The 57,671-nt window shown below is 64.8% G+C and carries 50 protein-coding genes (1 of these 50 running past the window's edge); 36 read left to right on the forward strand and 14 right to left on the reverse strand.

Annotation, left to right across the window (positions count from 1 at the left end):
• Positions 1-86: 86 nt before the first annotated feature.
• Positions 87-461: a GtrA family protein gene (locus tag FJU11_RS14620; RefSeq protein WP_141167817.1), complete on the reverse strand. Its 375-nt coding sequence runs from the start codon at positions 459-461 to the stop codon at positions 87-89.
• A gap of 223 nt (positions 462-684) precedes the next feature.
• Here FJU11_RS14620 and mepA point away from each other — a divergent pair, with 223 nt between their 5' ends.
• The 10 genes from mepA to FJU11_RS14670 all read left to right on the forward strand — a co-directional run bounded on the left by mepA (position 685) and on the right by FJU11_RS14670 (position 10,035).
• Complete coding sequence (gene mepA / locus FJU11_RS14625) at positions 685-1,704, forward strand: penicillin-insensitive murein endopeptidase (RefSeq protein WP_141167818.1); 1,020 nt, start codon at positions 685-687, stop codon at positions 1,702-1,704.
• Positions 1,705-1,801: 97 nt separating this feature from the next.
• Positions 1,802-2,188: a methylglyoxal synthase gene (locus FJU11_RS14630; protein ID WP_141167819.1), complete on the forward strand. Its 387-nt coding sequence runs from the start codon at positions 1,802-1,804 to the stop codon at positions 2,186-2,188.
• A 5-nt stretch (positions 2,189-2,193) separates the two neighbouring features.
• Positions 2,194-3,240, forward strand: a complete 1,047-nt coding sequence (locus tag FJU11_RS14635) for a glucokinase (protein ID WP_141167820.1) — start codon at positions 2,194-2,196, stop codon at positions 3,238-3,240.
• A 78-nt stretch (positions 3,241-3,318) separates the two neighbouring features.
• Positions 3,319-5,151: an ABC transporter ATP-binding protein gene (locus FJU11_RS14640; RefSeq protein WP_235891048.1), complete on the forward strand. Its 1,833-nt coding sequence runs from the start codon at positions 3,319-3,321 to the stop codon at positions 5,149-5,151.
• The gene (gene dapB / locus FJU11_RS14645) at positions 5,148-5,972 is read left to right on the forward strand and encodes a 4-hydroxy-tetrahydrodipicolinate reductase (RefSeq protein WP_141167821.1); all 825 of its coding nucleotides are present in this window, start codon (positions 5,148-5,150) and stop codon (positions 5,970-5,972) included. Before FJU11_RS14640 ends, dapB begins: the two co-directional genes overlap by 4 nt.
• A 121-nt stretch (positions 5,973-6,093) precedes the next feature.
• Positions 6,094-6,729, forward strand: coding sequence for a 2,3-bisphosphoglycerate-dependent phosphoglycerate mutase (locus FJU11_RS14650; RefSeq protein ID WP_141167822.1), 636 nt, complete (start codon positions 6,094-6,096; stop codon positions 6,727-6,729).
• A 190-nt stretch (positions 6,730-6,919) separates the two neighbouring features.
• A complete protein-coding gene (locus FJU11_RS14655; protein WP_141167823.1) occupies positions 6,920-7,489 on the forward strand; it encodes a type 1 glutamine amidotransferase domain-containing protein in 570 nt (189 codons plus the stop codon).
• 244 nt (positions 7,490-7,733) lie between these two features.
• Positions 7,734-8,504, forward strand: coding sequence for an amino acid ABC transporter substrate-binding protein (locus tag FJU11_RS14660; RefSeq protein ID WP_141167824.1), 771 nt, complete (start codon positions 7,734-7,736; stop codon positions 8,502-8,504).
• A gap of 83 nt (positions 8,505-8,587) precedes the next feature.
• Positions 8,588-9,268 carry an amino acid ABC transporter permease gene (locus tag FJU11_RS14665; RefSeq protein ID WP_141167825.1) on the forward strand — a complete coding sequence of 227 codons (681 nt, stop codon included), beginning with the start codon at positions 8,588-8,590 and terminating at the stop codon, positions 9,266-9,268.
• On the forward strand, positions 9,265-10,035 hold the full coding sequence (locus FJU11_RS14670; RefSeq protein WP_141167826.1) for an amino acid ABC transporter ATP-binding protein: 771 nt from the start codon (positions 9,265-9,267) through the stop codon (positions 10,033-10,035). The genes FJU11_RS14665 and FJU11_RS14670 overlap by 4 nt, the downstream gene beginning before the upstream one ends.
• A gap of 620 nt (positions 10,036-10,655) precedes the next feature.
• On the opposite strand, the gene FJU11_RS14675 is transcribed toward FJU11_RS14670, so the two are convergent.
• The gene (locus FJU11_RS14675; RefSeq protein WP_141167865.1) at positions 10,656-11,087 is read right to left on the reverse strand and encodes a MarR family winged helix-turn-helix transcriptional regulator; all 432 of its coding nucleotides are present in this window, start codon (positions 11,085-11,087) and stop codon (positions 10,656-10,658) included.
• 164 nt (positions 11,088-11,251) lie between these two features.
• On the opposite strand from FJU11_RS14675, the gene FJU11_RS14680 reads away from it, so the two are divergent.
• The 7 genes from FJU11_RS14680 (at position 11,252) to FJU11_RS14710 (ending at position 15,575) form a co-directional block, all read left to right on the forward strand.
• Positions 11,252-11,725 carry a VOC family protein gene (locus FJU11_RS14680; protein WP_141167827.1) on the forward strand — a complete coding sequence of 158 codons (474 nt, stop codon included), beginning with the start codon at positions 11,252-11,254 and terminating at the stop codon, positions 11,723-11,725.
• A gap of 44 nt (positions 11,726-11,769) precedes the next feature.
• The gene (locus FJU11_RS14685; RefSeq protein ID WP_407946730.1) at positions 11,770-12,468 is read left to right on the forward strand and encodes a DUF899 family protein; all 699 of its coding nucleotides are present in this window, start codon (positions 11,770-11,772) and stop codon (positions 12,466-12,468) included.
• A gap of 12 nt (positions 12,469-12,480) precedes the next feature.
• Positions 12,481-13,116, forward strand: a complete 636-nt coding sequence (locus FJU11_RS14690) for a dihydrofolate reductase family protein (RefSeq protein ID WP_141167828.1) — start codon at positions 12,481-12,483, stop codon at positions 13,114-13,116.
• On the forward strand, positions 13,113-13,796 hold the full coding sequence (locus FJU11_RS14695; protein WP_141167829.1) for a glutathione S-transferase family protein: 684 nt from the start codon (positions 13,113-13,115) through the stop codon (positions 13,794-13,796). Before FJU11_RS14690 ends, FJU11_RS14695 begins: the two co-directional genes overlap by 4 nt.
• Before the next feature lie 61 nt (positions 13,797-13,857).
• Positions 13,858-14,217: a DUF1428 domain-containing protein gene (locus tag FJU11_RS14700; RefSeq protein WP_141167830.1), complete on the forward strand. Its 360-nt coding sequence runs from the start codon at positions 13,858-13,860 to the stop codon at positions 14,215-14,217.
• A gap of 2 nt (positions 14,218-14,219) precedes the next feature.
• Positions 14,220-14,981: a VOC family protein gene (locus FJU11_RS14705; protein ID WP_141167831.1), complete on the forward strand. Its 762-nt coding sequence runs from the start codon at positions 14,220-14,222 to the stop codon at positions 14,979-14,981.
• 207 nt (positions 14,982-15,188) lie between these two features.
• Complete coding sequence (locus FJU11_RS14710; RefSeq protein ID WP_141167832.1) at positions 15,189-15,575, forward strand: GFA family protein; 387 nt, start codon at positions 15,189-15,191, stop codon at positions 15,573-15,575.
• 177 nt (positions 15,576-15,752) lie between these two features.
• Here FJU11_RS14710 and FJU11_RS14715 read toward each other — a convergent pair whose 3' ends face one another.
• Complete coding sequence (locus tag FJU11_RS14715) at positions 15,753-16,514, reverse strand: VC0807 family protein (RefSeq protein ID WP_181408198.1); 762 nt, start codon at positions 16,512-16,514, stop codon at positions 15,753-15,755.
• A gap of 93 nt (positions 16,515-16,607) precedes the next feature.
• Here FJU11_RS14715 and FJU11_RS14720 point away from each other — a divergent pair, with 93 nt between their 5' ends.
• Positions 16,608-17,147 carry a TetR/AcrR family transcriptional regulator gene (locus FJU11_RS14720; RefSeq protein WP_141167834.1) on the forward strand — a complete coding sequence of 180 codons (540 nt, stop codon included), beginning with the start codon at positions 16,608-16,610 and terminating at the stop codon, positions 17,145-17,147.
• A gap of 188 nt (positions 17,148-17,335) precedes the next feature.
• On the forward strand, positions 17,336-18,235 hold the full coding sequence (locus tag FJU11_RS14725; protein ID WP_141167835.1) for a polysaccharide deacetylase family protein: 900 nt from the start codon (positions 17,336-17,338) through the stop codon (positions 18,233-18,235).
• A gap of 142 nt (positions 18,236-18,377) precedes the next feature.
• Here the strand turns inward: FJU11_RS14725 and FJU11_RS18370 are convergent, their stop codons facing one another.
• Together FJU11_RS18370 and FJU11_RS14730 are read right to left on the reverse strand one after the other, a co-directional pair.
• Positions 18,378-18,524 carry a hypothetical protein gene (locus FJU11_RS18370; protein ID WP_181408199.1) on the reverse strand — a complete coding sequence of 49 codons (147 nt, stop codon included), beginning with the start codon at positions 18,522-18,524 and terminating at the stop codon, positions 18,378-18,380.
• A gap of 115 nt (positions 18,525-18,639) precedes the next feature.
• Positions 18,640-19,503 carry a DMT family transporter gene (locus FJU11_RS14730; protein ID WP_141167836.1) on the reverse strand — a complete coding sequence of 288 codons (864 nt, stop codon included), beginning with the start codon at positions 19,501-19,503 and terminating at the stop codon, positions 18,640-18,642.
• A gap of 150 nt (positions 19,504-19,653) precedes the next feature.
• Here FJU11_RS14730 and FJU11_RS14735 point away from each other — a divergent pair, with 150 nt between their 5' ends.
• The 5 genes from FJU11_RS14735 (at position 19,654) to FJU11_RS14755 (ending at position 25,203) form a co-directional block, all read left to right on the forward strand.
• A complete protein-coding gene (locus tag FJU11_RS14735) occupies positions 19,654-21,039 on the forward strand; it encodes an aminotransferase-like domain-containing protein (RefSeq protein ID WP_407946731.1) in 1,386 nt (461 codons plus the stop codon).
• Positions 21,040-21,431: 392 nt separating this feature from the next.
• Positions 21,432-22,253: a sce7726 family protein gene (locus FJU11_RS14740; protein WP_235891046.1), complete on the forward strand. Its 822-nt coding sequence runs from the start codon at positions 21,432-21,434 to the stop codon at positions 22,251-22,253.
• A 7-nt stretch (positions 22,254-22,260) separates the two neighbouring features.
• On the forward strand, positions 22,261-23,196 hold the full coding sequence (locus tag FJU11_RS14745) for a sce7725 family protein (protein ID WP_141167839.1): 936 nt from the start codon (positions 22,261-22,263) through the stop codon (positions 23,194-23,196).
• Between the two features lie 5 nt (positions 23,197-23,201).
• Positions 23,202-24,224, forward strand: coding sequence for an RES family NAD+ phosphorylase (locus FJU11_RS14750; RefSeq protein WP_141167840.1), 1,023 nt, complete (start codon positions 23,202-23,204; stop codon positions 24,222-24,224).
• Positions 24,225-24,573: 349 nt separating this feature from the next.
• The gene (locus FJU11_RS14755) at positions 24,574-25,203 is read left to right on the forward strand and encodes a DedA family protein (protein WP_141167841.1); all 630 of its coding nucleotides are present in this window, start codon (positions 24,574-24,576) and stop codon (positions 25,201-25,203) included.
• 99 nt (positions 25,204-25,302) lie between these two features.
• Here FJU11_RS14755 and FJU11_RS14760 read toward each other — a convergent pair whose 3' ends face one another.
• On the reverse strand, positions 25,303-25,968 hold the full coding sequence (locus tag FJU11_RS14760; protein ID WP_141167842.1) for an endonuclease III domain-containing protein: 666 nt from the start codon (positions 25,966-25,968) through the stop codon (positions 25,303-25,305).
• Between the two features lie 5 nt (positions 25,969-25,973).
• Complete coding sequence (gene pyrF / locus FJU11_RS14765; protein ID WP_141167867.1) at positions 25,974-26,657, reverse strand: orotidine-5'-phosphate decarboxylase; 684 nt, start codon at positions 26,655-26,657, stop codon at positions 25,974-25,976.
• 134 nt (positions 26,658-26,791) lie between these two features.
• Between pyrF and lepA the strand changes: the two genes are divergently transcribed.
• The 5 genes from lepA (at position 26,792) to FJU11_RS14790 (ending at position 32,817) form a co-directional block, all read left to right on the forward strand.
• The gene (gene lepA, locus FJU11_RS14770) at positions 26,792-28,600 is read left to right on the forward strand and encodes a translation elongation factor 4 (RefSeq protein ID WP_141167843.1); all 1,809 of its coding nucleotides are present in this window, start codon (positions 26,792-26,794) and stop codon (positions 28,598-28,600) included.
• 489 nt (positions 28,601-29,089) lie between these two features.
• On the forward strand, positions 29,090-30,433 hold the full coding sequence (locus FJU11_RS14775; RefSeq protein ID WP_141167844.1) for an AAA family ATPase: 1,344 nt from the start codon (positions 29,090-29,092) through the stop codon (positions 30,431-30,433).
• Entirely contained in the window at positions 30,433-31,077 is a 645-nt protein-coding gene (locus FJU11_RS14780) for a hypothetical protein (RefSeq protein WP_181408200.1), read from the forward strand. The genes FJU11_RS14775 and FJU11_RS14780 overlap by 1 nt, the downstream gene beginning before the upstream one ends.
• Before the next feature lie 944 nt (positions 31,078-32,021).
• Positions 32,022-32,390 (forward strand): hypothetical protein, encoded by a 369-nt coding sequence (locus tag FJU11_RS18375; RefSeq protein WP_181408201.1) that lies wholly within the window; start codon positions 32,022-32,024, stop codon positions 32,388-32,390.
• 244 nt (positions 32,391-32,634) lie between these two features.
• The gene (locus FJU11_RS14790; protein WP_141167847.1) at positions 32,635-32,817 is read left to right on the forward strand and encodes a hypothetical protein; all 183 of its coding nucleotides are present in this window, start codon (positions 32,635-32,637) and stop codon (positions 32,815-32,817) included.
• Between the two features lie 243 nt (positions 32,818-33,060).
• Here FJU11_RS14790 and FJU11_RS14795 read toward each other — a convergent pair whose 3' ends face one another.
• The 3 genes from FJU11_RS14795 to FJU11_RS14805 form a co-directional block, all read right to left on the reverse strand.
• Positions 33,061-35,343, reverse strand: a complete 2,283-nt coding sequence (locus FJU11_RS14795; RefSeq protein WP_141167848.1) for a transglycosylase domain-containing protein — start codon at positions 35,341-35,343, stop codon at positions 33,061-33,063.
• Positions 35,344-35,458: 115 nt separating this feature from the next.
• Complete coding sequence (locus FJU11_RS14800; RefSeq protein ID WP_141167849.1) at positions 35,459-36,076, reverse strand: methyltransferase family protein; 618 nt, start codon at positions 36,074-36,076, stop codon at positions 35,459-35,461.
• 81 nt (positions 36,077-36,157) lie between these two features.
• The gene (locus tag FJU11_RS14805) at positions 36,158-37,543 is read right to left on the reverse strand and encodes a dipeptidase (protein ID WP_141167850.1); all 1,386 of its coding nucleotides are present in this window, start codon (positions 37,541-37,543) and stop codon (positions 36,158-36,160) included.
• 431 nt (positions 37,544-37,974) lie between these two features.
• Here FJU11_RS14805 and polA point away from each other — a divergent pair, with 431 nt between their 5' ends.
• The 5 genes from polA to pmtA all read left to right on the forward strand — a co-directional run bounded on the left by polA (position 37,975) and on the right by pmtA (position 46,689).
• On the forward strand, positions 37,975-40,941 hold the full coding sequence (gene polA / locus FJU11_RS14810) for a DNA polymerase I (protein WP_141167851.1): 2,967 nt from the start codon (positions 37,975-37,977) through the stop codon (positions 40,939-40,941).
• Between the two features lie 216 nt (positions 40,942-41,157).
• Complete coding sequence (locus FJU11_RS14815; RefSeq protein WP_141167852.1) at positions 41,158-42,615, forward strand: TrkH family potassium uptake protein; 1,458 nt, start codon at positions 41,158-41,160, stop codon at positions 42,613-42,615.
• A gap of 216 nt (positions 42,616-42,831) precedes the next feature.
• Positions 42,832-44,760 carry a molecular chaperone DnaK gene (gene dnaK, locus FJU11_RS14820; RefSeq protein WP_141167853.1) on the forward strand — a complete coding sequence of 643 codons (1,929 nt, stop codon included), beginning with the start codon at positions 42,832-42,834 and terminating at the stop codon, positions 44,758-44,760.
• A 77-nt stretch (positions 44,761-44,837) separates the two neighbouring features.
• A complete protein-coding gene (dnaJ, locus tag FJU11_RS14825; RefSeq protein ID WP_141167854.1) occupies positions 44,838-45,977 on the forward strand; it encodes a molecular chaperone DnaJ in 1,140 nt (379 codons plus the stop codon).
• A gap of 112 nt (positions 45,978-46,089) precedes the next feature.
• Positions 46,090-46,689 (forward strand): phospholipid N-methyltransferase PmtA, encoded by a 600-nt coding sequence (gene pmtA / locus FJU11_RS14830; protein WP_141167855.1) that lies wholly within the window; start codon positions 46,090-46,092, stop codon positions 46,687-46,689.
• Between the two features lie 73 nt (positions 46,690-46,762).
• On the opposite strand, the gene FJU11_RS14835 is transcribed toward pmtA, so the two are convergent.
• Positions 46,763-47,146, reverse strand: coding sequence for a DUF3307 domain-containing protein (locus FJU11_RS14835; RefSeq protein ID WP_141167856.1), 384 nt, complete (start codon positions 47,144-47,146; stop codon positions 46,763-46,765).
• Positions 47,147-47,220: 74 nt separating this feature from the next.
• Positions 47,221-48,714 (reverse strand): MFS transporter, encoded by a 1,494-nt coding sequence (locus FJU11_RS14840; protein WP_141167857.1) that lies wholly within the window; start codon positions 48,712-48,714, stop codon positions 47,221-47,223.
• 98 nt (positions 48,715-48,812) lie between these two features.
• Here FJU11_RS14840 and FJU11_RS14845 point away from each other — a divergent pair, with 98 nt between their 5' ends.
• Positions 48,813-49,652 carry a universal stress protein gene (locus FJU11_RS14845; protein ID WP_141167858.1) on the forward strand — a complete coding sequence of 280 codons (840 nt, stop codon included), beginning with the start codon at positions 48,813-48,815 and terminating at the stop codon, positions 49,650-49,652.
• A 47-nt stretch (positions 49,653-49,699) separates the two neighbouring features.
• Here FJU11_RS14845 and FJU11_RS14850 read toward each other — a convergent pair whose 3' ends face one another.
• Both FJU11_RS14850 and FJU11_RS14855 read right to left on the reverse strand, forming a co-directional pair.
• Positions 49,700-54,664 (reverse strand): translocation/assembly module TamB domain-containing protein, encoded by a 4,965-nt coding sequence (locus FJU11_RS14850; protein ID WP_141167859.1) that lies wholly within the window; start codon positions 54,662-54,664, stop codon positions 49,700-49,702.
• Entirely contained in the window at positions 54,664-56,556 is a 1,893-nt protein-coding gene (locus tag FJU11_RS14855; protein WP_235891047.1) for an autotransporter assembly complex protein TamA, read from the reverse strand. Before FJU11_RS14855 ends, FJU11_RS14850 begins: the two co-directional genes overlap by 1 nt.
• Before the next feature lie 282 nt (positions 56,557-56,838).
• On the opposite strand from FJU11_RS14855, the gene FJU11_RS14860 reads away from it, so the two are divergent.
• A protein-coding gene (locus FJU11_RS14860; RefSeq protein WP_181408202.1) for a formate/nitrite transporter family protein crosses the window boundary here: on the forward strand, positions 56,839-57,671 show its 5' portion. 163 nt of this gene lie beyond the right edge of the window; only the first 833 of its 996 coding nucleotides appear in the window; its start codon is at positions 56,839-56,841; its stop codon lies beyond the right edge, outside the window.

Below are 57,671 nucleotides of genomic sequence, written 5' to 3' on the forward strand. Positions count from 1 at the left end.
CATCCGGTCCCTCCCTGGACTCTGAAGTCTCACAACCTCAGCATCCCCGGTCCGGACCGGATGGACAACCTAATGAAAGCTCACATCTAGCGCCGGAAGACGAAGCGCGAATAGCCGGTGTAGGAAAGCAGCGTCGCGCAACCCGAGGAGACCATGAGCGCGATCACCGGCGGAATGTCGCCGTCGATCATCATCAGGGCCGAATAGGCGCAGTAGTTCACGAGCGCCGAGGAAAGCCCGACGCTCCAGTAGCGCGCGCCTTCGACGGCGAGCGAATGGGCCGAGCGGTCGAAGGTGAAGTTGCGGTTGATCAGCCAGGTGCAGCCGAGCGCGCAGCCGATCGCGATGAACCGTGCGGAATAGACGTCCATGTGAACGATGTGCAGCAGCACCATCAGAACCGCGACATCGACGGCGAAGCCGACGCCGCCGGCGATCAGGAAGGAAAAGAGCTTCTTCATCGGTACCGGTTACGCGTGGACCTTCACCCTTGACGACACAGCGTTACGAAAGCGTGACCTCTTAGGTCATGCGCACGTGGCAAAAAGTCAACCACGGGCTGTCTCCCCGATCGCCGCACCGCTTTATCCGCCGACCCTGTTCGCATCGTGACGACGTGTTATCTTCTGTGGGGATGCGCAGTCCGGCGCATGCCGGACATCGGATGATTCGATGAGATGCACGATGCTGAAATCCTTTGCCGTCCGGGCCCTTGCGCCCGCCGCCTATGCCCTTCTCGCACTCGGTCTTATGGCCGGCCCTTCGGCCGCTGCCGGTCGGGAGACTGCAGCAAAAACGCTTTTCGGAGCGAAGAAGCTCCCGGCCGCACTTCAAAGTGATTCGATCGGCTCCTACGCCAAGGGGTGCCTTGCCGGCGCCGTCGCCCTTCCGTTGACGGGGCCGACATGGCAGGTCGTCCATCCCGCGCGCAATCGCAACTGGGGCAATCCGCGGCTGATCGCCTTTCTGGAAAAGTTCTCGCGTGAGGCGGCGGCGAAGGACGGCTGGCGCGGCCTCCTCGTCGGCGACATCTCCCAGCCGCGCGGCGGGCCGATGGTCGACGGCCACGCCTCGCACCAGATCGGTCTCGACGCCGATATCTGGCTGACGCCGATGCCGAACCGCGTTCTTTCGACCCGCGAACGCAACAATATCGAGTTCGATTCGATGGTTCAGGCGAAGAACCATCTCGAACTCGACCGTTCGCACTGGTCGAACGCGCAGGCGCGCCTCATCATGCGCGCGGCGAGCGAGCCCGAGGTCCAGCGCATCTTCGTCCACCCGCCGATCAAGCGCGAGCTCTGCCGCATCTGGAAGGGCGACCGCAGCATTCTCGGCAAGGTCCGGCCGTACTGGCATCACGACGCCCACATGCATGTTCGCCTGCGCTGCCCGCCGGGCGACGACAAGTGCAAGCCGCAGGCGAAGATCCCGCCCGGCGACGGCTGCGGCAAGCAGCTCGCCTGGTGGTTCACCGACGAGCCCTGGCGTCCGGCCAAGCCGAGCGCGAAGCCGGCGACACCCCATTACACCACGCTCGCCGACCTGCCCGTCGCCTGCCGTGCGGTGCTGCAGGCGCCGGCGGTATCGTCGCGAGGCGCGGCGATCTATCGCGGCTCCGCCGATGCCACGCCTTCGCTTGCAAGCGCGGAGGAAAGCGTCGCCTCCGTTCCGGTGCCGCGTCCGCGTCCCGACATGCGGTAGGCGGGCGACATCCGGCGCCCCGGCTCCGTCCTTTCCTCCTCGCCGTCACTCGTATAGACGGGCAGAAGCCACGAATCCCGAGAGCTCGAAGAGCGCTATGCCGCAGGCCCGTTGCATCGCCATGATCGCCCACGATCAGAAGAAGGACGATTTGTGCGCCTTCGCCGGATCGCACGAGGCGCGTCTTTCCGCATTCACCCTGGTCGCGACCGGCACCACCGGCGGGCGCATCCAGCAAGCCTGCCCGAAGCTCACCGTTCGGCGCATGAAGAGCGGGCCGCTCGGCGGCGACCAGCAGATCGGCGCGATGATCGCCACCGGCGAGATCGACGCCCTCGTCTTCTTCGTCGATCCGCTGACGGCGATGCCGCACGATGTCGACGTGAAGGCGCTCACGCGTCTGGCGATCGTCTACGACCTGCCGATGGCGCTCAATCGGGCGACGGCCGACCGGCTCTTGCGCACGATGGAGCCGGGAGAATGACCGCCATGCAGAGCAAGCTCGCCGCGTCGCTCGTTCCGATCGAGGAACAGCCGCACTACGCCTTTCCCGTTCTCGTCGGCGATATCGGCGGCACGAATGCGCGCTTTGCGATCATCGACGGCCCGAACGCCGACGCGCGCACGCTGCCGATCCTCCATACCGCCGATTTCCCGACGATCGACGCGGCCATCCGCGAGAACGTTCTGCCGCTCCTCGATGCGGTGCCGAAGACGGCCATCCTCGCCGTCGCCGGCCCGATCGACGGCGACGAGATCGACCTCACCAACGCGCCCTGGGTGGTGCGCCCGAAGGTCATGATCGCCGAACTCGGCTTTTCGGACGTCGTCGTCATCAACGATTTCGAGGCGCAGGCGCTCGCCGTCGCCTTCATCGACGACGAAAACCGCGAAAAGATCGGCGGCAGAGACCCTGAAGCGCATGCCTCGCGCCTCGTCCTCGGGCCGGGAACGGGGCTCGGCGTCGCCGGCCTCGTCAACGCCCGCCACATCTGGATCCCCGTGCCCGGCGAAGGCGGCCATGTCGACGTCGGCCCGCGCACTGCGCGCGACCGCGCGATCTTCCCGCATCTCGAAGCGATCGGCGGGCGCATTTCGGCCGAGCAGCTCCTTTGCGGGCGCGGCATCGTCAACATCTACACCGCGATCGCGCGTGCCGACGGCCGGGACCCACAGGCGCGCCAGCCGAAGGAGATCACCGCCGCCGCACTCGAAGGCGCGGATGCCGGCGCCGTCGAGACGGTCTCGCTCTTCGCCACCTATCTCGGCAGGCTCGCCGGCGATTTGGCGCTCGTCTTCATGGCGCGCGGTGGCGTCTATATCGGCGGCGGCATCGCGCAGAAGATCATGGCAGCCCTGAAGAAGCCGGAATTTCGCGCGGGCTTCGAGGACAAGGCACCGCATCAGGCGCTGCTCGCCGAAATCCCGACCTATGTTCTCACCCACCCGCTCGCCGCCCTTTCGGGACTTTCCACCTATGCCCGTTCTCCGATGCGTTTCGGTCTGTCGACGGACGGGCGGCGCTGGCAGGCATAGTCACGGCGGCGGCAAAGCGCTATTGAGCACGCGAACGGCCATCGGCTTTCGGCCAACCGGGTAGCAGGCGACGTGAAGATCAAGGATCCCAGGAAGGAAAAGCGCATCGATCCGGACGCGCTCTTCCGCGTGCTGAGACGCGTGATCTCGGAGAACATGCGCGACTATACGGGCACGTATGTCTTCGCGATCGGCTGTCTCGCCGTCACCGCCGCCTCCACCGCCTTCACGGCGTGGATCATGAAGGACGTCGTCAACGAGGCCTTTGCCAAGCAGAACGCGAGCCTCGTGTGGATCATCTGCCTGTCGATCCTCGCCGCGTTCGTCGCGCGCGGCTTCGCCTCCTACGGGCAGGCCGTGGCGCTTTCCAAGGTCGGCAACAACATCATCGCGCGCTACCAGCGCCGCCTCTACGACCATCTGATGCGCCTTTCCGTCGGGTATTTCTCCGACTGGCGCTCCGCCCAGATCTCCGCGCGCATCAGCCAGAACGTCAACGGCATCCGCGACGTGATGAACCTCACCGTCACCTCGATCGCGCGGGATCTCCTGACGCTCGTCGCCCTCGTCTGCGTGATGGTCGCGCGCGATCCGTTCCTGTCGGCGCTCGTCTTCCTGGTCGGTCCGCCGGTCTTCTTCGCGCTGCGCTACATCGCCAAGCGCCTGCGCGTCGTCACCCGCGAGGCGGTGATCGTGAACAGCCAGGTGCTCGGCAACATGCAGGAGTCGATCCAGGGCATCGCGATCGTCAAGGCCTTCACCATGGAGGATCAGCTTTCCGCGCGTGCGGACCGGCTGATCGGAAAGGCCGAAAGGCAGGCGAACCGCATCGTGCGGCTGACCCAGCGCACGACGCCGCTGACCGAATGCCTCGCCGGCATCGCGATCTCCGGCGTCCTCGCCTACGCCGCCTACAACACCATCTATCGCGGCATCCTGCCCGGTTCCTTCTTCTCCTTCATCACCGCGCTGCTCCTCGCCTACGATCCCGCCCGCAAGCTCGCACGCCTGCAGGTCACGCTGGAACGCGCCGCCGTCAACGCCCGCATGATCTACGAGATCCTCGACACCGAGCCGCACCAGAAGGATGCGCCCGGCGCGCGCGACATCGCCGTTTCCGGCGGCGAGATCGTCGTCGACGGCGTCTCCTTCGGCTATGCCGGCACCGGCATGGTCCTCAAGAACGTCTCGTTCACCGCCGAGCCCGGCCGAATGACGGCGCTGGTCGGCCCGTCCGGTGCAGGCAAGTCGACGCTGATCGCTCTCCTCCTGCGCTTCTACGACCCGAACGAAGGCGCCATCCGCATCGACGGGCAGGATATCGCCGGCATTACCAAGCGCTCGCTGCGCGAAAAGATCGCCTATGTCTCGCAGCAGCCCTACCTCTTCGAGGGCACGATCCGCGACAATCTGCGCTACGGCCGGGCCGACGCGACCGACGCGGAGATCGAGGAGGCGGCGAAGCTCGCCTACGCCCACGACTTCATCATGGAGCAGCCGCAGGGCTACGACACGCCCGTCGGCGAGAACGGCGTGACGCTCTCCGGCGGCCAGCGCCAGCGCGTCTCGATCGCCCGGGCACTCGTGCGCAACGCGCCGATCCTGCTTCTCGACGAGGCGACGTCGGCGCTCGACACCGAATCCGAGGCGATCGTGCAAAAGGCGCTCGACCACGCGATGGAGGGGCGCACCGTCGTCGTCATCGCCCATCGCCTGTCCACCATCGCGCGCGCCGACCGCATCATCGTCATGCAGTCCGGCCGCATCGCCGAGCAGGGCCGCCACGAGGATCTCGCGCAGCGGTCCGACGGCATCTATGCCCGCTTCCACCGCATGCAGGCGCTCGGCCTGGATACCGACGTCGCGATCGACCAGGCGGGGGCGGCACCAGCAAGGGAACCTTCCGCATGAGCGATCGCGCACAAAGCATGGGCCTCGTCGTCGTCGGCGCCGGCGGGCGCATGGGCCGCACCCTCATCCGCGCGGTCGATGCGATGGATGGCGTCCACCTCGCAGGCGCGATCGAGCGCGAAGGCTCCGAGCATGTCGGCCGGGATGCCGGCCTTCTAGCCGGTCTCGGCGAGAGCGGTGTCACCGTCAGCGACGATCCGCTGCCGATCTTTGCCGAAGCGCAAGGCGTGCTCGACTTCACCTCGCCGGCTGCAAGCGTCGAGTTCGCCGGCCTCGCCGCGCAGGCCCGCATCGTCCATGTCGTCGGCACGACGGGCTGCAGCGAGGAGGACGAGGCCGCGTTCCGCGCCGCCGCCCGCCACGCGCGCATCGTCAAGTCCGGCAATATGAGCCTCGGCGTCAACCTGCTCTCCGTGCTCGTGCGAAAGGCAGCGGAAGCGCTCGGCGATGACTGGGACATCGAGATCGCCGAGATGCACCATCGCCACAAGGTCGACGCGCCGTCCGGCACCGCCCTCCTGCTCGGCGAAGCGGCGGCGGAAGGGCGCGGCGTTTCCCTCGACGCAGCCTCGGTGCGCGGACGCGACGGCCACACCGGCACGCGCGAGGCGGGCACGATCGGCTTTGCCGCCCTTCGTGGCGGATCCGTCGTCGGCGAACACGCCGTCACCTTCGCCGGCGAAGGCGAGCGCGTCGAACTTGCCCACAAGGCCGACGACCGCTCGATCTTCGCGCGCGGCGCGGTCAAGGCCGCGCTATGGGCGCACACCCGTAAGCCCGGTCTCTATTCCATGCTCGACGTTCTCGGCCTCGCCGAATAGCGCCGGTCATCATAGCGCCAGTCTCCGATCACGTCGGAAACCGTTTGGCGTCCCCGTCATTTCCCTTAAGAATTTTTCCCGAGGGCAAACCGCCCGCCCCAGTCGAGAAGGAAGCCCAGCGATGTCCGGAACCCTCGTCCTCGTTCGCCACGGCCAGAGCGAATGGAACCTCAAGAACCTGTTCACCGGCTGGCGCGATCCGGACCTGACGGACAAGGGCCGCGAGGAGGCCGAACTCGGCGCCAACGCGCTGAAGGACACCGGCATGACCTTCGACGTCGCCTATGTCTCGGTGCTGACCCGCGCGCAGCACACGCTCGACATCATCCTCGACATCACCGGCCAGAAGGGCGTCGAGACGATCCGCGACCAGGCCCTGAACGAACGCGACTACGGCGATCTGTCCGGTCTCAACAAGGACGACGCGCGCCAGCGCTGGGGCGAGGAGCAGGTGCACGAATGGCGCCGCTCCTACGACGTGCCGCCGCCCGGCGGTGAAAGCCTGAAGGATACCGGCGCGCGCGTCTGGCCCTACTACATGACCGAGATCCTGCCGCGCGTTCTTCGCGGCGAGACGGTTCTCGTCTCCGCCCACGGCAATTCGCTGCGCGCCCTCGTCATGATCCTCGACCGCATGAGCCCGGACGACGTGACCGGCCTCAACCTCGCGACCGGCGTGCCCATGGTCTACAAGCTCAAGGCCGACTCCACCGTCGAGAGCAAGGAAGTCCTCGGCGACATGTCGTCGGCGCACTGAGCGCCGCACTTCGAACCGACGACTATCGATCACCGCTTTAGATCACGGCCCAAGATCACGGCATGGTGAAAGCCCGCCGGGATCGCATTCGAAGCGTACCGGAACTTTCCGCACCGCTCTTCGGTTTGCCCGGCGAACCATAACGAAGCGCCGGCCACTCCATGTCGGCGCTCACCCAAGGAGCTTTGCCATGAGCCTTTCAGGCAGAAAGATCGCCATCCTCGTCGCCCCGCGCGGCACCGAGGACCCCGAGTTCGCACAGCCGCGCGAAGCGGTCCAGAAGGCCGGCGGCACCGTCACCGTCGTCGGGCTGGAAAGCAGCACCGCCAAGACGGTCAACGGCGACCTCGATCCGGGCGAAAGCTATTCCGTCGACAAGACGATCTCGGACGTGTCGCCGAACGATTTCGACGGTCTCGTCATTCCCGGCGGCACCGTCGGCGCCGACACGATCCGCGCCAATAGCGATGCGGTAAACTTCGTGCGCGGCTTCTTCGAGCAGAAAAAGCCGGTCGGCGCCATCTGCCATGCGCCGTGGGTACTGGTCGAAGCCGGCGTGCTCGATGGGCGCACCGTCACCTCCTTCCCCTCCCTCCAGACCGACATCCGCAATGCCGGCGGCACCTGGGTCGACGAGGAATGCCATTGCGACGAAGGCCTCGTGACGAGCCGCACGCCGAAGGACCTCGACGCCTTCTGCTCGAAGATCGTCGAAGAGTTCGAAGAGGGCAAGCATCCCGAGCAGGCCCGCAGCGCCTGACGCGAAAACTTCAGCTCGATCAAGAAAGACGCCGCGGTCCGAAGCCGCGGCGTCTTCTCGTTGCAGCTCCGCCCGGACCGCGGAACTGCGTGAAACGACAAACTCTATCGTCCCCGCTCCGTGGTCATATTTTTCGCGGCATGCCACCCGCCGGAGAATAACGATCGTGTGCCCGCACCGCGTCTTTCGACATAGTGCCGCACCGTTTCGTCCCCCGTTCTCGGGCCCATCGAAGGAACCAACAATGAAGACGTGGAAGATCCTCGCGGCCGTCGCCGCGACGCAGTTCGTGGCCGCGCTCGGCGCGCACGCCGCGAGCCTGGAGCAGGTCAAGAAGTCCGGTGAACTGCGCATCGGTACGGAGGGCACCTATGCCCCGTTCACCTATCATACTGATTCGGGCAAGCTGACCGGCTTCGACGTCGACATCGGCCGCGCGATCGCCAAGCGCCTCGGCGTCGAGGCGAAGTTCGTCGAAGGTCGCTGGGACGGCCTCATCGCCGGCATCGACGCCGGGCGCTACGACGCCGTCATCAACGAAGTCGGCATCACACCGGAGCGCCAGAACAAATACGATTTCTCCACGCCCTACATCGCCTCGAAGGCTGTGCTGATCGTCGGCGAAAGCAACGACACGATCAAATCCTTCGCCGACCTGAAGGGCAAGAAGGCGGCTCAGACGCTGACCAGCAATTTCGGCAAGCTCGCCGAGAAGAACGGCGCGGATCTCGTGCCGACGAACAGCTTCGACCAGTCGATCCAGCTCGTCATCAGCGGCCGCGCCGACGCGACGGTGAACGACAGCCTGTCCTATCTCGACTTCAAGAAGCATCAGCCGAAGGCGCCGGTGAAGCGCGTTGTCGAGGAGGCGAACGCCGAACAGTCCGGCGTCCTCATCGCCAAGGGCGAACCGAAGCTCCTCGACGCGATCGACAAGGCGCTGGCCGACATGAAGAAGGACGGCACCTACCTGAAGATCTCCAAGAAATATTTCGGCGAAGACGTCTCGAAATAGTCTATCCGTCGTCATCGAGAGCTTTTGCGCGGGGCCGCTTCAAGGATCGGCCCCGCGATCGTTTTTCCCAGGAGTAGGACGCGATGCCGGACTGGCTCGTCTTGATGTGGCACTCGCTCGGCTCGCTTTTATGGGCCGGCATCGCCTTCACCATTCCGCTGACGCTGATTTCCTTCGCGCTCGGCCTGGCGCTCGGGCTCGTCACGGCGATCGGCCGCCTTTTCGGGCCGAAGCCGGTCGTCCTTCTCGTGCGCGGCTACGTCTGGATCTTCCGCGGCACGCCGCTTCTCGTCCAGCTCTTCGTCGTCTTCTACGGCCTGCCGAGCGTCGGCATCACGCTCGATGCCTTTACCGCGGGCCTCATCGGCTTCACGCTCAATGTCGGTGCCTACACCTCGGAAATCCTGCGCGCGGCCATCGCCTCGGTTCCGCGCGGGCAGTGGGAAGCGGCCTATTCGATCGGCATGACGTGGATGCAGGCCATGCGGCGCACCATCGTGCCGCAGGCCGCGCGCGTTGCCGTGCCGCCGCTGTCGAATTCCTTCATCTCGCTCGTCAAGGACACGTCGCTCGCCGCGGCGATCACCGTGCCGGAGCTCTTCCAGGCCGCCCAGCGCATCGTCGCCACCACCTACGAACCGCTCATTCTCTATATTGAGGCCGCGCTCATCTATCTCGCCATGTGCACCGTTCTGACAGCAGTGCAGGAGCGGCTGGAACGCCGGCTCGAACGCTCCGGCGGCTTTCTGGAGGCCCGGTCATGATCGAACTTTCGAACATCGAGAAGCGCTTCGGCACGACGACGGTCCTGAGCAGCGTCGACCTCGTCATGGCGGAAGGCTCCGTCACCGCGCTCATCGGCCCGTCGGGTGCGGGCAAGTCGACGCTGCTTCGCTGCATCAACCTTCTCGAGCAGCCGACGAGCGGCACCGTGCGCCTTGGCGAGGCGAGCGTGACCTTCGAACCGGGCAAGCGCGTCCCGGCCGCTGAGATCCTGGCCCTGCGCCGCCAGACCGGCATGGTCTTCCAGAATTTCCAGCTCTTTCCCCACCGCAACGCGGTCGACAACGTCATGGAGGGTCTCGTCACCGTGCTCGGCTGGCCGCGCGAACGCGCGAAGGCCCGTGCGATGGAGCTTCTGGAAAAGGTCGGCATGGCGGAAAAGGCGGAAGCCTGGCCCTCGACGCTTTCCGGCGGCCAGCAGCAACGCGTCGCGATCGCCCGTGCATTGGCCCCTTCGCCGCGCATTCTGCTGTGCGACGAGCCGACGTCTGCCCTCGACCCCGAACTTTCCGACGAGGTCGTCGAGGTTCTGGGCCAGCTCGCACGCGAAGGCACAACCATGGTCATGGCAACCCACGATCTGAGGCTGGCGCTCCGCACGGCCGGAGAGGTCGTCGTCGTCGACGGCGGCCACGTGATCGAAAAGGGCCCCTCGCGCCAGATCTTCACCGACCCGCAACGCGAACGCACCAAACGCTTCGTCACCACGCTGACGCAGGAATCGCAGGAGTTGCAGTCCGGCGCGTAAGCGAATTGCCAGCCCCTCCCTCCGTCATCCTTGGGCTCGACCCAAGGATCCGACCCCATCGCAATACGAGCGGTGTGCCGGATCGAACACGGATGAAGCGCTCCTACGGACACCCATCACCACGATCGTGCGGAGAGGTGGTTAGATCCTCGGGTCGAGCCCGAGGATGACGCCGGTCCGTGGGGAGGCGCTTTCGGCATCATCGAAAACAAGCACCCGTCCTTCATTCCTCCATGGACCCAACAACAACGTCACTCTTCCGCATCATCGCAAATTACCCCATCCAGAAACGCCAACCCCCTCCCCACGTCATCCTTGGGCTTGACCCAAGGATCCAATCCCATCGCAATACGAGCGGCGTGCCGTATCGAACACGCGCGGAGCGCTCTTACGGACACCCGACACCCCAGTCGTGCGGCAAGATGGTTAGATCCTCGGGTCGAGCCCGAGGATGACGCCGGTCCGTGGGTAGGACGACGGCGCATCAGGGTAACCGGGCGCAGCACCAGCGATTGCCCCTTGCAAAGCCGGGGTGCGCTTCCGACAGAGAATGAACATACGGTCTTCTCCGCCCGCCCTTCATACAACCTCGTAGCTCGACCGGCCGCGGCGCTTTCCGTTCAGCCGTTCGCTGCAGCCTCGCGAATCCCATTCAGGTCCGCACGCAGCCGGTCCGCGTCGCCGCCGAATTCCGCCTCGATCGCCGCATGCGTCGCTTGCCAGATCGGTCCGGCTCGGCGGACGAGCGCACGGCCCTCTTCCGTCAGCCCCAGCCGGCGGGACCGGCGATCGGCCTCGTCCGCACGCACCGTCACCAGCCCGCGCCGTTCGAGCGGCTTGAGGTTCGCCGTCAGCGTCGTGCGGTCCATCGCCAGAAGCTCGGCGACGGAACCGAGCGTCGGCGGTTCGGGCCGGTTCAGCGAGGTCAGCAGCGAGAACTGCCCGCTCTTGAGGTCGAGCGGCTTCAACGCCTCGTCGAAGCGCCGCGCAATGGCACGCGCCGCCCGCTGCGCATGCAGGCACAGGCAATGGTCGCGTACATGGATCGTCATGGCGTAGTCGGCCGGTCCGGCATGCGATGACGGGTGGGAGGAATCGTCGGGCACCGGCTCGCCGGTAGCGCCCGGTTCTGCTTTCGGTTGTATGCGTCTTGACATGCCTTATTTATGTTGATATCAACCTAGTCTGTCAAGCATGGCCGTGGAGGACGCAGGCGATGGATGGCATCACGACCTGTCTCTGGTTCGATCGAAACGGCGAAGAAGCCGCGACCTTCTACGTCGACCTCTTCCCCGATTCCTGCATCGACCGCGTGACCCGCGGCCCGACCGACTGGCCGGCCGGCAGTGCCGGTGACGTGCTGATCGTCGATTTCACCCTCTTCGGCCGCCCCTTCCAGGCACTGAACGGTGGCGACTTCGCGCATTTCAACGAAGCCGTCTCGCTTTCGATCGCCTGCGAGACGCAAGACGAGGTCGATCGTTACTGGAGCGCCCTTTCGGCCGACCCCGAAGCCGAGCAGTGCGGCTGGGTGAAGGACCGCTTCGGCCTTTCCTGGCAGATCGTACCGACCGTCCTGCCGACCCTCATCGCCGATCCGGACCGCGAGAAGGCCGCTCGCGTCATGCACGCGATAATGGCGATGAAGAAGCTCGATATCGCCGCGATCGAACGCGCCGCCGCCGACTGACACTTCCGAACGACACCCGATCCACCATCGAGGAAACCCCGCCGATGCCCATGGACACGCTCACCCCCGCCGCAGACCTCGCCCGCGCCGAGCCGATGCGATGGCCGAACGAAAGCGCCGATTATCGCGCCGCCCGCACCGCGCTGCTCGTCGAGGAGATCGAGCTGCGCCGCCACATCACCCGCGTCAACGACATGCGCCGGGCCCTGCCGGAAGGCGGCGCAATTCCGCAGGACTACCGGTTCGACGGACCCGAAGGCCCGGTCGCGCTCTCGCAAATGTTCGGCAAGCACGACACGCTCATCGTCTACTGCATGATGTACGGCCCCAAACGCGAGACCGGTTGCCCCATGTGCTCGGCGCAGCTCGACGCCTGGGACGGCGAGGCCCGCCATATCGAAAAGCGCGCGGCGCTCGCCGTCGTCGCCCGCTCGCCGATCGAACGCATCCGGAAATACGCCAAGGAACGCGGCTGGACGCACCTTTCCGTCTATAGCGACCCGACCGGCGATTTCTGGGCGGACTACAACCGCGACCGCGACGCCGACATGCCGGCCTATGCCGTCTTCCACCGCGGCGCCGACGGCACGATCCGCCATTTCTGGAGCCCGGAAGCCGGTTTCGCCACCGCCGATCCCGGCCAGGATCCGCATCTCGCCCCCGACATGAACCCGCTCTGGATCCTGCTCGACACCACGCCGGAAGGCCGTGGCACGGACTGGTACCCGAAACTCGACGACTGAGGAGAAGACCCCATGCGCCATCTCGTTGCCGGCCTCTTCCAGTCCCTCGACGGCGTTGTCCAAGCCCCCGGCGGGCCGGACGAGGACCGTTCCGGCGGCTTTGCCCATGGCGGCTGGACCGTCCCCCATTTCGACGAGGAGACCGGCGCCTTCATCGACCGCATCTTCTCCGCCGAGTTCGCGCTGCTGCTCGGCAAGCGCACCTACGACATCTTCGCCGCCTACTGGCCGCATGCCGGCGAGGACCAGCCGCTCGCGCGCGCCATCAACGCGGCGGAGAAATTCGTGCTCACGCACTCGAGCGAACCGCTCGCATGGCACAACAGCCACCGCGTCGCCGATTTCGAAGCCATCGCGGCGCTGAAGCAGACCGACGGCCCGAACCTCCTCGTGCAGGGCTCGAGCACGCTCTACCCCGGCCTGATCGACCGCGGCCTCATCGACCGCCTCTTCCTGCTCACCTTCCCGGTCATCCTCGGCCACGGCAAGCGCGCGCTCGCCGATGCGCCGGCCGCCGGCTTCCGGCTGGAGGAAAGCGCCATCTCGCCGAGCGGCGTCACCATCGGCTTCTACGCCCCTTCAGGGCCGGTCGAGACCGGCTCCTTCGATCTCCCGGAACCATCGAACGACAAAGGAGACCGCCCATGACCACCCGCACTGTCACCGCCTATGACTGGGTCCCCGACTTCGCGCAGGGCCACGTCCGCGATCTGCGCGTACGCTGGGCGCTCGAGGAGGAAGGCCTGCCCTACGAGACGGACCTTCTCCCACAGGGCACGCAGGGCAAGCCGGAAAATCTTGCCCGCCAACCTTTCGGCCAGGTTCCGGCGCTGACCGTCGACGGCAAACCGATGTTCGAAAGCGGCGCCTGCGTCTGGCGCATCGCCGAGGAGGGCACGGTCCTCCTGCCGAAGGACACGGAAACGCGCAACGCTTGCCTCAGTTGGCATTTCGCCGCCCTCAACAGCGTCGAGCCCTCTCTGACCATGATGGCCATGCTGTTCTTCCAGGCGATGAACCCGGATATCGGCGAGGAAGGTGTGGCGAAGGTCCGGCCGGGCATCCGCTCGATGGCCGAAAAGCGCCTGACCCAACTCGCCGACGCCCTCGGCGAGCGCGACCATCTCGTCGCCGACCGCTTTACCACGGCCGATCTCATGATGACGACGGTGCTCCGCACGGCCGAAAGCCTCGACCTTCTCGAGCCGTTGCCACGCCTTCGCGCCTATCTCGACCACCACACCGCCCGCCCGGCCTTCCGTGCCGCCCTCGAAGCGCAACTGCAGCCCTTCCGCGAAAACGCCCCACGCTACGAGCGCGCCGGCTGAGCCGAAGGAAGGGCCGAACCCCCTGCAAACGCAATCAGCAACAGAAGAAAGGAGAACCAGCATGGCCTATTTCGACGCATTCGTGATCGCGGTTCCCACTGCCAACCGCGAGGCATTCCGTGCCCAGGCAGCGGCGTTCGCGCCCTATTTCCTGCGCCACGGCGCCCTGCGCTGCACGGAGAACTGGGCCGACGACGTCCCCCATGGCGAGGTCACGGACTTCTACCGTTCCGTCGCCGCCAAGGACGACGAGACCGTCGTCGTCTCCTTCCTCGAATGGCCGGACAAGGCCACCCGCGACGCCGGCATGAAGGCGGTCTCCGCGGAGATGGAAACGGCGATGAAGGACCATTCCATGCCCTTCGACGGCAAGCGCATGATCTATGGCGGCTTCGAGCCGATCGTGGACGAAAGGGCCTGACCATGCAGAACGCGAACGGTACCCCGATCTGGTACGAACTCATCACCGGCGACCCCGACGCCGCCGAACGCTTCTACTCAGCCGTCACCGGCTGGACCTACCGCAAGCCCGGCGGCGGCCTCGAACGCGACTACCGCATCGTCGAAAGTACCGAGGACGGCATCGCCGGCCTCATGAAGGCGGAAGGCGCAATGCCGCGCGGCTGGCTCGCCTATTTCGCCGCCGACGTCGACGACGATGCCGCGCGCGTTTCGGAGCTCGGCGGCACCGTCCATATGGGCCCGATGGACATCCCGAATGTCGGCCGCTTCGCCTTCGCGACCGACCCCGCCGGCGCACCCTTCTGCCTGATGCGCGGCTTCTCCGACGAACCGAGCCGCGCCTTCGAGCCGACGACCCCCGGCCACGGCGCCTGGAACGAACTCGTCACCCCCGACCAGGACGCCGCCTTTTCCTTCTACGGCAGCCTCTTCGGCTGGCAGCGGGGCGACGTGATGCCCATGGGCGAGGCCGGCGACTACACCTTCATCGACCACGACGGTTCGATGCTCGGCGCCATGATGAACACGAACGGCAACACGCCGAAGGCCCGCTGGCAAACCTATTTCCGCGTCCCGGACATCGACGCAGCCACCTCCGCGGTCACGGAGAACGGCGGCACGCTCGTCAACGGCCCGGCGCAAGTCCCCGGAGGCGATTACGTGATCCAGACGACCGACCCCGAAGGAAACTTCGTCGGCTTCGTCGGCGCACGACGTTCGTAACGCTCTGATCATCCGCGTCCGCATGGGCGCCGCAACGCTCGATCGAGACGTTTCCGGCATCCACGCGGACGCGGACGGAAAAACCCAGTCGACCCGTCTCCTCCATGCCCGCCGACGGCGCAGGCTTTCGCCAGCCGGAAGACGATCGACGAACATGCGACGAGAATGCCATCGTCGGATCCCGCTCAACGAAGAGATCATCGCACCATGGAAAGGTTTACCGGAAGCTGCCTTTGCGGCAACGTCACGATCGTCGCCACGGGACGACCCAACCGGGTCGGCATCTGTCACTGCCTCGACTGCCGCAAACATTCCGGCACGCTCTTCCAGGCCCTGGCGATCTTTCCCGAGGACGCCGTCTCCATCGAAGGCGAGGTCCGCGCCTATCGAGACCGCTCCTTCTGTCCACGCTGCGGGTCGCCCGTCTTTTACCGAAGCGCCGACGAGATCGAGATCGGCCTCGGATCCCTGGACGCTCCCGACCAGCTGACCCCCACCTACGAACTGTGGACCATCCGCCGCGAATCCTGGCTCCCACCGTTCCCGTTGGACGAGCGGCACGAGCGCGACAGAACCGAAGATAACCAGGAGTAAAGATTAAGGCTCTCGAGGTCCGATTGCGAACAGCGTTACCGCCGCCCTCGACATCTCGAATGAACCGTCAGCGTATCGAGCGCCTTTTGGGAATACCGACGCGGGCGGCAAGGTCGGTCGGCGACTTTCGATACGGAACGCCGGTAAAAGCCTTCCGGTCGGCTGTCCGCTCCATTACTACGATCCGTCCTCGGGCCGCTTCCCACGCCGCCGCCGGGCGTAGCGCATGGTCCACAGTGCCAGCAACGCCATCGTCGCATAGCCGACGAACGGCCCGGCGATCAGATCGTCGTGGATCGAAAGCACGAAGACGAGCCAGCATGCGATCGCGGCCGAGGCAAGCAGCCCGGCGCCCCAGACGAGCGTCATCACCATCATCGTTCGCCGGAAGCCGGGCGCGTCGCGCTTCGCCTCGAAGGCCACAGCCTCCCTTTCGGAAGACCGCCGCATCCACGCACGCGCCAGCTCGAAGACGAGCGGCCGGCCGATCGCGGCGGACACCAGGAAGGAAAGCCCGACGAGGGCCGTCACCAGGTTCTCGCGAAGCTGCAGGAGGCGTGGCGATCCGCCGAGGAGCACTGCCGCGAGCGAAAGCACGATGCCCGCCAGCACGAGCATCGACACCGCGTCGAGCCGTCGCCGGCATGCGAACTCGACCACGGACCACGCAAGTGGCGGCACGCCGGCCGCGATCAGCCCCACCGTATCGCTCGCGTAGGGTGCCACCCGGTCGTAAATAAGAAGCGGCGCGGCGACGTTGACCGCGACGAGCGCAAGAGCCCCGCCGCCATGGGCGCGAAGAACGCCGGGTATTCTCGGTCCGTTCGCGTCACTGGCCTTCTTGGTCGCCGTGCTCGCGGTTGACGCCCGCTCTTCCGAAGGGGGCTGGTTTCCATCCATCGCCGTCATGTCCGACCGGACCGGCAGATCCGGTTCCACAATGCTCGATGATCCGGCGCTCGATAAAGCCATGGCCGAACACCCCGTGAATGTTTACATTGTTACCATACCGGCAATGATAACAGTGTCAACATGAAAGAATCCTACCATCACGGCGACCTGCGTGCCGCCCTTCTCGAAGCAGGTCTCGACCATTTGAACCGGCACGACGCCGAGACGCTCTCGCTGCGCGCGCTCGCCCGGTCGGTCGGCGTCAGCGCCACAGCGGTCTACCGCCATTTCCCGGACAAGACGGCCCTCGTCGCCGCCCTCGCGCGGGAAGGCCTTGCCCGGCTCGCTGACGCGCAGAAGAAGGCCGCCGCCGAATGCCGGCCAAGCGAGTCAGCCTTCGCCGCAACGGGCCGTGCCTATGTCCGCTTCGCCCTCGAAAACCCGGCCCTCTTCCGCCTGACCTTCGCCTCGGCTCCGGTCGAATCCGCCGACGAGCCGACCGAAGCCGCCCGCATGCTCCGCGAAAACGCCGCGCGACGACTTCCGGACGGCGCCTCCGCCGGCCACGTCGAGGCCGAGGCCCTTCGTGCCTGGGCCCTGGTCCACGGCATCGCCATGCTTATGCTCGACGGCCAGATCGCCGCCGATCCCGACCTCGTGGAAGCCCTGATTCCCGCCTGATCCGTTACGGCGTTCGGCGATACCCCGCCACTGGGCGCGAAAGCGATCGCGTCACCCATACCCGCTCACCGCCGACGCGATCGCACCGCGCCCGTTTCCTTCTGCCCGGCTCGCCCTACCCTCCTCGGCCTGCACGTCCCGACGACCGGTTCCCGGCATCGAACCGCCGCCACGAAGGAAGGACCCCCATGCCGAGCGCGACGACGTCCTACGGACGCTACCCCTATTCGGCCCTGCCGGACCGCCCCGTCTTCGACTGGCCGAACGGCACCCGCCTCGCGGTCTACGTCGCGCTCAACATCGAGACCTTCTCGTTCGACAGCCACACCGGCGCCAAGCTCGCGCCCGGCAAGCAGGACCAGCCCGACGTCCTCAACCATGCCTGGCGCGAATGGGGAAACCGCGTCGGCGTCTGGCGCATGAAGGACGTCTTCGACGCGCTCGACCTGCCGCTCGCCGTCCTGCCGAACACGGCCGTCTACGAGGATTGCCCGGGCCTCGTCGAAGCCTTCCGCGCGCGCGGCGACGAGATCGTCGCCCATGGCCGCACCAACGCCGAGGAGCAGGGCGTGCTCGCCGAGCCGGAAGAACGCGCCCTGATCCGCCAGGCGAGCGAGGCCTACCGCCGCCACGAAGGCCGCGTTCCCGCAGGCTGGCTCGGCCCCTGGATATCGCAAAGCGCGGTCACGCCGGATCTTCTGGAAGAGGAGGGCTACACCTACCTCCTCGACTGGTGCCACGACGACCAGCCGACCATGATGCGCACGCGTTCGGGCACCGGCATCGTCTCCGTGCCCTATTCGCACGAGATCAACGACATTCCCCAGATCACCGCCCGCTACACTTCGGCGGAGAGCTTCGCCGACATGATCGTCGCCCAGTTCGACGAGATGCTCGAAGCCTCGGCCCGCGCTCCCGCCGTCATGAGCATTGCCCTCCACCCCTACCTCACCGGCCAGCCCTATCGCCTGCGTGCACTGCGCCGCGCGCTCACCCACATTGCCGCCCACCGGAACGAGATCTGGCTCACCCGCCCGGGCGCGATCGCCGAGGCCTTCATCGAGGACGTTCGGGCCCGAGTGGCGTAACGCCGTCCCGCGACTCGCTCCGGCAGGATGCCACATGCAGGGACCGGAGCTGCAAAACCGCCTTCGCCCTTCGCACGATCCATGGTTGTCGCCGCGCACCGGCAGCCGGTGATCGCCAAAGGCGCGATCTCAGGTCGGCCGTTCAGCGAGCCATCCGCTCGGAGGCCTTCGACGTGACGGCACCGCCATGGCAGAAGACCGCCTTGTCGAAATCGAACCCGGCGAGCTTCTTCCGGCTGCGCCGGCCTTCCGCCTCGTCCTCGAAGCCGATCGGGTCGCCGACGCTCATGATGTCGATGAAGGCGTCGCCGCTGGTTCCGACCCCTTCCAGGACGATCGATCCCGATCAGATCCTTCCCGAAAGCGGCCATCGGCCGAGTACGATCGACTGCGACAAGAAGCCGTTATCGGGCGAAGCGCTTGGCACCGATAACGCAGGCGACCACGAGAATCGTGACGGCGATCATGGAAGGAGGAACGCTCTCGCCGAGAAGCAGGGCAGCCAAAGCGAGGCCTAAGAAGGGCTGGAGGAGCTGCAGCTGCCCGACGCCCGCGATGCCACCCAGCGCAAGGCCACGATACCAGAAGACGAAGCCCACCAGCATCGAGAAGATCGAGACATAGGCGAGGCCCAGCCATTCGGGGCCGGTGATGTCGTTCCACCGGGTCGGCAGGGCGAAGAGCGCGATCAGGGCCATCGCGGGCAGAGCGATCAGCAGCGCCCAGGAGATCACCTGCCATCCGCCCAGACGTCGCGAGAGCGTAGCGCCTTCTGCATAGCCCAGTCCGCAAAGAACGATCGCTGCGATCATGAACGTATCGCCGATCAGCGAAACATCATCGCTCTGGACAAGGGCGAACCCGGCGACGACGACGGCTCCGAGTCCGGAGAAAATCCAGAAGGGAAGCTTTGGCCGTTCGCCGCCGCGAACGACGCCGAAGATCGCGGTCATCAGCGGCAGAAGCCCGATGAAGACGATCGAATGAGCTGCCGTGGTGTGTTGGAGAGCGAGAGCCGTCAGCAGCGGAAAACCGATGACGACGCCGATCGCCACGATGGCCAGCGATCCGAGATCGGTGAACCCCGGTCGCTTCTGCCGAAGCACGAACAGCAGCGCAGCCGCAAGGAGAGCCGCGATGACGGCACGCGCCGAGGTGAGGAACAGCGGCGAGAAGCCGCCGACCGCGACCCGCGTCGCCGGTAGCGAGGCACTGAAGATCAGCACGCCCAACAGTCCGCTGCCCCATCCCGCCGTCGTCTGATCCATGCCGTTATACCCCGATTGAACCGGCTCGATAGCGCATCGGGGGGTCGCCCGGACAGGGACGATCGAATACAGTTGGACTGAACTGTACGGGTCGAAGGAGTAATACGGATGCGGGAGAAGGCCCCGGGCGGTTCCCGGATAGGGCTCGTGATGGAGAGCATCCGTCGGCGCATCGCCGGCCGGTCGCTGGCCCATGAAGAGAAGCTGCCTTCGATCCGGGCGACGGCGAAGACGATGGGCCTCTCGCCTTCGACCGTTGCGGAGGCCTACGAGCGGCTCGGCGCCGAGGGTCTGATCCGGTCGCGGCCCGGCTCCGGCTTCTACGTGGTCGGCAGCCTGCCGCTCGCGCTTCGGGAGGTCGCACCGAGGATCGATCGTGCGGTCGATCCATTCTGGGTGTCACGCCAATCGCTGGACGGCGGTGCCGAGACGATCCGGCCCGGATGCGGCTGGCTTCCCACCGAATGGATGCCGGATGCGGCAATCCGCAGGGCCGTGCGATCGCTCGCGAAGGCCGAAGGCGCGCTGCTGGCCGATTACGGGCCTTCTCGCGGCTCGCTTCGCCTGCGAAATCTTCTGGCACGTCAGTTCGCCGACGAAGGCTTGCGCATCGGCGCCGACGAGATCCTGCTCGCCTCGTCGGGAACCCAGGCGATCGATCTCATCTGCCGCCTGCTTCTGCAACCCGGAGATACGGTCCTGCTCGACGATCCCTGCTACTTCAACTTCCGGGCGCTGATGCGAGCGCACCGGGTCGACATCGTCGGCGTGCCGCGAACGAAGGACGGGCCGAACCTTGCAGCATTCGAAACGGCTCTGAAAGTTCACCGTCCGCGCATCTACGTGACGAACTCCGCTATTCACAACCCCACGGGCTCGTTGCTCTCGCCGCAGGTCGCTCATCGTGTTCTGAAGCTTGCGGCGCATCACGACCTGACGATCGTCGAGGACGACATCTTCTCGGACTTCGAGCCGGAACCTTCGCCTCGCCTCGCCGTCCTCGACGGACTCGAGCGCACCGTTCGCATCGGCAGCGTCTCGAAGACGCTGTCGGCATCGGTGCGCTGCGGCTACATCGCAGCGAAGGCAGGCTGGATCGAGGAACTGGTCGATCTTCAGGTTGCCACGAACTTCGGCGGCCCGAGCCCGATGGCGGCCGAGATCGTTGCGCACGTCCTGTCGGACGGCAGCTATCGCCGGCACGTCGCCGCCCTGCGCACGCGTCTCGCGAAGCGGCGCCGCGAGGCGACCACGCTTCTTGCATCCCTGAACATCGAACCCTGGATCGAGCCTGTCGGCGGCTTCTATCTCTGGTCCCGCCTGCCCGACGGCATCAACGCGGCAGACATGGCCCGTGCAGCCCTCGCCGACAACGTCGTTCTTGCGCCCGGCAACGTGTTCAGTGCGGGTCAGACCGCGACGGAATGGATGCGCTTCAACGTTGCCCAGATGGCCGACCCAAGATTGCCGGACCTCCTTCGGAAGGCCCTCACGTCCGCGACGACGAATGACAACGGCAGCAATGCCGAGAGATGATTCGAAACCGGACCGACCGTTTACCGGAATCGGTCGGACGGCTTCCGACTCTATGTTGGTCTCTCAGGCTTGGCTGAGGATCACACAAAACCTGCCGTTCATTCATTGCATATTGTTCAGCCCAAGCGAGACCGGGAGCGGAAGGTCGGGTTTATAGTGGCCGATCCGCTAAGGCGGAGATAGAAGTCGGCGACCTGCTCAAAGAGCTCCACAGCTTTGTTCGCCAGCGTTTCACCTCGATCTGGCGAATCCTCAATTCCATGTTGGAGCATTTTGCATTAAAAGGGCATCGCGTCTGCACGATGCAAGGTCCATAAGGGGGAACGAAGATCTACAACGCAGCGCAACTGTCTGCTTTGGCTCGGCTGTTCTCGGCCACGGTTTTCCGTGAAATGGCGAAGAAGGGTCGATCCGGCTTGTTCCGTCGGCTGATCGAGCAGACCAATCTGCGCGAGCGCGCCGACCCTCGCGCGACTGTCGGCGATACCTTCAACTTGGCGTTCGAGATTCTGAAGATCGCAGGGCATCGCGACGAATACATTTATCGCGCGGCGATCAGCCAAAAAGTGCTAATGGGCACGCACTCACTCCGCACGGCCTCGATGCTCAATGAGTTTCGTGCCGGCCGCTGCAAGGCGGATCTCGTCATCCTGAACGGGACCGCAACTGTCTATGAAATCAAGTCGGAACGGGATTCGCTCGCGCGGCTCGCCAATCAGGTTGAGAACTACAAGCGCGTCTTTGCCAAAGTGAACGTGATCGCGAGCGAAGGCCATATCGAGGGCGTGCTGGCAACGGTCCCGATTGATGTCGGAGTGATGTGTCTCTCCAAGCGTTACCGGATCACAACGATGCGAGAAGCGGTCGACTGCCCGGCCCGCATCTGCCCGGTGACCGTGTTTGAATCTTTACGCATGGTCGAAGCCGCGGCGATCCTGCGGGCGATGGGAGTGATGGTGCCTAAGGTTCCCAATACGCAGCGGCATGCGGCGATGCGCGACCTTTTTGTCGCCCTCGACCCCGTTGCGCTCCATGTCGAGATGGTGCGGACGCTCAAGCGGACACGCGATCTGGCACCACTCGGCGACCTTGTTGAACGTCTGCCCGAGTCCCTGCAAGCTGCAGCGCTATCAGTGCCAGTGCGCCGTGCTGACCAACCGCGGCTGATCGACGCTACCGCGACCCCGCTGCACACGGCCATGTCCTGGAGCTAATCGGCGCATGTATCATCCCTATTTCCGTGGAAAGCAGTTCGAGCTTATCACGATCCGCGAGATGGCGGCGCTGCTAGCCGAGAAGAATTTCGTGCCCGTGATCGAGCCTGTGCGCGAGTCGCTTGGCGGCCTTAAGAAGACCTTGAATTCGGTTTGCGCTGCCGGTGGGCGCGCGATCGTGATTGTGAACCCGTACCACGGCGACCATCAGCAGGACGGGGCGAGCATCACTAACCTCCTCCAAGAAGGCTTTATCGGCAGCGACAATCTCGCTGCCGGCATACTGCTGCGTAGCGACATGACCGTTGAGGAAGTGACGGTGTGCTATGACCATCATGCCGATCACCATCCGGTGCTAGTGCACGCCGGCTTCACCGCCCCAAAGTGGCTGGCGGCCGAGCTTGAGGACAGCATGGCCAGCCTTACCAACGTCTTCGTCGAAGATCGTGCGAAGCTGCTCTACCGAAAACACTTCGACCAGAGCACGCGTGTACTCGTGCGCGACGGCTTCAAGCGGCAGCGCAATGCCGATTATCTGCCGATGGAGGAGTTTTCCGATCTTCATGTCACCTATGGCGAACTTGGCATGGCGGGCTTTGGTGATTTTCTCATCGTTGGGGACGTCTACAGCGAAGGTGGAGGCCCGGCCTACGCCGTCGCAATCCATCTGACTTTCATCGATCCTGAAAAGGACGATGTCATGTACGTCTACCACTTCGTCTCAACGACGAAGGATACCCCGACCGATCCCGCCGGCAAGTTTGCCCAGGCGCTGGCAAAGCTGATCGCGAAACTGGACAGCGGCACGTCCCATCTTCTTGAGACCGAAGCTATCAAGGAGTTTCGCGATCTTCACACTAAAGGCCACTTCCCGGGCCTCGGCTACGTTAAAAAGCTCTCGATGAAGCATCATATCGAGACGCTTGCCGACTATCTCAGCTGAACTCCATGGCACAGCGCTTCTGCTGCCCGGAGTGCTTCGATGATCGCGCCCTGCGCGATCAGCTCTTCCCGTCGCTCGATCCCAGCCATGGGATGTGCGATTTTTGTGGGACCGCCTACACCCAGCTTGTCGAGCCTGGCAAGCTCGCCAACTATTTCGAGCTGCTGGTCAATGTCTACGAGCCGAATCAGAACGGCAAGTCGCTGGTCGAATGGATGAAGGAGGACTGGCAACTCTTCAGCCACCAGCGCATGGACCTTGCCCACGCAAAGGAGCTGCTCGGCGAGATTCTAGATGACGGGGAGATTGTCCGGAGTAATTTCGTCCCGTCGGCTAGCTACATCAGCGAAGGTCTCGCGCAGTGGGATAAGCTGCGCGACGAGATGATGTATGCCAATCGCTGGTTTCTCAACGTCGACATTGACCTAGACCGTCTCTACCAGCTGCTCGGCATGCTTTTGGCACCGCAATTGCCTCGTGAATGGTTCCGGGCGCGAATGCGAACCGAGGATGAGGTCTTCACAATTGACAAGATGGGTGCACCACAGAAAAGACGCTCGTCTCATGGTCGTGCTAATCCGGCAGGCATTCCTTATCTCTATCTGGGATCGTTGCCCGAAACGGCTGTGGCCGAGATCAGGCCACATACTGGCGAGGTTGCTTGCGTCGCTAATTTCACCATTCCCGAGATCAAGGCTGTAGACTTGCGCAACCCTCGCAAGCTCGTCTCGCCCTTCATTTTGTCCGAATCTAGCGCAATCGGCCAACTTCGCGCCGATTTGCCGTTCCTTGAACGCCTGGGCGGAGAATTGACCCGACCGGTTCAGCCGGCGGGAGCGGCGATTGACTACATTCCGAGCCAGTACCTGTGTGAGTTCATTAAGAAGAGCGGCTTCGACGGCGTGGTCTATCGCAGTTCGGTCAGCGATGGCATTAATCTCGCACTTTTTGATCCCGCTCAGGCAGTTGGCGGGACGATGGTACTTTACAACGTGTCGAAGGTGGCAGTCGAAGTAGCCGCTGCCTAAGAACGCCCTCCCCTGTCGGCAACTTTCGGGATGGCTGCTTCCAGAACCTGCAGGCAGTTTGTTGATTGACCTCGACCAGGCGCATCGCGACTAATGCTGCGGCCACCTGAATGGCCGCTTTCGCAGGCCTGCACCCACAACCCGCCGGTCCGCTCTCCACCCCAATCCAGACGTCAGCGACAACACGCATTCACAAACAGCCCGGAACCGCAAACGTAGCCCGTCATCCCGACGCGGAAAAGAATCCGGTTTGAGTCCGCGCGTTCCTGCGCTACCTCATGGGCGAACGACAACCGGTACGAGCCGCCATGACGCCCTTCGATCTCGCCCCCGTCGCGCGCCACCCCGCATGAACGGCATCGGCGACTGGCTCATCCCGACCATCCAGCATTACGGGCCGATCGCGCTCTTCGTCTGCATGACGCTCGAAACGCTCGGCCTGCCGCTTCCCGGCGAGAGCGCGCTGATCGCGGCAGCCGCAGCGGCCGGGGCGAGCGAGATCAACATCGTCTGGGTCGCGATCGCCGGGTTCGCCGGCGCCGTCCTCGGCGACAATATCGGCTATCTCATCGGCCGGCATATCGGCCGGCGCGTGATCGTCTCCTACGGCTCGAAGATCGGCATCACCGACGAGCGCTACAAGCGCGCCGAAGGAAAGATCGAGCGGCACGGCTTCTGGATCGTCATCGTCTCGCGCTTCGTCGTGCTCCTGCGCCAGCTGAACGGGCTCGTCGCCGGATCGGCCGGCATGCCTTGGCCGAAGTTCCTTCTCGCCAACGTCATCGGCGCGGTGCTGTGGGTCGGCGCCTGGTGCACGGCCGCCTATTTCCTCGGCAGGGCCGCCGACCGCCTGCCGGCCCTCCTCCACAGCGTCAAATGGATCTCGATCGTCGCGATCCCCATCGTCATCCTCGGCGTCATCGCCCTCTTCTATTTCGACCGCCGCCGCGAACGGAACGGGTCGGGCAAAATTGCTTAGCCCAGCCAGCCGTCATCCTCGGGCCTGACCCGAGGATCCAACCACGTTCGTCGCGAGCGGCGTGCCCGCTGCTACGGCGCAACCACAAGCACGACACCCTCAAAGCCGCTGCGGAAACAGGCAGACGTCGTTCAGCACGCATTCCGGGCATTTCGGCGCGCGCGAGGTGCAGACCCGCTTGCCGAACTGGATCAGCCAGAAATGCCCCTCGGGCTTGGCCCAGTCCGGTGCGCGCTCGTCTAGGCTTTCGGCGATCTTCGCCTCGCTCTTTCCCTGCGCGAGCCCCGTGCGCGTGCACACCCGCCCGACATGCGTGTCGACGGCGATGGCGTCCTCTTCGAAGGTGAAGGCCATAACGATGTCGGCGCATTTGCGCCCGATCCCCGGCATCTTCATCAGCCCCGCGCGCGTGTTCGGCACCACGCCGTCGCATTCCTCGATCAGCATGTGGCAGAACTTGCGGATCGAGCGCGCCTTGGAATTATAAAGCCCCGCCGGCTTGATCGCCTCGATCAGCTCATCGTCGGAAAGGGTCAGCATCGTCTCCGGCGTGCGCGCCTTCCTGAAGAGCGCCGCCGTCGCCTTCGCCGTGTTCGTATCGCGCGACTGGGCGGAAAGCATGCAGGCGATGCAGGAGCGGAACGGGTCCGGCTGGTCCTTCGGCCCCTTCGCCCCCTTCGTCTTGCCAGGCATCGCCTTTTTCAGCCGCTCGAACACCGTCTCGATCTCGTCGCCGGTCAGAAGCGTGCGCCCATCCTCCGCCATTCTCCTCAGGCCCCCGCCATCTCGGCCAGGATCGCCTCCGCTGCCCGCTTCGGGTCGTCCGCCGCGATGATCGGCCGGGCGACGACGAGGTGGCTCGCGCCCGCTCTCAGCGCATCCGCCGGGCTCGCCACCCGCTTCTGGTCGCCGGCCGCGGCCCCCGCCGGCCGGATGCCGGGTGTCACCACCGCCATATCCCGCCCGACGATGGCCCGCACCGTTTCCGCCTCCGCCGCCGAGCACACGATCCCGCCCATGCCGGCGTCGCGCGCCTGCTCCGCCCGCCGCTTGACGAGTGCGGCCGGATCGTTCGCATAGCCCGCCTCCGCCATGTCCGCGGCATCCATCGAGGTCAGCACCGTCACGCCGAGCAGCGTCACGCCCGAGCCTTTCGCCGCCGCGACGGCCGCGCGCATCGCCTTCGGATAGGCGTGGATCGTCACCATCGAAACGCCGAGCTTGCCGATCGCCGCCACGCCGTTCGCCACCGTGTTGTCGATGTCGAGCAGCTTCACGTCGAGGAACACGTGCTTGCCGCCCTCTATCAGTTCGCGCGCCAGTTCCAGCCCGCCGGAAAAGACGAGCCCGTGGCCGATCTTGTAGAACGACACGGCATCGCCGAGCCGCCCCGCCATCGCCCGCGCCGCGTCCACATCGGCCACGTCCAGCCCCACGATCAGCCGTTCGCGCATCGCCCGTTCCGTCGCCTCGTCCATCGCTCGTCCCTCTCGCCGTTCGCAAAGCCATCTAGCGCACCCGCCGCGAAAGGGAAAACGCCGCCCCGCCCGGCTTCCGTCGCCCCCGCAAATGGGCTACATCCCGCCCCATGGACACGCCCCTTTCCCACATCCGCAATTTCTCGATCGTCGCCCACATCGACCACGGCAAGTCGACGCTCGCCGACCGTCTGATCCAGATGACCGGCTCGCTCGAAGAGCGCGACATGAAGGACCAGATCCTCGACGCGATGGACATCGAGCGCGAGCGCGGCATCACCATCAAGGCGAACACCGTGCGCCTCGAATACGATGCGTCCGACGGCGAGCACTACGTCTTGAACCTCATCGACACGCCCGGCCACGTCGACTTCTCCTACGAGGTCGCCCGGTCGCTGTCGGCCTGCGAAGGCTCGCTGCTGGTCGTCGACGCCTCGCAGGGCGTCGAGGCGCAGACGCTCGCCAACCTCTACGCCGCGCTCGACGCCGACCACGAGATCGTCCCCGTCCTCAACAAGGTGGACCTGCCGGCCGCCGAGCCCGAGCGCATCAAGGAACAGATCGAGGAGGTGATCGGCCTCGACGCCTCCGACGCGCTCGAAATCTCGGCGAAGACCGGCGTCGGCGTCCCCGCCGTGCTCGAGGCGATCGTCAAGCGCCTGCCCCCGCCGGCCGGCGGCAGCCGCGAAGAGCCGCTGAAGGCCCTCCTCGTCGACAGCTGGTACGACACCTATCTCGGCGTCGTCGTGCTGGTGCGCGTCATCGACGGCACGCTCAAGAAGGGCCAGACCATCCGCATGATGGGCACCGAGGCGACCTACCGGGTCGACAAGGTCGGCGTCATCACGCCGCGCATGGTGGAGGTGGAAAACCTGCAGCCCGGCGAGATCGGCTTCCTGATGGCCGCCATCAAGGAGGTCGCCGATACCCGCGTCGGCGACACGATCACGGACGACAAGCGCCCGACCGCCACCATGCTGCCGGGCTTCAAGCCCGCCCAGCCGGTCGTCTTCTGCGGCCTCTTCCCCGTCGACGCCGGCGATTTCGAGGCTCTGCGCGACGCCGTCGGGCGCCTGCGCCTCAACGACGCCTCCTTCTCCTACGAGACGGAATCCTCCGCAGCGCTGGGCTTCGGCTTCCGCTGCGGCTTCCTCGGCCTTCTCCACCTCGAGATCGTGCAGGAGCGCCTGAGCCGGGAGTTCGACCTCGACCTCATCGCCACCGCGCCGTCCGTCGTCTACGGCATGACGATGCGCGACGGCTCAGAGATCGAGCTGCACAACCCGGCCGACATGCCGGAGGTGATGAAGATCGAGGAGATCCGCGAGCCGTGGATCCGCGCCACGATCCTGACGCCGGACGAGCATCTCGGCCCCATCCTCAAGCTCTGCCAGGACAGGCGCGGCGTGCAGGCGGACATGTCCTATGTCGGCAACCGCGCCATGCTCGTCTACGACCTGCCGCTCAACGAGGTCGTCTTCGATTTCTACGACCGGCTGAAATCCATCAGCCGCGGCTACGCCTCCTTCGACTACCAGATCACCGAATACCGGGCGAGCGACCTCGTGAAGATGTCGATCCTTGTCAATGGCGAGCCGGTCGACGCGCTCTCCATGCTCGTCCACCGCGCCGCCGCCGAAAAGCGCGGCCGCGACATGTGCGAACGCCTGAAGGACCTCATCCCCAAGCACATGTTCAAGATCCCGATCCAGGCCGCCATCGGCGGGACCGTGATCGCCCGCGAAACCATCTCGGCGCTGCGCAAGGACGTCACCAGCAAATGCTACGGCGGCGACGCCACCCGCAAACGCAAGCTTCTTGAAAAACAGAAGGCCGGCAAGAAGCGCATGCGCCAGTTCGGCAAGGTGGACATCCCGCAGGAGGCGTTTATTGCGGCGTTGAAGATGGGGGATGAGTGAGTAGAAGTCCGCGCCATCGGACAAAACGATCCAGTAAATCGTTTTAAGCAACGAACGCCGAGAGCCCAAGCATAGAGCTAAGGACCTCAGCCACGGGTGAAAAGCCTACGATCTGGCTTTCAGACGAGGAACGCCCGAAGCCATATTGGACAACTGGCGGTGCGGCATAGAAAGCGTTTGCGGGAAGCGCAGACCAAATGAGCGATCCGCCAAACCGCCTCGGGCAACAAATGCCCTGAAACACCGTAAAGGCTCGCATCGGTATCGTCAGCGTTTGCGGAAAGCCGGCAACCTCTCGTCCGTTATCTTCGGATTTTACCGAGGAATCCCTAATGCCTTCAAAAACAACGTCAGTGGCGAACCCCCACCCTTTCTTTGACCGTGGGGACGGCGGAGATTGGCCTGAGGACTGTAGACTTTTGCGACTGATTGGATGAGCATTCGGTTTTGCAAGAAGCCAGCTCCGGCCAAACAGCATGGTAGGTTTTTTTGATTACCAGAATTGAAATCGACGGCTTCAAGACATTCCAGAGGTTCTCGGCAGACTTAAGACCTTTTGTAGCCGTGGTCGGTCCGAACGCCACCGGCAAGTCAAATTTATTTGACGCTCTAAAGTTCTTTTCACGACTTGCGCAAGTCGATGTGCGTCAAGCTATGCAAGAACTCAGGGGTGAGCCCGAAGAACTGTTTCGACAGACGCCCTCTGGAATTCAGACTATCATGCGATTCGCTATTGAGGTTCTACTTCCTATTCGAGGTATTGACGATTTCGGCACTACCTTCGAAACACCAGCTCAGCGTTTACGATATGAAATCGCGATCGAGATCAGAGAAAGTCCTCATGGAATATTTATCATTCATGAAGACTGTAGAGTTATTAGGGCTGAAGACGATCGAATGGCTTTTCGAACGCTAGAGAAGATCAGTAGGTCTGGCCGAAAAACGCCCTTTTTGGAAACAGAAAGAGATACCCACGGAAGGGCTCGGGTGTTCACAATCAGACAAGACGGTGTAGCAGAAAGCGGTACCTCGAAGAGAGGCAATCCGTTGCAGCTTCCTGCAGCTGAAGCTTCGCGAAGCGCGCTTTCGACGATTGCAACTTCTGAATTTCGACATCTGTACGCGCTAAAAAAGCTGGTTGCTGGACCGCAATTTCTGGAAATTAATCCGTCCGAAGCTCGCAAGGCGAATGATCGTTTTGAAGACAAGCGACTGAAAAGCAATGCCTCGAACTTAGCTGCTAGCCTCGCAGAAATCCAACGGCTGTCGATGACCGAAAATAGGCCCGCTGGCGCTATCGCAGACATTTCTGCAGATCTTGCGATGCTAATTCCGCAAGTCAAAAGTGTTCGCGTCCTGGATAATGCTAAAAACCGGGAATATTCATTCGACGTTGAAGTTCGTGATGGCGTTTCTTTCAGCTCGCGGGTTATAAGTGATGGCACTATTCGTTTACTTGCTCTTCTTGTGGTAATTGACGATCCGAATCGGGAGGGAATCCTGTGTTTTGAAGAGCCAGAAAATGGTGTTCATGAAGGCCGAATCCCGGAGCTCATAAACCTCTTACGTGACGCTACTGAACTCCAAGATGAGACTGGCGACTACTTTCAAGTACTTTTGAACACGCATTCTCCCGCAGTGATGCGCGCCCTTCGCTCTGACGAAGTTCTTTTTGCAGATATGGTTCGTAGTATTCCGGCCGACAATAAATATTCACAGAGTCGTACTAGAATGAGAAGAATAGCGCCAGATAAAGGATTATTTGATGATGAACATCACTTGTATCCCGCTAAAGTTGAAGAACTTCTTCGGAATAAGGCGGGCGGAATTTAATGTACCTATCGTGGTCAGCGTTCTATGAAGGCGCGACTGATTCCCAATATTTTAATGTTCTCATTCCGAAAGTTCTTGACGACATCGTTAGAGTGTCCGGGAAAAAGCCTTGTGATGTAGGCGAGTTCCCCTCAGTTGAGTTCGGTATAGATAACCGCTCTTTTGACAACGTCGCCGAGCAAATTTGCGCGCGGCGGAACGAGTTTCATATTATTTTTGTTCATGCTGATTTAGGCGGTCGAGGACAAGCTGAAGATATCAAGCGCCGTAGAGAACAGTTAATTCAGAAAGCCCACGAAATCTGTGGCTTCGATGCGCGAACCGCAGTTATGTTGTCGCCGGAAAAAGAGTTGGAAGCATGGGCATTATGTGATCACGCTGCCGTTAGAACAGCTTTAGGAGTCAGAGCGATACCTGAGAACCTCATGCCCACCACCCCTCTGGCAGCTGAGAAACTTTTGGATCCAAAAGCCAGTTTTGAAGGAATAGTAAAGAGTGTAGTTCGAAAAAAACACGGAACTCGACAGATATTAGTTAGAATAGCGCAGGAACAAAACATAGAAGAACTTAGGAGAGCGCGGTCTTTCAAGTCTTTTGAAGATTCGTTGCGTAGCGTTCTCTACCACAACGGCTTTATAAAATAGATAGATCCAATGAAGCCGAATTTCAAATCCATACAACGCGCATTACTTACCGTTGACGGCCTCAATCCTTTAAGTCAGCAATCCTTATCGACAATCACATTGTCGTTTTCAAGCTGACGCATAGTGTATGTGCGATTCATAAATCCCCGCACACTTTGTTGTTATGGATCACATGAGCGCGGGCACTGGACCAACCGCCTAATCGACTGCCGTGGTTATGGCTTGGAGGGACCACGCAGAAAGAAGCCGCCCGAGCATACGAATATTTTCATCCCCGCCCCCACGCCATGCCCTACCATCCCCCTCGTCCCCTTCGCTCGGGCGTGTTCGCGAGACGTTGGAATGCGGGAGGGGGCCGGCGCTTCCGTCGGTGGTTAACGTGGCCGCCGGCCGGAGTGTCCGCGGAAAATGGGTCCCGCCGGTGACTACGCACCGGTTCGCCTGTGCGGCGTGCAAGGGGTCGGCGCGTGGATGAAGGTTCGCGTCGGGATCGGTGAAGGCGGGTGTTCCCTGCCGGACGATTTCGGCGGCCGGTTCAACGAAACGAACCGGACGAGCGGGTCGAAATCCACGTCAAAGATCCTGCAGAGGGCCCGGAGTCGCGGTCAAGTAGGGGTGTACCTGGGAAAGGAGCCCCGAAATACGCCGTCGGGGCGCGGGAAGCCGTGTCACTTCTTCCGGCTTTCGAATTCGGCCGGCACGGCTGCCCGCGCCCCGCCCCGATTGCCGTGAATGCCCTCGACCTGCCGTCGCGCACCCTGCGCCGGAGGACGATGGCGCATGTCGGCATGCCGGGCCCGGGGATCCTCGCACGCCGCGATCGTCCCGCACGCACCGATCGCGAGCGGCGGCTGGAACGATCGGGGCGCGACATTGTTTCGCGGAGGGTATCCGGCCATCATTTCCGTGTCGCCGGAACGCGTTGCAAGGAGAGGAAACCATCCATGAAGACCAGGATCATCATGCTTCTCGCCGCCCTGGCGATGACGGGCACGGCCGTTTCCGGCTGCGTCGAGACCGCCGGCCCCGGCTACGGCGCACCGGGCGACGTCGTGATCGGCCCGGCCGACGGCGGCCCGGACTACGACCGCGATCGCCCCGATCGTGACCGGTACGACCGGGACCGCGACCACGATCGCTACGACCGGGACCGGGACCATGACGACGCGCGCCGCGACCGGGATCACGACCGCTACGCCCGGCGGGATCATGATCGCAACGACCGCGACGACCGGGGCCGCTACGTGCGCGACCGCAACGGCCGCACGATCGACTGCCGCCACGACCCACGCAACCCCGCCTGCCACCGCTGACGCATTCCCGGCGGCCGGGCCCGAATGCCCCGGCCGCCGGAACGCGTCGTCGCGCCTGCGAAGCCGAGCGCGCCCCCGATCTTCGGTCCGGACGGGATGCGCTTTGCGGGCAAGCGCCATGGCGAGCAGCCGGGGAAGTCCCTGCCGCAGGCCAGCTATGCATCGATGTCCGTTGTGGTGCAGCGCAATATACTCCATTTGAGCACTGAACGAAAATTCAGCACTGCTTACGGAGTAGACAATCATGGCACATCACATGACCGGGACCTTCGGCGCCGTCGGCCGTTTCTTCAACGACATCGGCCGCGCCCGCAACATGGCCCTCACCTACGAGCGCCTCGCCCGCCTGTCCGACAACGAACTCGGCCGTCGCGGCCTCAAGCGCACCGAGCTCGCCCAGGAAGCGGCCCGCCGCTGCGGCTTCTGAGCCGCCCCGACCGGACAGATCCCGACGACGCCAAGAGAGCATTTCCCGGCCGGAGCGATCCGGCCCGGCGTCGCGAACGATACGGAAGACTGAGGAGCGCCGGGCCGAATTCGATCGGGTCTCAGGGCGCTCTGACACGCAAGCGCCGCGCCCGACGCCATCAGGCCGCGCGGCACACGAAGCGAGCGCCGGACATCGATCCGGCGCGCTCGCTACGCTTCGAACCATTCCCCGAATGCGGATCTAACGACCGAGTAGCACGTCCAGCAGGCTGGAACGGTGCTCGCGGCGCGGCGCCTCGTAACCGCCGACATTGGCCGGCGGCACCGGCGCGTCGTCGTATCCCCCGTCATAGCTGCCGCGCGCCATTCCCTGCTGGCCGCCATTGCCGCCCTGGGGGTAGCCATCGCCGCCGGCATCAGCCACCGGCATGCCGGACCCGTCGTTCGCCGGTGCCGGGTTGGAGCCGTCGTCGACGGGAATGTCGGAATAGGGAAGCGGGCTCGGGTCGATGCCGTCGTGCGCGGCGGCCATGAACTGGTGCCAGGCGGTCGCCGGCAGCTTGCCGCCCGTCACGTGCTTCATCGAGGAGCCGTCGTCGTTGCCGAACCACACGCCGGTGACGAGGTTCGCCGTGAAGCCGACGAAGAGCGCGTCGCGCCAGTTTTGCGTCGTGCCCGTCTTGCCACCCATCTGCCAGCCCTTCAGCTTGGCGTTGTGGCCGGTGCCGTGGTTGACGACGTTTTCCAGCATCGCGTCCATCTCGGCGGCGATCTTCGGCTGCAGCACCTTTTGCGGCGTCGGGTCCCCCCGGTCGTAGAGCACCTTGCCCTCGCTCGTCGTCACCTTTGAGATGAAGTAGGGCTGCGCGCGGTAGCCACCGTTCATGAACGGCGCATAGGCCGAGGTCAGTTCGAGCAGCGAGACTTCCGATGTGCCGAGCGCGATCGAGGCGTTGGGCGCGATCTTCGATTCGATGCCGAGCCGGTGCGCCGTCTGCACCACGGTCTTCGGCCCGACCTCCACGGCAAGCTGCGCGGCGACGGTGTTGATGGAGTCCGTCAACGCCTTCATCAGCGTAACGGGCCCCTCGTAGGTGCCTTCGTAGTTCGTCGGCGACCATTTGCCGATCTTGATCGGCGCGTCGTTGCGCACGGAAGCGGGCGTGCGGCCCATCTCCATCGCCGCGGTATAGACGAAGGGCTTGAAGGAGGAGCCCGGCTGGCGCCTGGCGTCGACGGCACGGTTGTACTGGCTCTTGGCGTAGTCCCGTCCGCCGATCAGCGCGCGCACCGCGCCGGTTCCGTCCATGGCGACGAGCGCGCCCTGGCCGACCTTGTCCTTCGTCCCGTCCTTCGCCAGCGCATCGTCGATCGCGCCCGCCGCATCGTGCTGAAGCTGCGCGTCGATGGTGGTGGTGACGACGACGTCCTCCTTCACGTCGCCGATCAGCTTCGGCAGGCGGTCCATCACCGCATCCGCGGCGTAGTTTTCGGAGCCCGTCCAGTAGCTCTTCTTCTTTTTCCGGTCGGGCTTCGCCTTCAACGCCGCATCGATATCACCCTGATCGATGTAGCCGGCGTCCTTCATGGCGTAGAGGACGACGCGCTGGCGCTGGTGCGCCTGCTTGGGATGGTTGAGCGGGGAAAGCCGCGAGGGCGCTTTCACGAGGCCGGCGATGAGCGCGGCCTGTGCCAGCGTCACGTCCTTGGCGTCCTCGTGGAAATAGGTCCGCGCCGCCGCCTGCACGCCGTAGGCGCCGGAGCCGAAATAGACGCGGTTCAGATACATGTCGAGGATCTGGTCCTTCGTGAACTTGTGCTCCAGCCAGAAGGCCAGCATCAGTTCCTGTATCTTGCGTTCGAGCGTGCGCTGCGGCGAGAGGAAGAGATTCTTCGCCAATTGCTGCGTGATCGTCGAGCCGCCGGCGACCGCGTGGCCGTGCACGATGTCGGTCACGAGCGCGCGGCCGAGGCCGACCGGATCGACGCCGAAATGCGAATAGAAGCGACGATCCTCGATCGAGACGAGCGCTTCGGGAATGTAGGGCGACATCTCGTCGAGCGAGACGGCCTCGCCGCCGGTCACCCCGCGATTGGCCATGACGTCGCCATGCACGGAAACGATCTGGACGTTCGGCGGCCGGTCGGGAATGGCCCAGGTCGAAGCGCTCGGCATCTGCGCGGCGTAATAGGCAACGACGCAGCCGATGCCGATGACGCCCCATATGCCGACCACGAGACACCAGTAGATGCCGCGGCGCATCCAGCCGAACAGGCCGAGACGCCGCCGGCGACCACCGCCGCCACGGCCTCCGCCGGAACCGCCGCCCTTGCCGCCGCGGCCACCGCCGCCGGTTCCCGAATCACGACGCGTGGAGGACTTCGTCTTCCGCGGTTTGCCCGAGGGCCGTCCACCGCCGCCGACGCGCTCGCCCGCATCGATGCGCAGGCCGTCGTCGTTCGCGCGCGGACGGCCTGCGAAGGTCGGCTCGACCCGGCGATCTGTCTTCTTTCTGGCTGCCATCAGTCCCCGACGATTCGGCCCCTTAGACCACGCTAGAGCGGGTGAACTTTAAATGCGGCGATTTAAGGAGGCCTTACATGGGCCGTCAGCCCGCGCTCCTCGTGCCTTCACCGCATCAATAGAGCGTCAGCCAGACCGGGAGCACGTGCACGTCCTGCAAGTGCTCCACCAGTTCCAGTGCGGGAAAGAGCGCGATGAACCAGAGTCCGTCGACGAAGGTCCGCCGCAGTGCCTTCGGCGAGAAGGTCGGCGAAGAGCCCTCGCGATAAAGCAATGGCTGCGGCCAGAAGCGCGGCGTTCGTGTCCGATAGGCGGCGAACGCCGCACCATAGCGCGAGTCGAGATATTTCTCTTCGCCATTGCGCGCCATGCCGAGCGCGCAATAGGCGAGGACGAAGAGCGTGGCCGCGATGACGAGCGAACCCGCCATGAGGCCGACACCCGCCGCGGCGATGCACGACGAGACGTAGAGCGGATTGCGCGTGATCGAGTACGGCCCGGTCGTCACCAGCGCGTCGTTCTTGCGTCCGCCGATATAGAGCGTGCTCCACAGCCGACCCGCGATGCCGATGACCACCACCAGCAGGCCCGTATCCTCGATGAACTCGTGCGCTTCCATCGAGAAGACGGGGCGGATGACGAGGAGTGCGAAAGCGACGAGGCCTCCGCCTATCTGGAGCAGGCGAAGCCGCATCGTCTGGTCGAAGGGGCTCGCATTCGTCGAAATCGTCATCGCTTCATTGGTCTCGTAGTGTGCTTCACGCGGCTTTTATGCGGAGAAAGCAGCGAAAGAACGACGGTGCGTGGCCTTGCTTCAGGCAAGCGCATGAAGAATACGGATCCACGAACGGATACCGCGCTGAAACGACGTCAGCTCGTACTTCTCGTTGGGCGAATGGATGCGGTCGTCGGACAGGCCGAAGCCGACGAGCAGCGAGTCCATGCCGAGCTTTTTCTGGAAGTCGCCGACGATCGGGATCGAGCCCCCCATGCCGATCATCACCGCAGGGTTCGGCCATTCGTCCGACAGCGCCTCTTTCGCCTTGGTCAGCAGGGGCGAATCGTAGGGTAGCTGGATGGCGCCCGATCCGCCGTGCTTGGAAAAGCGCACCGAACAGTCGTCGGGAATGCGCGCCTCCACGAATTCGCGGAAAGACGCGCGAACGGCAACGGGATCCTGCGTGCCGACGAGGCGGAAGGAGACCTTCGCGCTCGCCTCGGCGGCGATGACCGTCTTGAAGCCCTCGCCCGTATAGCCGCCGTGGATGCCGTTGACCTCGGCCGTCGGCCGCGCCCAGGTCAGTTCCAGCGCGCTGCGCCCGGTTTCACCGGACGGCTTCGAAAGACCGACCTCGCCGAGGAAGTCGGCGTCGGACTTTCCGAGCGCGGTCCAGCTCGCCTTCACGTCGTCCGGCGTCTCCTCCACGCCGTCGTAGAAGCCGGGAACCGTGATCCGGCCCGTCTCGTCGTGGAGGTCGGCGAGGACCTTCGCGAGCACGTGGATCGGGTTCGCCGCGGCGCCACCGAAATAGCCCGAATGCAGATCGCGATCGGCCGCCGTGACGGTGATTTCCTCGCCGACGAGGCCGCGCAGGCCCGCCGAAAGCGCCGGGGTGTCCGCGTCCCACATGTTCGTGTCGCAGACCATCGCGAAATCGGCCTTGAGTTCCTCGGCATTGGCGTCGAGGAAGGGCTTGAGCGAGGGCGAACCGGACTCTTCCTCGCCCTCGAAGAGGATGGTGACGCGGCATGGCAAGCCGCCCTCGGCCTCCTTGTAGGCACGGCAGGCCTCGACGAAGGTCATGAGCTGGCCCTTGTCGTCCGCCGATCCGCGTCCCGTGACGACCTTGCGCCCGGTGGCACCGGTGCGCAGTTCCGGCATGAAGGGGTCGGTCTCCCAAAGCTCCAGCGGATCGACCGGCTGCACGTCGTAATGGCCGTAGAAGAGCGCGTGCGGCGCATCGGGCGCGGCACCCGCGTGATGCGCCACGACCATCGGATGACCCGTCGTCTCGCGCAGGTCGGCATCGAAACCCAGCGAACGCAGTTCCTGGACGAGCCATTCGCCGGCCCGGTGGCAATCGCCTGCATGGGCGGGATCGGTGGAGATCGAGGGAATGCGGATGAGTTCGAACAGGCGTTCGATCCCGGCATCGAGATTGCCGTCGGCCTTTTCGAGTACGGCGTTTACGTCCGGCATGGAAGTGAGCCTCGCTGGTCGGTGATTTTTGCCGCGACCTTACCGCCTGTCACGCAAAATGGAAGCGTTCCACGCCGATGGACGTATCCCTACGTCACTGCGACGACCGGACAAGAAAAAGCCGCCGTGGCTGGAGGGGGCACCACGGCGGCACTCTTTTGGAACGCAAGGTCCGGAGAGGGGGAGACCTTCGTTCCAGATCCGGCGAGGGCGGGGGACTGGCCTTATCGCCGGAAGGGCGGCAAACGATGCTGCCTTCGAGGTACGAATTGGGCGTCGGAATATGGCGATTCAAGGACCGTCGAGGCACCGGCGCCGTTACAAATCGGTAACCTTGCCGAAGGGCGCAAAACGAGGGCGCGAGAAGGCGCTGCGCGGCTTCGTGATCCGCCGGTTTCCATTCCCGCGCGTTTGCTCTAAAGGCGGATGCCATGAAAGCAGGCGATCACCTCTTCCTCATCGACGGCTCGGGCTACATCTTCCGCGCCTATCACGCGCTGCCGCCCCTGACGCGCAAGTCCGACGGCCTGCCGGTCGGCGCCGTTTCGGGCTTTTGCAACATGCTGTGGAAGCTGCTTTCGGATGCGCGCGACACGTCCGTCGGCGTCACACCCACGCACTTCGCCGTCATCTTCGACCACTCCGCGAAGAATTTCCGCCACGACCTCTACACGGACTACAAGGCCAACCGCTCCGCGCCGCCGGAGGATCTCGTTCCCCAGTTCGCCCTCATCCGGCAGGCGACGCGCGCATTCAACATTCCGTGTATCGAGCGGGAGGGGTTCGAGGCCGACGACATCATCGCCACCTATGCGAGGCTCGCCGAGGGCGTCGGCGCGGACGTGACGATCGTTTCCTCCGACAAGGACCTGATGCAGCTCGTCGGCGAGCACGTCTCCCTCTACGATTCCATGAAGGACCGTCAGATCGGTCCCGCCGAGGTGCGCGAGAAATGGGGCGTGGGGCCGGAAGGCATGATCGACCTTCAGGCGCTCGTCGGGGATTCGATCGACAACGTGCCTGGCATTCCGGGCATCGGCCCGAAGACGGCCGCCCAGCTCCTCGACGAATACGGCGATCTCGACACGCTGCTCGAGCACGCCGGCGAGATCAAGCAGAAGAAGCGGCGCGAGAACCTGCTCGAATTCGCCGAACAGGCGCGCCTTTCGCGTGACCTCGTTCGGCTGAAGACGGATACGCCCGTCGATCTCGACCTCACCGCGCTGGTCCTCGAGCCGCAGGACGGCCCACGCCTCGTCGCCTTCCTGAAGGGCCTCGAATTCTCCTCCCTGACGCGGCGCGTGGCCGAGGCGACGGGCACGGATGCTGCGACGGTCGAAGCCGAGACGGTCGAGGGCGAAGCGGGCAGTGCCGCGCACGGGCCGGACCTCGACCCCGGCGATGCGGATGCGGATGCCGATACGAAAGCGGTCGGTGCGCGCGCGTCGGATGCGTTCGCCAACGGGGCGTGGACGCCGGCGGCCCTTGCCGCAAAGCGCTCCGAGGCGGCGGCGGCAGGCACGATCGACCATGCCCGCTACCACTGCATCCGCGACCTCGAGACGCTGAAGCTGTGGGCCGAGGAGGCTCGCCAGAGCGGCCTCGTGGCGTTCGACACGGAAACGAACTCGCTCGACGCAATGCAGGCGGATCTCGTCGGCTTTTCGCTGGCGCTGACGCACGACGTGCGCGATGCGAGCGGGGCTGCGATCCGCGCGGCCTACGTGCCGCTCCTCCACCGCAAGCAGGAGGACGACCTTCTCGGGGGTGGCCTCGTCGAGGATCAGGTGCCTTTCGACGAGGCGCTTTCGATCCTGAAGGCGGTGCTCGAAGACGCCTCCATCCTCAAGATCGGTCAGAACCTGAAATACGACTGGCTGGTGATGAAGCGCCACGGCGTGACGATCGCCGGCTTCGACGACACGCTGCTGATCTCCTACGTGCTCGACGCCGGACGCGGCAATCACGGCATGGACGTGCTTTCCGAGCGCTGGCTCGGGCATACGCCGATCCCGTACAAGGAGGTCTGCGGCACCGGCCGTTCGGCGATCACCTTCGAGCGGGTCGATCTCGAGGCGGCCACGCGCTACGCCGCCGAAGACGCCGACGTCACGCTGAGGCTCTGGCTCGTGCTCAAGCCGCGGCTCGTCGCCGACGGGCTGATCGCCGTCTACGAGCGACTGGAACGTCCTCTCGTCGCCGTGCTCGCGCGCATGGAAGAGCGCGGGGTTTCGGTTGACCGGCAGATCCTTTCGCGCCTTTCGGGCGAACTGGCGCAGGGGGCTGCCGCCCTCGAAGCCGAGATCCAGGAGATCGCCGGCGAACCGTTCAACATCGGCTCCACGAAGCAGCTCGGCGAGATCCTCTTCGGCAAGCTCGGCCTTCCCGGCGGCGCCAAGACCAAGGGCGGGCAATGGTCGACTTCGGCGCAGGTGCTGGAAGACCTCGCCGCCGCCGGCCACGAGCTGCCGCGCAAGATCGTCGACTGGCGCCAGCTCACCAAGCTCAAATCGACCTATACGGACGCCCTGCCCGGCTACATCCATCCGACGACGACGCGGGTGCACACGTCCTACGCGCTCGCCTCGACGACGACGGGCCGGCTCTCCTCCTCCGAACCGAACCTGCAGAACATCCCGATCCGCACCGCGGTCGGGCGAAAGATCCGCACAGCCTTCGTCGCTGAGCGCGGGCACAAGCTCGTCTCGGCCGACTACAGCCAGATCGAACTGCGCGTGCTTGCCCATGTCGCCGAGATCCCGCAGCTCGTCCAGGCCTTTGCCGACGACATGGACATCCACGCCATGACGGCGTCCGAGATGTTCGGCGTTCCCGTGGAGGGTATGCCGGGCGAGGTGCGCCGGCGGGCGAAGGCGATCAATTTCGGCATCATCTACGGCATTTCCGCCTTCGGGCTCGCCAACCAGCTCGGCATCGAGCGATCCGAGGCCGGCGACTACATCAAGCGCTATTTCGAGCGCTTCCCCGGTATCCGCGACTATATCGAGGACACCAAGGCGTTCGCGCGCCAGCACGGCTACGTCGAGACGATCTTCGGACGGCGGGCACACTATCCCGAGATCCGCTCGGCCAACCCCTCGATGCGCGCCTTCAACGAGCGTGCCGCAATCAACGCGCCGATCCAGGGATCGGCCGCCGACGTCATCCGCCGGGCGATGATCCGCATGGAGGACGCACTGGCGCATTCGAACCTCGCCGCGCGCATGCTGCTGCAGGTCCACGACGAACTGATCTTCGAGGTGCCGGACGACGAGGTCGAGGCGACGATGCCGCTGGTGCGCTCCGTCATGGAGGAGGCGGCGATGCCGGCGCGCGCCATGCGGGTGCCGCTTCGCGTCGACGTGCGGGCCGCCGACAATTGGGACGAGGCGCATTAGGGCATGTCGATGCATGTGACCGGGGGGTCGCTTTGATCGGATTGGTTCACCGCCGCGACCGCGAGCGTGAAACGCGGACGGCGTCGGTTCGCCGTGCGCCCGGACAGTTCGCAGGCCGATTTTCGCGGGCTCCGGCATGAGGGGCACGGCGACCAGCATGCCCGGCTCGATCGAACGGGCGTCGACGATCGGCATGGTGAGCCGGGGATTGCGGTGGTGACCTCGGAGCGCCTCCATTTCGTCCTCTTCATCAACGGCGTGTTCCTGATGGCGATGGCCGCCACCATGCTCATTCCGGGCGCGGTGGACCTCGTATCCGGGCGCATACGCGACGCGATCAATTTCGGCACCTGCACGGTCGTCGTCGGCATCGTCGGCTCGTCGCTCGCCGCCGGCTTCCATCGGCCCGACTTCAGGCTTCCCGACCGGCGCACGGGCTATCTCGTCACCGTCACCGCGTGGCTTTCGGCGAGCCTGTTCGGGGCGCTGCCGCTTTATTTCTCGTCGCTGAAGATCACCTATATCGACGCCGTCTTCGAGACGGTCTCGGGCCTGACGACGACGGGTGCGACGGTGCTTTCCGGGCTCGACACGATGCCGGACGGGCTGCTTCTGTGGCGCTCGCTGCTCAACTGGATCGGCGGCGTCGGCATCATCGTCATGGCGCTGAGCATCCTGCCGGCGCTCGCCGTCGGTGGTATGCAGCTCTTCCACTCGGAATCCTCCGACATCTCGGAAAAGCCCTTCCCGAAGGTGCGCCAGCTCACGCGCATGATCGCCATCGTCTACGTGTCGCTGACGATCGCCTGCATCGCCTGCCTCGTGATGGCCGGCATGCCGGTCTTCGACGCCGTCAACAACGCCATGGCGACGATCGCCACCGGCGGCTTCTCGGTAAAGGACGCGTCGATCGGCTTCTACAATTCGGTGCCGATCGAGATCATCCTTGAAATCTTCATGATGGCCGGCGGCCTGCCGCTCGCCTTCTACGCCGTCATCCTGGTGCAGCGCGGGCGCACCCGGGTCTTCGACCAGCAGATAAAGCCGTTCATGCTGACGACGGCGGCGGCGATCGCGCTCGCGACGCTGTGGAACATCTCGCAGGGCATGGAGCCGCCCGAAGCGCTGCGCGGCTCGGCCTTCAACGTCATCTCCGTCATCACCAGCACCGGTTTCGTCACCAGCGACTTCTCGTCCTGGGGCAGCTTCGCCGTCGGGCTCTTCTTCATGCTCTACTTCGTCGGCGGCTGCGCGGGTTCGACGGCCGGCGGCATCAAGGTGTTCCGCTGGCAACTTCTCTTTTCGGGCATGAGCGCCAGCCTGCGCCGCATGCTCTCGCCGAACGCGATCATCGCGACGCGCTACCAGGGCAAGCCCGTCGAGGAGAGCGAGATCAGCGCCGTTCGCAACTTCTTCTTCCTCTATCTGATCACCTTCGCGGCCATCGCCGTGGCGCTGACGGCGACCGGCCTCGACTTCCTGACCGCCTTTTCGGCGAGCGCGCAGGCCATGGGCAACATCGGCCCGGGACTGGGGCCGATCGTCGGGCCGGCGACGAACTACGAATCGATCTCGCAGACCGCGAAGGTGCTGATCTCGCTCGGCATGCTGCTCGGCCGGCTCGAGCTCGCGACCTTCTACGTAGTGCTGCTGCCGACGTTCTGGACACGATAGATCATTCGAAAACAACGGGATGCGAAGCGAACACGCGTGTGTGAAGGAATTCGCCGCATCGGCTTTCCGCCCGCTTGCAGTCCAAAAAACCGCTTCTTATATACGCTCCAACCCTGCGGCGACCGCCGTGGTTATCGCAAACCAACGTTCCCGTTAGGGGCTGTCAGACGGAATGCCTGATCGGATCCCGACAGCCCGCTTGAAGGAGAGAAGAATATGTCACGAGTAATCGGTATCGATCTTGGCACGACCAATTCCTGCGTCGCCGTGATGGACGGCAAGGACGGCAAGGTCGTCGAGAACGCCGAAGGTGCACGCACCACCCCTTCCATGGTCGCCTTCACCGAAGACGGCGAGCGCCTTGTCGGCCAGCCCGCCAAGCGCCAGGCGGTCACCAATCCGCAGAACACCCTGTTCGCCATCAAGCGTCTGATCGGCCGGACCTATGCGGATCCGACAACCCAGAAAGACAAGGACATGGTCCCCTACAGCATCGTCAAGGCCGACAATGGCGATGCTTGGGTCGAAGCGCATGGCGAGAAGTATTCGCCGTCCCAGATTTCCGCGACGATCCTTCAGAAGATGAAGGAAACGGCGGAATCCTATCTCGGCGAGAGCGTCGACAAGGCGGTGATCACCGTTCCCGCATACTTCAACGACGCCCAGCGCCAGGCGACCAAGGACGCCGGCAAGATCGCCGGGCTCGAGGTGCTTCGCATCATCAACGAGCCGACGGCGGCCGCGCTCGCTTACGGGCTCGACAAGAAGGAAGGCAAGACGATCGCCGTGTACGATCTCGGTGGTGGTACCTTCGACATCTCGGTTCTTGAAATCGGCGACGGCGTCTTCGAGGTGAAGTCGACGAACGGCGATACCTTCCTTGGCGGCGAAGACTTCGACATGCGTCTCGTCGAGTATCTCGCCAACGAGTTCAAGAAGGAACAGGGCATCGACCTGAAGCAGGACAAGCTCGCCCTTCAGCGCCTCAAGGAGGCCGCCGAGAAGGCGAAGATCGAGCTCTCCTCCTCGCAGCAGACCGAGATCAACCTGCCCTTCATCACGGCCGACCAGTCCGGCCCGAAGCACCTGACGATGAAGCTTTCGCGCTCCAAGCTCGAAGCGCTCGTCGAGGATCTGGTCAAGCGCACGGTCGAACCCTGCAAGGCGGCCCTCAAGGATGCCGGCGTGCAGGCTGCCGAGATCGACGAGGTCGTTCTCGTCGGCGGCATGACCCGCATGCCGAAGGTCCAGGACACGGTGAAGCAGTTCTTCGGCAAGGAAGCCCATCGCGGCGTGAACCCGGACGAGGTCGTCGCCATCGGCGCGGCCATTCAGGCCGGCGTACTGCAGGGTGACGTCAAGGACGTGCTGCTTCTCGACGTGACGCCGCTTTCGCTCGGCATCGAGACGCTGGGCGGCGTGTTCACGCGCCTCATCGAGCGCAACACGACGATCCCGACGAAGAAGTCGCAGACCTTCTCGACCGCCGAGGACAACCAGGGCGCGGTGACGATCCGCGTCGGCCAGGGCGAGCGCGAGATGTTCGGTGACAACAAGGGCCTCGGCCAGTTCGACCTGATGGGCATTCCGCCGGCACCGCGCGGCGTGCCGCAGATCGAGGTGACGTTCGACATCGACGCCAACGGCATCGTCAACGTCTCGGCCAAGGACAAGGGCACCGGCAAGAGCCACGAGATCCGCATCCAGGCTTCCGGCGGTCTTTCCGATGCCGACATCGAGCAGATGGTCAAGGACGCCGAGACGAACGCCGAGGCCGACAAGAAGCGGCGCGAGGGCGTCGAGGCAAAGAACCAGGCGGAAAGCCTGATCCATTCCACGGAACAGTCGATGAAGGACTACGGCGACAAGGTTTCCGCGGAGGACAAGTCCGCCATCGACACCGCGCTTTCGGACCTCAAGGGCGCCGTCGAGCAGGAAAATGCCGATCCGGAGGACATCAAGGCCAAGACGCAGGCGCTCGCCGAAGCGTCGATGAAGCTCGGACAGGCGATGTACGAATCCCAGCAGGCCGAACAGGCCGAGGGTGACGCGCAGACCGACGCCCAGCAGTCCGGCGAGGACGTCGTCGATGCCGATTACGAGGAGATCGACGACGAGGACGACAGCGCCAAGAAGTCGGCGTAAGCGAAAACCCATCCTAAGAACGGCCCGGCTGCAGCTTGCCTGCGGCCGGGCTTCACGGTTTACGGGGTCACAGACGCATGGCAAAGGCCGATTTTTACGAGACGCTGGGTGTCGCGCGGGGTGCGGACGAAAAGGAGCTGAAGAGCGCCTACCGTAAGCTCGCGATGAAGTACCACCCGGACAAGAATCCCGACAACAAGGATGCCGAGGTTCGGTTCAAGGAAATCAACGAGGCCTACGAGACGCTGAAGGACCCGCAGAAGCGGGCCGCCTACGACCGGTACGGCCACGCCGCCTTCGAAAACGGCGGTGCGGGAGGCGGCTTCGGCGGAGGCGGCGGTTTCGGCGCCGGCGGGTTCTCCGACATATTCGAAGACATCTTCGGCGAGATGATGGGCGGGCGCGCCCGGCGCTCCACCGGCGGGCGCGAACGCGGTGCCGACCTTCGCTACAACATGGAAGTCGATCTCGAGGAGGCCTTCGCCGGCAAGACGGCGCAGATCCACGTGCCGACCTCCATCACCTGCGACGTGTGTTCGGGCTCGGGCGCCAAGCCCGGCTCGCAGCCGCAGACCTGCCAGACCTGCGGCGGCAACGGCCGCGTACGCGCGGCCCAGGGGTTCTTCTCCGTCGAGCGTACCTGCCCGACGTGCCAGGGCCGCGGCCAGACGATTTCCGATCCGTGCGACAAGTGCCACGGCCAGGGCCGCGTGACGGAAGAGCGTTCGCTCTCGGTGAACATTCCCTCGGGCATCGAGGACGGCACGCGCATACGCCTCGCCGGCGAGGGTGAAGCCGGCTTTCGCGGAGGCCCTTCGGGCGACCTCTACATCTTCCTTTCCGTGCGCCCGCACGAATTCTTCCAGCGCGACGGGGCGGACCTTTTCTGCGCCGTGCCCGTGTCGATGACGACGGCGGCGCTCGGCGGCAAGTTCGAGGTCGGGACGATCGACGGCACGAAATCGCGCGTCAGCATTCCCGAAGGCACGCAGCACGGACGGCAGTTCCGCCTCAAGGGCAAGGGCATGCCGGTCCTGCGTTCCAACCAGCACGGCGACCTCTACATCCAGATCGCCGTCGAAACGCCGAAGAACCTTTCGCGGCGCCAGCGCGAGTTGCTGGAAGAGTTCGAGGAGCTTTCATCGAAGGAAAACAGTCCGGAATCGTCCGGATTCTTTTCGAGGATGAAGGACTTCTTCGACACCTTGAGCGAATGAACGAAACGGGCGGCGAACAACTTGGTTCGTCGCCCGTTCTTCCATGCATGGGGGATGAAAGAACGGCTCGCATGGTGCGCCGCCGGTTCGCCGCAAAGGAAGGGAGAATGTCATGAACGACCAGCCTCAAAAGAGCCTGGGCAAACGGTTCGACGAGCAGATCCGCTTCCTCAAAGGATGGATGGGCGACGCGAAGGCGGTCGGTGCCATCGCCCCTACCTCGCCGATCACCGCGCGCCGCATGGCGAGCGTGACGGACCCCTCCTCAGGCCTGCCCGTGCTCGAACTCGGCGCGGGCACGGGTGCGGTGACGAAGGCGATCCTCGAACGCGGGATCGCGCCTGAAAACCTCGTCTCCGTCGAAACCTCCGCGGATTTCATGCGCGACCTTCGCACGCGATTTCCGCGCGTTCGCTTCGTCGAAGGCGACGCGTTCGATCTCGACGGCATCGAGCGCGCGACGGGCATGGGTCGCTTCGATTCGGTCGTTTCGGCCATTCCGCTTCTCAATCTTCCGAACGACCGTCGTCTCAAGCTTATCGAAAGCCTGCTCGACCGGATGGCGCCCGGCCGTCCCATCGTGCAGATCTGCTACGGCGCGAAATCGCCGATCCCCGCCGAGAACGCCGATTTCGACGTGAGGCCGCTCGACTGGATCGTGCGCAACATACCGCCGGCACGCCTGTGGATCTTCAGCCGTTCCGTATCCTGACCGACGAAGGCCGCTTCGAAGCTTCGAGGACGAGTCGGCCTATGCGATCGTTTTCCCGTCACGCGGGAATGCGCTAGCCGAACTGGAACAGCGCGGCCATGTAGACCACCGCGACATAGGTGAGCTGGTGCAGGAACTGGTCCGTTCCGTGCGCGGCCCAGAACGTCCACGTGTTCGACGCGCCGGCATGGCGCTCGGCCCAGCGCGTCTGGCTGTAGTCGATGGCGAAGTGGACGAGACCCTCGGCGACGAGGATCAACGTCATCGGAACGGCGGCGACACCGTAGAGCACGAGGACGATGAGACTGCCGGCCACATGGACGAGCGCGTGCAGGTAACCGCCCGGATGCGCGAGGTTCGTCTTGTTCGCGAGCATCCATTTCGGCTGAAGCAGGTAGTCCGCCGCGAAGTGTTTCACCTGCAGACCGATCAGCACCAGCACCACTGCAATATGCATGCCGTTCCTTCCCCGCATTCGTCGTTCGAGCGGTTATAGCGGATGAGGCCGGCAGCGACACCCCGTCGATGATGCTATATGCGGCGCATCGGGATCGACCATGCCAGCGCGGAGGCGCCGGCGGCAATCGCCGAGATCGTCAGGAAGCACACGTTGAAAGCGAAACGGATGTCGCCCTGGACCATCGCGATGGCGTCTTTCGAAACGCCGGTGAGCGGGTCGCCCGTCGGCTCGAACAGCTTGGCGAAGATCGCCGTCGCCTGCGGATCGAGGATGGTGAGCACGGCGAAGAGGATGGCGCCGATCGTGGCCGCGCCGAAGGCGGCGCCGAGCGAGCGCGAGAACTGGACCGAGGCCGCCGCCGTGCCGAGCATCGCGGGGCCGGCCGCCGTCTGTACGGTGACCTGCACGACGCCCATGACCGTGCCGATGAATAGCGACGTTACCGCGAGCGCCAGCGAAAGCTGAAGGTTCGTCATGTGGTCGGCGGCGAAGCCGAGGACCGCCATGCCGAAGGCCACCACCATGAGACCGACCGACGGCATGATGGCGGCGCGACCGGTGCGGCTGACGATCTGGCCCGTCGTCATCGAGCCGATGCCGACACAAGCCATCATCGGCAGCAGGAAGACGCCGATCTCGCCCGCGCTCGCGTCGCGGGTCACGCGCAGGTAGATCGGCAGATAGGTGATGAGCGAGACGAGCACCGCGCCGTGGCAGGAGGCCAGCAGATCGCAGCGCCAGATCGAAGGGTTGCGGAAGACGTGGACCGGAAAGAGCGGGTCCGGCGCTCGAAGCTCGCGCCAGACGAGAACGATGGCGGCGAGCACCGTGACGGCGATCAGAGTCAGGATCGAAGGCAGCAGGGCCGCGTCCAGCTTCTGCGCCTGCTCGAGCATGATCAGGAAGGAGGCGACGAAAGCTGCGAAGAGGCCGAGGCCGCCGGCATCGAACCGTCCCGCCCGCGCACCCGTCGGGCGGCTCTTCACCCGCGTCACCAGCGCGATCGCCGCGAAGCCGACCGGGATATTGACGAGGAAGATCGACGGCCAGCCGAAATACTGCGTCAGGAAACCGCCGGCGACGGGACCGAACATCGACGAGGTGACGGCGACGGAGGCGAGATAACCCTGAAAGCGGGCGCGCGCACGCGGCGGTACCGCCTCGCCGACGAGCGCCTGGGAAAGCGTCATCAGCCCGCCGCCGCCGAAGCCCTGCAGCACGCGCCCGGCGACGAGCATCATCAGATTGACCGAGGCGGCGCAGACGAGCGAGGCGACCATGAAGATCGCGATTGCGATGAACATCAGCCGCCGTCGCCCGAGCGCGTCGCCGAGCCGGCCATAGACGGGGGCGGCGATCGTCGCTGCGACGAGATAGGAGATCACGACCCACGAAATGCGTTCGACGTCACCAAAGGATTCGGCGATCGCCGGCAACGCGGTGGCGACGATGGTCTGGTCGACCACGGCCAGGAACATCGGCAGCATGATCGACGGGAACAGCGTGAAGAATTCACGCCGTGCGCCGGAGTGGGCGTCCTCGGTTACTGTGGACTGGGAAGCCATGGCCTTCGGATCGAAGCGCAAAAAGCGGGCGGGTGTGTTTACAAGCCTCGTTCATCGGCCCAAATTCAGTGGACGTCAACCAGCCAGCGACCTCGCCGATGAAGACACTGCTCGTTCCTGTCGAAAACCACGACCGCATCCGGTCCATCCTCGACAGCGCCCTTCTCTTCGCCCGACGTTTCGAAAGCCGGCTCACCGGTTTCGCACTCGCGCCGGCGACGACGCCCTTCCTTGCGGCCGACGTCATCGGCGCCTCGGTCGTCTACGAACCGCTCGCCGAGTACGAGGAGCATTCCGACGCGCAGGCGCGGGAGACCTTCGAGGCGTTCATGCGCGAAAACGCGGTGGAACGGACAGGCGGCGACCCCAAGGGACTCGGTTGGGGCTGGAAGAAGGACGTACCGCCGGGCGACCACATGGCCGGCATCCTGGCGCGCACCTTCGACCTGACGGTCGTCGGCCGATCCGAACCACGGGTCGCCGGCCCGCGCTCGACGACGCTCGACGCCGCCCTCTTCGACAGCGGCCGGCCGATCCTGATCGCACCCCCCGAAGCCCCCTCCTCCATCGCGACGCGCATCGTCATCGCCTGGAACCAGAGCACCGAGACGGCGCGCACCGTCGCCTTCGCCATGCCGGTGCTGAAGGCGGCCGAGGAGGTCGTGGTGCTGACCGTGGAGGGATCGCACGTGCCGGGACCGAGCGGCGAAGACCTCGTCGCCTATCTGCGGGCGCACGGGATCGTGGCGCGCAAGGTCGCGGCCACACCCGGCAAACGCGGCCCGGGCGAGACGATCCTTGCCGAGGCCGAAGCGCTCGGTGCCGACCTCGTCGTCAAGGGCGCCTTCACGCAGAGCCGGCTGCGCCAGATCATCTTCGGCGGCGCGACGCAGCACATCCTGACCGAGACGAAGCTGCCGATCTTCATGGCCCACTGAAGGCTTTCGCCTCGCCGCCCAACATTTTCGGAGGCGGCGGGGTGCGCTCAGTAGTCCTTTTCGTAGAACAGGCCGAGGGTCGATTCGTTGGTCCCGGCCGAGCCCTTGGCCTTCAGGTTCTTGGTAATGTCGACGTTGAGGTCGACGGCGTTCTGGCCGTCGGCGCCCGCTTCCACGCCGAGATAGACGTTGTCGCGAATATAGCTGCCGGCGCGCACCTGCGCGTTGCCTTCCGCATCCGTCGTCACGTCCAGTTCGTCGAGGCCCGTCGCCTCGCGCAGGCGACCGATGACGTCGAGGGTCTGGTTGCCGGAAAGCTCGGCGACCGCGGAGGCGAGCTGCGCGATCTGGAAGGCGGACAGATCGGAAATGCTGCGCCCGAAGATGAGCTGAGCGATGATCTCGTCCTGCGGCAGCGAGGGCTGCGATGAGAAGTCGACATGCGGATCCGACGCGCGGCCCGAAACGGTGATCGTGACGCTCGTATCGTCGCCGGCATCCGTGCTCGCCGTCAAGTTGATGATCGGATCGAGCGCGCCCGTCAGCGTGATCGTGCCGGAATCGAACTCGATCCGCTTGGTCAGAATCACGAGGTGACCGCGAATGAGGTCGAAGCTGCCGACGGCCTCGACGCCGGTGACCGGGCCGGTGACGCGCAGGCTGCCGCCGAGTTCGGCATCGAGCCCCCGGCCGCGCACGAAGATGCGGCGCGGCGCGTTCACGGTGACGTCGAGGCGCACGATGCTAGGCCGTGCGGTCGGAACCGGCTTGCCGCCGGCCTTGATGCGGGCGCGGTTCAGCGTTTCCTGGACGTTGACCGGTGTATGGATATGGGTGACGTCGATCATCTTGGCGCCGCCGCCGAGATTGCTCGGAATGCCGATATCCGCCCGGGCGATGTCGACGCGTCCGCTGATCAGCGGGTCGCTCAGAAGCTGGCCCGTCACGGCGAGGTTGCCCGAGGCCGTGACGGTGATGAAGTCGCCGTCGGTGTAGCGGGCCTGGTTCAGGTTGATCGTGATGTTGGCCGGCAGCTTGGTCGTCGGATCGATCGAGAAGGAACCGCCGGCGGTGATCGTGCCGCCGGAGGCGAGCGGCGCGACGAAACGGTTGATCGTCACCCGGTTGTTCGCGATCCCGGCCATCAGCTGGATGTTGTCGAAGCGCACGTTCGTGTCCGGATCGACGACGTCGACATTGCTTGCCGAAACCATGCCGCCGATGACCGGACGCTGGATCGAACCGGTGACGTTGACGCCGAACTGGACCGTACCCTCGACGCGCGTACCGCGATCGGCGAGCGCGCGGTTGGCGAGCGCCAGCGGCGCGCGGCCTTCGGCCCGGACGTCGAGCCCGCCGCCCGAAAGCGGCGCACGGCCGCTTGCCGATATCGAAACCCCTTGCGAATTGGAAACGTCGAGGCGTTCGATCGACACCGCCTTGTCGGCGTAGCGGCCATTCGCCGTAACGGACAGCGGTGCCACGCCGAAATTCTTCAGCGGCGTCGCGGAGACATTGTTTCCCCGTGCCTGGAAGGACACCGCCGGATCGGCGAGCGAGCCGGACACCTTGGCGCTGCCGGTGACGACGCCGCTCGGGCTTTGGCCCTTGGCGAAGCCGTCCAGCGTTTCGAGCGGGAAACGGGCGATGTCGACGGAAAGGTCGATCGAGCCCTTCCCGCCGGCCGGGACGGTGCCCTTGGCCGAAACGTCGAGACCGCCCGCACCCGTGACGCGCGCATCGATGTCGACCGCCTTGTCCGCGTAGCGGCCGTTCGCCGTCAGGTCGAGCGGCGAGACGCCGGCATTTTGAAGGGGAGCGGCGGAAAGGTCGTCGCCGCGTACGCGAAAGGCGACCGTCGGATCGGCGAACGAACCGGAGATCTGGGCGTTGCCCGTCACCGTTCCGCGCGGCTTCTGGCCCTTGGCGAGACCGTCGAGCGTTTCGAGCGGGAAGCGGGCCACATCGACCGAGAGGTCGACCGGTCCCTTGCCGGTCGGCACGTAGCCGTTCGCCTTGACGGCAATGCCGTTGTCGGCGGAAAGGCTCGCGTCGAGCTTGACGCGCTTGCCTTCGGTACGTCCGGTCGCGTTCACGTCGAAGGGGGGAAGGCCGGCTTCGGCGGCGGGCCGCGCGGTCAGCCCGCTGCCGTTCACCTTGAAGTCGACGACCGGCTCGGCGCGCGTGCCGGTGATGTCGGCATTGCCCGAAAGCGTGCCGGCGGCAGCGAGATCCGGCTTGACGGTGTTGGCGATCGAAAGCGGCAGGGCGTCGATCGAAAGATGCAGATCCAGCTTGTCGCCGGCCTCGCCGCTGGCGCGCACATGGCCGCCGGCGATGGCAAGGTCGAGCGGCTCGACGATGCGCACGTCCTGTCCGGCGACGGTGACGACCGCGCGCTTTTGAAGGCTCGCCGTCGTGCCGCGCTGCGCGAGGTCGAGCTTGTCGAGGCCGATGCGGAACCCGCCGTCGATCTGTGCGAGGCTTCCAGCCGTGTCGATGTCGGTGCCGTTTTGAAGCGACGCCTTCGCGGTGAAGTCCGTCTGGTCGCCATGCCTGGAAGCATTGGCCGAAAGGCTGTCGACATCGATGCCGCCGGCGCTGATCCCTGAACCGGTAAGCGATCCGTCGACCTTCGGCACGCCGAAGAGATCGGCGACGGTGGCGTTCAGTTTCGCGCTGCCGACGCGGATCTGCTTGACCGAGATGTTCGAAAGGCTGGCGTCGATCCTGGCCGACTGCCTTCCGTCTGCGTGCGACATGGCGATGTCGGCCGTCGCCGAGCCCGAAGCGTCGAGGGTCGCGAGCGCGGCGACGGTCGAGATGTTCTGGCCGTCGAGCTTCAGTTCGCCGTCGATGAGGCCCTTCGCATCGCGCTCGATCGTCCCCGTCAGCGTGGTGCCGCCCGCCCGGAAGGAAAGGCCGCGCAGCCGTTGGCCGTCGGGCGTCGCGCGAATGTCGCTGTCGAGCACCACGCGTTCGCCGGAAAGGAAACCGCTTGCCGAAAGGGTGCCGGCGACGCCGTTGCCGTAGGCGCGGCCCTTGGTCGGGTCGATGTTGAGAAGCTGCCCCTTGAAGGCGATCGAAGCCTGACGCAGCGTGCGTTCGGCAAGCGTGCCGTCGGGGACCTGCGCGTCGAAAGCCAGCGCCATGTTCTGCTGGTTGCCCTTGACGCTCGCGTCGACGGTGACCTTTCCGGTCGCGCGATCGGTGACGAGGCCGAGATCGGCCAGCATCACGTCGAGATCGAAATCGGCGTTGTCCGGCGCGTAGCTGCCGTTCGCCTTGATGGAGACCTGCTGGTTGGCGATGGTGAAGTCGTCGGCCTTGAACCCGTCCGCCGTGCGTGCGAGCCCGCCGGAAATGGACACCTTGCTCTTGAGGAGATTGTCGAGGGCCGCCGTACCGGTCTGCAGGCCGCTGCCGGCGCCGTCGAAGGTCAGGTCGAACGCGCCGCCGACCGGCTTGACCGTGCCCTTGGCATGAAGGTTCAGGGAGCCGGCGAGCGGTCGGTTCGCAAGGGCCGCGAAGGGCGCGATGCTCGCCGCCTCGATGCCGATCGTGCCGTCATAGACGAGATCCTTGATCGAGCCGGCAAGCGTCAGGGCGAGCTCGTTGGCCTTGAGCGCGGCGTTGGCGATCCGGGCCGGCTGGCCGCTCGACCATTTGCCTCCGACATCGAGCGTGATGCGGTTGCCGAGCGCCGTCTTGACGTTGGGGTCCTTGGTGGAGATCCCGCTCATCGCGCCGTCGACGTTGAAGCTCAGGAAGCGGTCGTCGGGCGTGTTGATGCCGGTGACGCGGCCGCCGAAATCGAGATTGACCGAATCGGCGCCGAATGTCGGCGTGCCGAGCCGGCTGACGGCGAGCTTGCCCTTCCAGCGGTCGGATCCGGTATTGCCGTAGTCGACGGAAAGGTCGACGGACTTCACCTGCGTCTTCTGGCCCGCGACGGGAAGGAGGACGCCGGAGCCGTCGGCATTGGCGATCTTGCCGTCGACGTTCAGCCGCGAGAGGAAATTGTCCTTCGTCGTCTCGGCCTGGACGGAAAGGGTCAGCGGCCCGCTGTCGAGATCGAGGTCGTCGACGCGCACGCCGCCGCCGTCCTTGACGAGCGCCTTGGCGGTGAGCGCCGTCGAGGACCCGAAGAAGTCGCGGAAGGCCGGTGCGACGAGGTTCGCGATCGGCCCGCGGACGTCGGCGTTCACCATCAGACCGGCATCCTGGCGATCGAGCGTCAGCTTGCCGGTCAGTGCGCGTTCGCCCTTCGCGTCGAGCGTCATGTCGAGCGCGAGATTGCCGATCGGGCCGTCGCCTGCGAGCTTGAAGGTCAGAGGCGGCTTGCCGTCGATGTTCAGGAGATTGGCGAGGATGCCGTTCTGCGGTTCGTCGAGGGTGAGGTCGAGGTCGAGCTTCTCCGTCTTGTTGGCGTAGCTTGCGGCAAGGTCGAGCGTGCCGCCGGGCCCGTCTAGGCGCTTCACGTGCAGCTCGGTGTCGAGGCTGCCGTCGGCAAGCGTCAGCTTGCCGTTCAGCGATATGCGCGACTGCAGGCCGAAGACGGACTTGTCGAAGACCGCTTCCTTGACGTTGAGCTGGTCGAGCACGACCGAAACGGGCAGTTCCGGCACGGAAAATCCCGAGGAGGACGGCGCCGGTGCACCTTCGGCCGGCAGCGGCTTGCGCCGGAGCTCGATGCGGTCGGCGCTGAGTTCGTCGATCTTCAACCGACCGACGAGAAGGGCCGAACGGGTCCACACCAGATGGGCGTTCTGGATGCTGAGCCAGACGCCCTGCCTGTCGGCGATGGTGATCTCGCCGATCGTCACGTCGGAAGATAGCGCACCCTGGATGTCGTTGAGCCGGATCTGCCGGTTTTCCGAGGAGAGCTTGTTCTCGACGAAGCGCGTGAAGGCGGACTTTTCGGAATTGGCGCCGCTGTCCTGTGCGTGCCCCGACACCGGCGCGAGGACGACCGTGAACAGGAAGGCGAGAATGGCGAGCGCGATACGCATCAGAATGCCTCCCCTATGCCCACATAAAGGCCGAAATCGGGATCGTCCGGGCCGGGATTGAGCGGCACCGCAACGTCCAGGCGAATGGGTCCGAGGCCCGTGAAGTAGCGAAGCCCGACGCCCGCGCCGACGCGCAGCGGCTGCGAGAAGTCCAGATAGGGATCCGGCCCGACCGTGCCGGCATCGGCGAAGCCGACGATGCCGATCGAGTTGGTGATCTTGGTGCGCACCTCGAGCGAACCCTCGAACAGCGAACGCCCGCCGATCTCGTCGTCGCCACGGCGCACGCCGATGCCCTGGTAGTCGTAGCCGCGCACGGAATTGCCGCCACCGGCGAAGAAGAGCATGTCCGGCGGCGTCTCGTCGAGCGGCGAGCCGACGAGCGAGCCAATCTTGGCGCGCCCGGCGAGTACCACCCGGTCATTCTTGCCGAAGCCGTAATAGGTGCGCCCCTCGGCCGTCAGGCGCGTGCCGACATTGCCGTACTCGATCTCGTAGAACGGCTCCGCCGTGCCGTCGATATAAAAGCCCTGGGTCGGCTCGAGCTCGTTGTCGCGCGAATCGTAGGTGAGTTCGCCCGGAAGGCCGATGGTCAGGAAGTCGCGCGTGCCGAAATAGTCGTCCTTGAAGCGCGCGCGCTTGACGGAACCGGCGATCTGGCCGGTGAGCTCCGGCGTGAAGGTGTGCGTGAAGCCGAGGCGGGCCTCGACGGAGGTCTCGGTATAGGGATCGAGCACCTGCCGCTGACCGAGCAGCGAGGCGTTCAGGTCGGTGTCGGGATCGAAGATGCCGGGACGCGTGAAGGTGACGCCCAGCGAATAGTCGAAATCCTTCGGGTTCGACGTCTCGCCGATGCCGCCGACCGCACCATCGACGCGCAGCCGTTCGGCGTGGCCGAAGAGGTCCCGGTGCAGCCAGAAGGCGTTCAGTCCGAGACCGTCGAGCGTGGAATAGGTCCCGCCGACGCCGAAGCGATGCAGCTTGCGCTCCTGCACCTTGACGGTGATCGGCATGATGCCGTTCGGGCCGACGTCGCCTTCCTGGATGTTCAGCGACTTGAAGACGTCGAGCTTGGTCAGCCGGTCGTTGGCCTGCTTGATGTCGTCGGGATCGTACTCCTCGCCGGGCTTCAGATCGGTCTGCTTGGCGACGAAGCCCGGCTTCATGCGGCCGGTACCCTCGACCGAGACAAGGCCGTAGCGCGCATGCGGACCCTGGTCGACGCGCATGTTCACGTTCAACCGATCCGTGCGATGATCGGCGACGGCCGTCTGTTCGGCGATCTTCGCCTTCGGGTATCCCTGCTGACGCCAGGCGTTGGTTGCGAGCTGGTTGGCCTTGAGCACGACGCCCGACCGGGCCGGCTCGCCGCGCGCGAAACCCGCGCTTTTCGGACTGTCCACCTTGTCGCGATAGGTGGTCGGCGGGGGGGCAGCATTGACGACGTTGGCATCGCCGAAAGTGAAGTCGGGGCCGGCGGTGACGACGACCTGCACCTGAGCCGGCGAGGCGAGCTCGGTGTCCGGCGGCAGGCCGGCCGCTTCCTTGCCGTCGATGTAGATATGGATGACCGGGCCGTAATCGGCACGCGCATAGAGGGCGGAAAGAATGCTCTTGTAGTCCGACCGCGCCTTGGCGATCAGGCCGGCGGCGCCCGAGGCGGGTTTCTTTCGGTCGTTATAGAGATCGGAGGCGCCCTGGACAGCGCTGCGCAGCCCCCGCTCGTCGGGGACCGTGCGGATATCGACCTTGTAGTCGATCGGCTCGCCGATGACGTCCTCGTTCGGGTTCTTCTTGCCGAAGAACGTCATGCCGAAGAGTTGGAAGGCCGATGCCGTGGTCGGCGCGGCGGCAATGCTCGCCGTTATGGCAAACGCAATGATGTACCTCAAGGAAGACCGACGACCCCCTCACCGAACGAAGACACGAGAACAGCACCGTTCCGCACGCCAACCTTAGGTCGTGGAAATGCACATACAAAGACAGCGCCATTGAGGCAGACGAGGGCTTGGCGAAGAACGTTCGCGAGCGTTGCCGAATCGCAACGCCGAACAAGCGGCGGCGCGTTCGGGAACCAGTGGCGCATCTGCGCATTCTAGCTGCTTCGGGCATTGGATCGCGATACGGGACCGACGTTCCAGAGGATGCCCCTCGTTTCCGGGACATAATTGAGCGTGCTCGAAAAGGATACCAACCGGCGTAGCCAGGCGAGATTGAGCGAGACCGAGCGCAAGAAGGTCGAGTCCGTCGCCCGCTTCCGGTCACCCGTCATCTACGAGGTCATTCGCCGTCAGGGGCGCGAGGAACTGCACCGCCCGAGCGTCAGCCTGTGGGTCGCGGGCGTCGCGGCCGGTGTCGTCATGGGCTTTTCGGTCGTGGCCGAATCGCTGCTCAAGTCGCACCTGCCCGACCAGTCCTGGGCGCCGCTCGTCGAGCATCTCGGCTACTCGCTGGGCTTCCTCATCGTCATCATGGCGCGGTTGCAGCTCTTCACCGAAAACACGATCACCGCCGTACTGCCGATCTGCGCCTATCCGACGATGCAGAATTTCCTCGCGGTCGCCAGGCTCTGGACCTACGTGCTGCTCGGCAATTTGATCGGCACGCTGATGCTTGCCGCCTTCATCCGGTATTCCGGCGCATTGACCCCGCAGGACTACACCGCCTTCGCCGAGGTCAGCCAAAAGGTGCTGGAATCGAGCTTCGGGCACGCCCTCGTCGGCGGCATGATCTCCGGCTTCCTCATCGCCTGCCTCGTCTGGTTGACGCCAACCGCACAGGCGGCCGAATTCTGGATGGTACTGGTCATCACCTACGTGATCGCGCTCGGCGGTTTCTCGCACGTCGTGGTCGGCAGCGCGGAGGCCTGGTTCGTCGTCATCAACGGGGATGCGGGGTTCGGCCATGTCTTCGGCGGCTACGTTCTCGCCGCCCTGATCGGCAACGTGCTCGGCGGCACCGGCCTGTTCACGTTGCTCGCCTATACCCAGGTCGTCGGCGAACTCGA

It is taken from the genome of Pararhizobium mangrovi (assembly GCF_006516965.1).
GTDB lineage: Bacteria > Pseudomonadota > Alphaproteobacteria > Rhizobiales > Rhizobiaceae > Pararhizobium_B > Pararhizobium_B mangrovi.

Excerpts from the sequence above, each read along its gene's own strand:
- FJU11_RS14750 (WP_141167840.1), top strand. The coding sequence starts at position 23,202 with ATGGCACAGCGCTTCTGCTGCCCGGAGTGCTTCGATGATCGCGCCCTG.
- FJU11_RS14725 (WP_141167835.1), top strand. The coding sequence starts at position 17,336 with ATGCCGAGCGCGACGACGTCCTACGGACGCTACCCCTATTCGGCCCTG.
- pmtA (WP_141167855.1), top strand. The coding sequence starts at position 46,090 with ATGAACGACCAGCCTCAAAAGAGCCTGGGCAAACGGTTCGACGAGCAG.
- FJU11_RS14735 (WP_407946731.1), top strand. The coding sequence starts at position 19,654 with ATGGAGAGCATCCGTCGGCGCATCGCCGGCCGGTCGCTGGCCCATGAA.
- FJU11_RS14840 (WP_141167857.1), bottom strand. The coding sequence starts at position 48,714 with ATGGCTTCCCAGTCCACAGTAACCGAGGACGCCCACTCCGGCGCACGG.
- FJU11_RS14710 (WP_141167832.1), top strand. The coding sequence starts at position 15,189 with ATGGAAAGGTTTACCGGAAGCTGCCTTTGCGGCAACGTCACGATCGTC.
- FJU11_RS14755 (WP_141167841.1), top strand. The coding sequence starts at position 24,574 with ATGAACGGCATCGGCGACTGGCTCATCCCGACCATCCAGCATTACGGG.
- FJU11_RS14705 (WP_141167831.1), top strand. The coding sequence starts at position 14,220 with ATGCAGAACGCGAACGGTACCCCGATCTGGTACGAACTCATCACCGGC.
- FJU11_RS14800 (WP_141167849.1), bottom strand. The coding sequence starts at position 36,076 with ATGACGATTTCGACGAATGCGAGCCCCTTCGACCAGACGATGCGGCTT.
- FJU11_RS14795 (WP_141167848.1), bottom strand. The coding sequence starts at position 35,343 with ATGGCAGCCAGAAAGAAGACAGATCGCCGGGTCGAGCCGACCTTCGCA.
- FJU11_RS14700 (WP_141167830.1), top strand. The coding sequence starts at position 13,858 with ATGGCCTATTTCGACGCATTCGTGATCGCGGTTCCCACTGCCAACCGC.
- FJU11_RS18375 (WP_181408201.1), top strand. The coding sequence starts at position 32,022 with ATGAAGACCAGGATCATCATGCTTCTCGCCGCCCTGGCGATGACGGGC.
- FJU11_RS14780 (WP_181408200.1), top strand. The coding sequence starts at position 30,433 with ATGTACCTATCGTGGTCAGCGTTCTATGAAGGCGCGACTGATTCCCAA.
- polA (WP_141167851.1), top strand. The coding sequence starts at position 37,975 with ATGAAAGCAGGCGATCACCTCTTCCTCATCGACGGCTCGGGCTACATC.
- dnaK (WP_141167853.1), top strand. The coding sequence starts at position 42,832 with ATGTCACGAGTAATCGGTATCGATCTTGGCACGACCAATTCCTGCGTC.
- FJU11_RS14740 (WP_235891046.1), top strand. The coding sequence starts at position 21,432 with ATGGCGAAGAAGGGTCGATCCGGCTTGTTCCGTCGGCTGATCGAGCAG.
- FJU11_RS14805 (WP_141167850.1), bottom strand. The coding sequence starts at position 37,543 with ATGCCGGACGTAAACGCCGTACTCGAAAAGGCCGACGGCAATCTCGAT.
- FJU11_RS14845 (WP_141167858.1), top strand. The coding sequence starts at position 48,813 with ATGAAGACACTGCTCGTTCCTGTCGAAAACCACGACCGCATCCGGTCC.
- FJU11_RS14745 (WP_141167839.1), top strand. The coding sequence starts at position 22,261 with ATGTATCATCCCTATTTCCGTGGAAAGCAGTTCGAGCTTATCACGATC.
- FJU11_RS14690 (WP_141167828.1), top strand. The coding sequence starts at position 12,481 with ATGCGCCATCTCGTTGCCGGCCTCTTCCAGTCCCTCGACGGCGTTGTC.
- FJU11_RS14660 (WP_141167824.1), top strand. The coding sequence starts at position 7,734 with ATGAAGACGTGGAAGATCCTCGCGGCCGTCGCCGCGACGCAGTTCGTG.
- FJU11_RS14685 (WP_407946730.1), top strand. The coding sequence starts at position 11,770 with ATGCCCATGGACACGCTCACCCCCGCCGCAGACCTCGCCCGCGCCGAG.
- FJU11_RS14620 (WP_141167817.1), bottom strand. The coding sequence starts at position 461 with ATGAAGAAGCTCTTTTCCTTCCTGATCGCCGGCGGCGTCGGCTTCGCC.
- FJU11_RS14720 (WP_141167834.1), top strand. The coding sequence starts at position 16,608 with ATGAAAGAATCCTACCATCACGGCGACCTGCGTGCCGCCCTTCTCGAA.
- FJU11_RS14760 (WP_141167842.1), bottom strand. The coding sequence starts at position 25,968 with ATGGCGGAGGATGGGCGCACGCTTCTGACCGGCGACGAGATCGAGACG.
- FJU11_RS14655 (WP_141167823.1), top strand. The coding sequence starts at position 6,920 with ATGAGCCTTTCAGGCAGAAAGATCGCCATCCTCGTCGCCCCGCGCGGC.
- FJU11_RS14850 (WP_141167859.1), bottom strand. The coding sequence starts at position 54,664 with ATGCGTATCGCGCTCGCCATTCTCGCCTTCCTGTTCACGGTCGTCCTC.
- mepA (WP_141167818.1), top strand. The coding sequence starts at position 685 with ATGCTGAAATCCTTTGCCGTCCGGGCCCTTGCGCCCGCCGCCTATGCC.
- FJU11_RS14665 (WP_141167825.1), top strand. The coding sequence starts at position 8,588 with ATGCCGGACTGGCTCGTCTTGATGTGGCACTCGCTCGGCTCGCTTTTA.
- FJU11_RS14675 (WP_141167865.1), bottom strand. The coding sequence starts at position 11,087 with ATGACGATCCATGTACGCGACCATTGCCTGTGCCTGCATGCGCAGCGG.
- FJU11_RS14630 (WP_141167819.1), top strand. The coding sequence starts at position 1,802 with ATGCCGCAGGCCCGTTGCATCGCCATGATCGCCCACGATCAGAAGAAG.
- dnaJ (WP_141167854.1), top strand. The coding sequence starts at position 44,838 with ATGGCAAAGGCCGATTTTTACGAGACGCTGGGTGTCGCGCGGGGTGCG.
- FJU11_RS14730 (WP_141167836.1), bottom strand. The coding sequence starts at position 19,503 with ATGGATCAGACGACGGCGGGATGGGGCAGCGGACTGTTGGGCGTGCTG.
- pyrF (WP_141167867.1), bottom strand. The coding sequence starts at position 26,657 with ATGCGCGAACGGCTGATCGTGGGGCTGGACGTGGCCGATGTGGACGCG.
- FJU11_RS14635 (WP_141167820.1), top strand. The coding sequence starts at position 2,194 with ATGCAGAGCAAGCTCGCCGCGTCGCTCGTTCCGATCGAGGAACAGCCG.
- FJU11_RS14670 (WP_141167826.1), top strand. The coding sequence starts at position 9,265 with ATGATCGAACTTTCGAACATCGAGAAGCGCTTCGGCACGACGACGGTC.
- FJU11_RS14790 (WP_141167847.1), top strand. The coding sequence starts at position 32,635 with ATGGCACATCACATGACCGGGACCTTCGGCGCCGTCGGCCGTTTCTTC.
- lepA (WP_141167843.1), top strand. The coding sequence starts at position 26,792 with ATGGACACGCCCCTTTCCCACATCCGCAATTTCTCGATCGTCGCCCAC.
- dapB (WP_141167821.1), top strand. The coding sequence starts at position 5,148 with ATGAGCGATCGCGCACAAAGCATGGGCCTCGTCGTCGTCGGCGCCGGC.
- FJU11_RS14695 (WP_141167829.1), top strand. The coding sequence starts at position 13,113 with ATGACCACCCGCACTGTCACCGCCTATGACTGGGTCCCCGACTTCGCG.
- FJU11_RS18370 (WP_181408199.1), bottom strand. The coding sequence starts at position 18,524 with ATGAGCGTCGGCGACCCGATCGGCTTCGAGGACGAGGCGGAAGGCCGG.
- FJU11_RS14835 (WP_141167856.1), bottom strand. The coding sequence starts at position 47,146 with ATGCATATTGCAGTGGTGCTGGTGCTGATCGGTCTGCAGGTGAAACAC.
- FJU11_RS14650 (WP_141167822.1), top strand. The coding sequence starts at position 6,094 with ATGTCCGGAACCCTCGTCCTCGTTCGCCACGGCCAGAGCGAATGGAAC.
- FJU11_RS14680 (WP_141167827.1), top strand. The coding sequence starts at position 11,252 with ATGGATGGCATCACGACCTGTCTCTGGTTCGATCGAAACGGCGAAGAA.